This is a genomic window from Devosia yakushimensis, assembly GCF_030159855.1.
Lineage (GTDB): Bacteria > Pseudomonadota > Alphaproteobacteria > Rhizobiales > Devosiaceae > Devosia > Devosia yakushimensis.
This window is the reverse complement of sequence record NZ_BSNG01000001.1, coordinates 2908079-2963037: the sequence shown is the minus strand read 5'-3', so window position 1 is coordinate 2963037 and position 54959 is coordinate 2908079. Positions and strand designations below refer to the sequence as shown.

Sequence of the window (54959 nt, the reverse complement as noted above, 5' to 3'; positions counted from 1 at the left end):
AACTTGCCAACTGGGCAGAGAGGGCAAAATGAGCGACGAAGTCTACTATCATTCTTTTCTCAATCGTGACCGGCTGATCCACATCGTCGATGCCGATCCATCCACCTGCGAGGCGCTGAGCATTCTGTTCCGCCTCGAGGGTTTTCAGACGAGCTTTTCACTTGATGCCAGTCATTTTCTGGCCAGCATCGACCGCCGCCGTCCCGATGTCGTGGTGATCAATCTGCGGCTTGGTGAGGAAAGTGGCCTGGCCTTGTTGCGCCGGGTCAAGGCCATGCGCACCGGCACGCCGGTCTTCATGCTCTCCGACTCGCCCCAGCTCGAGGCGGCGGTGACCGCCATGAAACTGGGCGCCTCCGACGTCATTTCCAAGCCTGTCGATACCGAGCATTTCCTCGGCGTCGTACGCGATGCCCTGCGCCGGGACGTGCATCTGGGCGCCATGCAGGGCGGGCGCCGGCCTGTCGAAGTGCGCGGGTTTTCCCAGCTCACACCGCGCGAACGCGAAGTGTTGCAGCTGATCACCAATGGCCAGTCCAACAAGGAAGCGGGCCGCGAACTCGGCATTTCGCCGCGCACCATCGAAGTGCATCGCGCCCGCGTCATGGAAAAGCTGGGCGCCCGCAACACTGCCGATCTCATGCGGATCGTGCTGACGAGTTGATCGATGTGGGGGCGTGTCGCAACCAGTGCCTAGTAGACCCGGTGGTACCAAACTGCGGACAAGCCACCAAACAAAATCCCCGGGACATACCCGGGGATATCAATTCATCACTACTCGCTGCGCAGAACCTAACCGCCCGTTGTCGGCAGCGTCAGGTCGCCCGACGTCAGCTTGCGCGCCGTGATCGCCGCATCGGCCCGCTCGCGCGGTAGTTCCAGGCTCGTCCACACGCTCACCAGCGCATGGCGCAATTCGAAGATCATCTCATCGGTATGCAGCGGCGTCGGCGTGATGCGCAGTCGCTCCGTCCCCTTGGGCACGGTGGGGTAATTGATCGGCTGAATATAGATATTGTGCTTGTCCAGCAGCATGTCGCTGGCCGCCTTGCACTGGCGCGCATCGCCCACGATCAGCGGCACGATATGGGTCTCGGTTTCCATCACCGGCAGGCCCGCATCGGCCAGGATCGCCTTGGTCAGCCGCGCCTGGCGCTGATGCAGCATGCGCTCCTGCCCATTGCCCTTGAGATGCTCGATCGACGCCCGCGCCGCCGCGCACAAAGCCGGAGGCAGGGCGGTGGTGAAGATGAATTCGGGCGCATAGGAGCGCACCGCATCGACGATGGCGCGATTGGCCGCGATATAGCCGCCCATCGTGCCAAAGCCCTTGGCCAGCGTGCCCTCGATGATATCGATGCGTTCCATCAGCCCGTCGCGTTCGGCGATACCGCCGCCGCGTGGGCCATACATGCCCACGGCATGGACTTCGTCGATATAGGTCAGCGCGCCGAATTCTTCGGCCAGGTCGCAGATTTCCTTGATCGGCGCGATATCGCCATCCATCGAATAGATCGATTCAAAGCAGATCAGCTTGGGCCGCTTGCGATCCACCTGCGCCAGCAATTCGCGGAGATGGCCCACATCGTTGTGCCGGAAGATGATCTTCTGCATGCCCGATTGGCGCACGCCCTGGATCATGGAGGCATGGTTGAGCTGGTCGGAGAAAATCACGCAATCGGGCAAAAGCCGCGCAATGGTCGAAATCGCCGCTTCATTGGACACAAAGCCTGAGGTGAACACCAGCGCCGCTTCCTTGCGGTGGAGATCGGCCAGCGAGCGCTCCAGCTCGACCAGCGGCCGGTTGGTGCCCGAAATATTGCGGGTGCCGCCTGCGCCAACGCCGAGCTTGCCGGCCGTGTCCTGCATGGCGGAAATGACCTTTTCATGCTGGCCCATGCCCAGATAGTCATTGGAGCACCAGATGGTGATCTCGCGGGCATTGTCCGCGTCATCGCGATAGATCGCCTTGGGAAACCGGCCCGCCACCCGTTCGAGATCGGCGAAAACGCGATAGCGCTTTTCTGCTCGCAGCGTATCCACTGCGTCTTCGAAAATACCGCGATAGTCCATGCGAACGTCCCTTTATGCCCTGTCCTGGCCGGTTCTGTGCCTGCCTGGCAGAATAGAAGAGTACCTAATCCCGGCGCCGGCGCATTGACATAGGTCAATTCGCCGCGCGGCTTTGCGGGGTCCGTCCGGAATGGGTCCCTTGGGCGGTCACGAGCAAGATGAGACTCATTCTAAGGTGCAAAGTGCGTGCTGCCAATGCTTTGCTTGCACTTTTGGTGATCAGTCTTGCCCACCCCACCGCCCCGCGCTACCAAACCTGCGGAGGAACGACCATGACCCGATTTGCCCATTATCCCAGCCTTGCCGGCATGCCCGTCGTCATCTCGGGGGGTGCTTCGGGCATAGGCGAAAGCCTGGTGCGCAATTTTGCGGCCCAGGGCGCCAAGGTCGGTTTCGTCGATATCGCCGTCGAGGCCGGCGAGCGCCTTGCCGCCGAATTGGCGGGACAGGGGCAAAGCGTTCGCTTCGCCGCCTGCGACGTCACCGATACCGAGGCCTATCAGGCCGCCATTGCCGGCTTTGCCGCCGCCCATGGCGATGCCCTGGCCCTGGTCAACAATGCCGCCCATGATCAGCGCCACGATTGGGCCGAAGTAACCCCCGCCTATTGGGACGACCGCATGGCGGTCAATCTCAAGCATGCCTTCTTTGCCATTCAGGCGGTGGCGCCGGGCATGGTGCGGGCCGGGCGCGGTTCGATCATCAATACCGGCTCGATCAGCTGGATGATCATGTCCTCCCGCATCCCGGTCTATGAAACCGCCAAGGCGGCTGTGCATGGGCTGACGCGCGGCATGGCGCGCGAATTGGGTGGCTCCGGCATTCGCGTCAATTCTCTGGTGCCCGGCTGGATCATGACCGAGCGCCAGTTGACCCACTGGCTTGATGCCGATGGCGAACGTGCAATCGCTCAGAACCAGGTTCTGTCCGGCCGTGTCTATCCCGACGATGTCTCGCGCATGGCGCTCTTCCTCGCCGCCGATGACAGCGCCATGATTTCCGCCCAGCAATTTGTCGTCGATGGCGGCTGGGCCAATGCCTGAACGTCATTTCGTTCATCCATTGTTCAGCATATTTGATTCATCACCTTCCTGCCGTATTCACTCCGCAGAACGGGCACTCAATCCTTCAGGGGGACAATCGATGAAATCCAAGATTCTCGTGGCGCTTGCCGCGACGCTGGCGCTGACGGCCTGCACCACCAATCCCTATACCGGGGAATCCCAGCTTTCCAACACCGCTGGCGGCGCCTTGATCGGTACCGGCGGTGGTGCCATTGCCGGCGCTCTGGTGGGTGCGGCCGTAGGCGGGGATCCGCGCGTGGGCGCGCTGATTGGCGCTGGCGTGGGCGGCCTCACCGGCGCGGCCATCGGCAGCTATATGGATCAGCAGGAGGCCGAATTGCGCGCCCAGCTGCAGGGCACTGGCGTTTCGGTGACCCGCGTTGGCCAGCAGATCATTCTCAACATGCCCTCCAACATCACCTTCGCCACCGACCAGTCGACCGTGCAGCCCCAGTTCAACCAGACCCTGGTCTCGGTGGCTCTCGTGCTCAAGAAGTTCGACAAGACCATTGTCGATGTCTATGGCCACACCGATAGCCAGGGCGACGACAATTACAACCTGTCGCTGTCGCAGCGCCGCGCCGTTTCGGTCGCCACGATCCTCGCCAATCAGGGCATCGATCAGCGCCGCTTCTTCATCGAAGGCAAGGGCGAATCCAGCCCCATCGCCTCCAACGGCACTGAACAGGGCCGCGCCCAGAACCGGCGTGTCGAAATCCAGATTTCCCCGATCAACGGCTGATCGGGCGATCATCGATGATGAAAAGCGCGGCCCCTGTGCCGCGCTTTTTTATTGCGCCGGCGCGGCAGGCTCCACCACCGGCGCCGATGTCGGCGAAGCCGGTTGCACGTCGGTTCCCGGCGCCCCATTGAACAATTGCAGGATCAGCAGCACCGCGATCACGATGGCAAGGCCAACCAGGCCATAAAGCCACCAATTGGTCGGCCCCGTGCCGCCAATGGTCTCCTCATGCTCTCCGGCAACCTTTATCGGCGTATCGTCCGGCACATCGATACGCGCACCGTTTTCGTCGATCAGGTTGTCCACATTGGCAATTGTCGGCGTGGGCGTTTTGGGCGTAACGGCCATCTTGCTCTCTCCCTTTGTCCTGCGTCACCGGCAGAACGGTTTTATCTGCCACTTCAATGCCCCATGGCGGCAGCGGTTCCCGGCTTGCGCCTCAGGAGACCTTCGATCACGCTTTTGCAATTGCGGAACCCCACGCGAAAACCCCGCGTTCCCTCTTCACCCAACCAAGAGGAGTTCGAAAATGGCCTATGACGACATTCGCAACCGCGACGCCGACGTCAAGGAAACCCACGATCTAATCGCGTCTGACAAGGTCGAGGGCACCAAGGTCTATGACCCCAGCGGCGAGCATATCGGCTCCATTGAGCGTATCCTGGTGGAAAAGCGCAGCGGCAAGGTATCCTATGCCGTGCTCAGCTTCGGCGGCTTTCTCGGCATCGGCAACGAGCATTATCCGCTGCCCTGGAGCAAGCTAAACTACGACGAAAGCCTGGGCGGCTATCGCGTCGACGTCACCAAGGACCAGCTCGAAGGCGCCCCCAAATACAGCGACGATGACGACGATTACTGGACCGCCGAGAACGGGCGCCGGGTTTACGACTATTACGGCGTCGCTCCCTATTGGATCTGATCGGACAAAACGCAGAACGGAGCCGGCGCCCTCGGGCGCCGGTTTTCATTTGGGCCGCGTTCGGCCGCCAGTATGCGTGAAGGAATTGTCTGGTGCTGCCGGACAGGATTGAACTGTCGGCCTCTCCCTTACCAAGGGAGTGCTCTACCACTGAGCTACGGCAGCATCTGCGCGGCGGGCGGGGCCCGGTGCGGCGACGGGCGCTCTAGTGCCATAGCCAAAACCTCGACGCAAGGCCAAAAAGCGCATATCAACTTTCAACTGCCAACCCTATGGCCCGAACCGAGCGGCGGAGCCGACCTGCAAATTGACAAAATCCGAACAAGCCGCACTGCGCGACCAGAGATTGGCTGCCAAGCTGCGTGAAAACCTCAAGCGCCGCAAGGGCCAGCTCAAGGCGCGCGCCGATGCCGATGCGCGCTCCCCCGAGAGCCAGCCGGCCTCCGGCGAGCGGTCGGACAATAAATCGTAAACCATTTTGGGGCTGAATCTGTGGTCACCGCGCCGGGGCCGGAATCGCCACCATGTTTTCGACAAATCCGGCAGACACAACGGCTGCGGCGTGCCGGTTCTGATTCCTCTTGGATCAGCCCTGCATGTCGGGCCACCCGCCTTGTTGGCGGGGTTTGACTCGGCTATTGAGCCAGCTTTCACCCCAGGGGCCTCCCGCCCCGCTTGAGGATTATCCAGGATGGATCGCATTCGTTTGGTCGGCGGCAATGAACTGCGCGGGGAGATCGTTATCTCCGGCGCCAAGAATGCCGCGCTGCCGCTGATGATCGCCTCGCTTTTGACCGATGAGCCCCTGGTGCTGCAAAATGTGCCGCGCCTGGCCGATGTCAAACAGCTCGAGCGCATCCTCGAAAATCATGGCGTCGACATTGCCGTGCATGGTCGCCGCCGTGGCGAAGAGGAAGGCGTTGGCCAGCGCATGACCTTCCATGCCGCCGACATCGTCGATACGACAGCTCCTTACGATCTGGTCTCCAAGATGCGCGCCAGCTTCTGGGTCATCGGCCCCTTGCTGGCCCGCGAGCACAATGCCCGCGTTTCCCTGCCTGGCGGCTGCGCCATCGGCACGCGGCCTGTCGATCTCTTCCTCTTCGGCCTCAAGGAATTGGGCGCTGAAATCGACATCGATGAAGGCTATGTCGTGGTCAAGGCCCCCAAGGGTGGCCTGAGGGGCGCTCATATCGTCTTCCCGAAAGTGTCGGTGGGCGCCACCCACACCATCATGATGGCCGCGACCCTGGCCAAGGGCACGACCATTATCGAGAACGCCGCCCAGGAACCCGAAATCACCAATGTCGCCGAATGCCTCGTCGCCATGGGCGCGAAAATTTCGGGCATCGGTACGCGCAAGCTGACCATCGAGGGCGTCGACAAGCTCCATGGCGCTACGGTCGATGTCATTCCCGACCGCATCGAAACCGGCACCTTCGCCATGGCCACCGCCATGACGGGCGGCAATGTGCTGCTCAAGGGCGCCCGCGCCGAGCATCTGGAAGCCGCCCTCGACATTCTGGGCAAGACCGGCGCGGTCATCACCCCGGAGGCCGATGGCCTGCGCGTCTACCGCAATGGCAATGGCATCCAGCCCGTGGATGTGGAAACCGACCCGTTCCCCGGTTTCCCGACTGATCTGCAGGCCCAGTTCATGGCGCTGATGACCATGAGCTCGGGCACCAGCCAGATCCGCGAAACCATCTTCGAAAACCGCTATATGCATGTGGCCGAGCTCGCCCGCTTCGGCGCCGACATTACCGTGGATGGCCAGGTGGCGACGGTCACCGGCAAATCCCAGCTCAAGGGCGCCCAGGTCATGGCTACCGATCTGCGCGCTTCGGTGTCGCTGGTCATTGCCGGCCTTGCCGCGCGCGGCGAAACCATCGTCAACCGCATCTATCATCTCGATCGCGGCTTCGAGCGTCTCGAAGACAAGCTCTCCCGCTGCGGCGCCGAGATCGAACGGCTGGCGGGCTAGCAGCCATGGGCAGGCCGCACGGGATTTTCGCCTGGCACGACCTGCTGACCACAGATGTGGAGAAGGCCAAGGCCTTCTTCACGGCTACTTTGGGGTGGACCTACCAGGATTACGATCTCGCGGGCGAACCCTATTTCGTCATCAAGTCGGGCGATGAAATGGTCGGGGGCCTCGGCACCCTGGCCCAGGGTTTTCTGGATAGTTCCCAATCCTATTGGCTTGGCTATATCGAGGTGAACGACATCGACCGCCGCTTCGCCCTGGCGGTAGAGCAGGGCGCCAGTGTGGTTCGCCCGCCGCATGACGTGCCCGGCATTGGCCGGCTCTGCGTGCTCCACGATCCCACCGGCGCCGTTATCGGCTGGATGCAGGGCCTCTAATCCAGCGTCTGCCGGTAGCGCAGCATCGCCACCACCGAGATCACGCAGACAATGGCGGCGAGCGCGACGAACTCGCTGCCCACATCCCCGCTATCGGCCCCTTTCAACATCACCATCCGCACCAGCCGGATGAAGTGGGTGGCCGGTACGGCCGTGCCGATGGTCTGCGCCCAGCCGGGCATGCCGGCAAAGGGAAACATGAAACCCGACAGCAGGATCGAGGGCAGGATGGTGAAAAAGCTGAGCTGCATGGCCTGCATCTGATTGCGCGCCAGGGTCGAGATCAGAAAACCCAGCGCCAGATTGCCCAGCACGAAGAGATTGAAGCCGATGAAAAAGGCGGCGAATGTGCCCTCGAACGGCACGCCGAACAGCGCGAAGGCGGCAATCAGGAATACCGCTGTCTGCACATAACCCACCAGCACATAGGGCAGGATTTTCCCCAGCATCACCTCGAACGGCCGCACCGGCGTCGAGATCAGCATTTCCATCGTGCCGCGCTCGCGTTCCTTGACGATGGCGACGGCGGTGATCATCACCATGGTCATGGACAGGATGATGGCGAGCAGGCCGGGCACGATATTGGTCGAGGTCTTGCCTTCGGGATTATAGGCCCGGTGCACGATCACGCCGAATGGGGCAGGAGAGCCCGCCACTCCCGCCAGCGGTCCGGTCAGCGTCTGACTTATCGCGCCGGCGACGATGCCGCTCAGCGCCGCCGTCGCGCCGCCAACCGCCGAGGGGTCTGCCGCGTCGGCCGCTACCAGAATATCGGGCCGGCGGCCGCGGATCACGTCGCGCTCGAAATTGGCGGGGATCACCACCACGAAATTGGCGCTGCCCCGCCGGAGCGCATCCTCGCCCTCGCCAGGCCCATAGACCTGGCCTTCGAAATCGAAATAGCCCGAGCTTTCCATCCCCGCCAGCACCGAGCGCACCAGCGGCCCGTCGTCATTGATTTCGACCAGCGTCGGCAGATTGCGCGGATCGGCATTGATGGCAAAGCCGAACAGCAGCAATTGCACGATGGGCAGGCCGATCATCATGGCAAAGGTGACGCGGTCGCGCCGCATCTGGATGAATTCCTTGAGCAACACCGCGCCAAACCGCGACAGGGAGAAGAACCCGTTCATGCCGCGTCCCGCGCGAAATTGTCCCGCGCCCCCGTCATCAGGTAGATGAAGGCTTCTTCGAGCCCCGCCGGCTGCAGGCTCCAGCGATAAGTTCCCTTCGCCTCATAGCGGCGCACCGTGGCTTCCAGCGCCGCGGCATCGGTGCCCGAAACATGCAGGGTTGAACCGAACCGGGCGATTTGCAGCACGCCGGGCTGCCCGCCCAGCTCCGTTTCCAACGCCGCCAGGTCCGGCCCTTCCGCTCGCCAGGTCGTCAGCCCCACCATGCTGGGAATCTGCGCCGAAGGGCCGTCGATCAGCTTCTTGCCATAGGCGATATAGGTGATGAAATCGCACTGCACGGCCTCGTCCATGTAATGGGTCGAGACCAGCACGGTGACGCCCGCCTTGCTCAGCCGCCGGATTTCGTCCCAGAAATCGCGCCTTGCCTTGGGGTCGACACCTGCGGTGGGCTCGTCGAGCAGCAGCAATTGAGGGTCATGGATCAGGCAGGCCGCCAGCGCCAGCCTCTGCTTCCAGCCACCCGACAGGGTTCCCGCCAATTGCCCGGAGCGATCCGCCAGACCCAGATCGGCCAGCGCGGTGCTGACCCGGTTCTCCCGGTCGCGGACGCCATACATCCGCGCCACGAAATCGAGATTTTCGCGGATGGTCAGGTCTTCATAGAGGCTGAATTTCTGCGTCATATAGCCGACCTGCGTCTTGATCGCAGCGGCTTGCCTGCGCACATCGAACCCCAGGCACGTGCCTTGTCCCGCATCGGGCAGCAACAGCCCGCACAGCATGCGGATCGTGGTGGTCTTGCCCGAGCCGTTCGGCCCCAGAAAGCCATAGATCGCCCCACGCGGCACCTTGATGTCGAAATGGTCCACCACCAGCTTGTCGCCAAACCGCTTGGTAAGCCCGGTCACGTCGATGACCGCGTCCCCGTTCACCGCGACACCGTCACCGGCTGGCCCGGCCGCAATTCGCCGGGTGCATCGAGCCGGGCCTCCACCAGATAGACAAGCCGTCCCCGTTCCTCGCGGGAATAGATCACCGGCGGGGTGGTCTGCGGCTCGCTGGCAAAATAGGTGATCTTTGCACTCATCGGCGCGCAGCCATCGCATCCGACCTGTACGATGCCGCCCACTGCCAGCGCCGAACGTTCGGCTTCCGGCACGAAGAAGCGCGCCTTGAGCGCCCCTTCGGGCAGGATCGACACCACCGGCGTTCCGGCCGCTGCCATCTCCCCGGACGAATAGAACAGGCGATCGACCATTCCGGCCACCGGCGCCGAGATTTGCCGGTCCGCCAAGTCTAGCTGCGCCCGGCTGGCATCGGCCTGCGCTGCCAAAAGATCGGCTTCCGCGGCCACCTGCTGTGCGCTGCGCGCCGGCAGTTCGGCCACGCCAACCTGTGCGGTCAATTGGGCCACCTGCGCTTCCGCCGACGCCAGGGCCGCCCGGTCCTGATCCACTCTTGCCTGCGTCGCCGTGCCGGCCTGCAGCAGCTTTTCGCTGCGCGTCAGGTTCGATTGCGCCAGTGCCAGGTCGGAGCGGGCCTTGCCCAGCGAGGCGCGGATCACATCGATTTCCAACGTCCGGCTGCCGGTGCTGAGATTGTCGAGATTGGCCTGCGCCGCCTCCACCCGGGCCCGGGCCGCCGCGAGCAAGGCTTGCTGTTGGGCTGCGTCCTGGGTGAACAACAGGCTGTCGGCAGCAACGGCCTGCCCTTCGGTCACCGCGATATTGGTGATCCGCCCTCCGCCCACCGGCGCCACATAGACATAGTCGGCTTCCAGATATCCCACATATCCCGCTTCCTCGGCCGCCCCGCCCGGCAGCAGGCTCATGATTACAGCGAAAATTCCGGCCAGAAAGTCACTCATGACTATGCCTCCTCCGGTTGCGCGCTGATGCCGTGGAACAGGATGTCGAGATGGTTGGCGAGAAACCGCTCGAGCTCGAGCCCCTTTGCCGGCGTGATGCCGAACAATTCGCCTAGCGCCACATGCGCCAGCAGCGGCCCGATAATCGAGCGCACCGTCAATTCGGGGTCCACCGGCCGCAACTGACCAGTCTCGACACCCCGCTCGATCAGCCTGATCAGCGCCGGCATCACTTTGCCGAGCACCTCATTGCGATAGAAATTGGCGATAAAGGGAAAGCTCATCACTTCCCGGATGACGAGCCTTGGAACCGCACTTGCTTCCGGCCGCGCCAATTGCTGGATCAGCACTGTAAGCAGCATGGTGATGGGCAGGCGCGGATCGCCTTCGAATGTTTCTAGGTCCGGCACAGCCCGCAGCGCAATCGGCGCCACCGCCCGCCGCACAATGCCCTCGATCAGCGCTTCCTTGGACGGGAAATAGAGATAGACCGTGCCCTTGGAAACGCCCGCCCGCCGCGCCACCTCGTCTACCTTGGCCGCCGCATAGCCCTTCTCCACAAACACCGCCAGCGCCGCATTCAGCACCTCATCGGGCCGCGCCTCAGCCCGCCGCCGGAATTTCTTTTGTGTCTCGGTCATCGGGGATCTCCAACTGCAATACTAATAACTGACTGGTCAGTTAGTTGCAAGGGGAAGGATGGAATGGGTTCTCCGGGGTAGTCGGGAGGGAAGGGAGAGAACGAGGGGGAGGGAGGGTGGAAGACGGGGGTGGGAGGACGGAAGGATGGAGGGGAAGAAGAGGGAAAAAAGAAGGGCAGGATGGAATAAGTACCAGTCACCCCAAACCCCCTCCCACCCAAAACGTCATTCCCGCGCAGGCGGGAATCCACTCTTCAGATCGCCGAGAAGAAATAAACGCACTCCCGCCTACGCGGGAATGACGTCGTGGGTGGGGAAAAGCGCGCCGGGGCGCATCTCGCAGGCTCCAGCAAAGCCCGCAAGGACTCTCCCAGGGCGGCATTTCGGCATGCCCTTTTTTGCCCACCCGCATTGCTCCCACCCCGCCAAACTTGTAGATCGGGTGCAGCGTGACCAGATAGGGTCGTCTCGACGCAAAAAGGGCCGCCAATACCATGACCGATCTCAAGCTTATGGCGCTTGATACCGAAGATCTTGATGTAATCTCCGCCCATGTGCAGGACGCCGTGGTGCGGGTGGCCGATATGGGCTACGCCCGCGGCGACCGGCGTTTTGCCCTGCTGATGAACCGCTACGATTGGGAAAGCGACAAACCGCGTGGCAAGGGTGTCCGCAAGCGGGCGGCACTGCATTTCGATGCCGTGCAATCGGTCGTCACCGCCGGCTTCGATCCCAACGCCCATGATGGTGTGCTCAGCCTTCTGGCCATCTCCTTCATCCCCCTCGATGGTCCCGCCGGCATGGTCGAACTCAGCTTTGCCGGCGGCGGCACGGTCCGCCTGGGCGTCGAATGCCTTGAAGCGCGCCTGTCCGATCTCGGCGCCGCCTGGGCCGCCGCTGCCAAACCCGCCCACACTCTCGACTGATCAATTCTAGACCGACAGGAATTCCATGCCGATCCGCCTCGATAGCGCCAGTTCCGATTTCGAGCAGAGCTTTGTGGCCCTGCTCGGCGGCAAGCGTGAAGCCAGCCAGGAAGTGGGCGATGTCGTCGCCGCCATCATCGCCGATGTCCGCACGCGCGGCGACGATGCCGTGGTCGAGCTGACCAACAAGTTCGACCACACCCATTTCACCGCTGCCGACCTGCGGATTTCTCCCGAGGAAATCGACCGCGCCTCCGCCCGCGTCTCCGATGAGGTCCGCGCGGCGCTGCAGACCGCCCATGATCGCGTCAAGGCGCACCACGAAAAGCAGCTGCCCACCGACCATATCTATCAGGACGCGCTCGGCGTCACCCTGGGCACGCGCTGGACTCCGGTCGACGCCGTGGGCATCTATGTGCCGGGTGGGCTCGCCACATATCCATCCACCGTCATCATGGGCGCCGTCCCCGCCAAGCTGGCCGGCGTCGGGCGTATCGCCCTGGCCGTACCCACCCCGGGCGGTCAGATCAGCGCCGTCGTCCTCCTGGCCGCCAAGATTGCCGGCGTCACCGAGATTTACCGCATCGGCGGCGCCCAGGCTATTGCGGCTCTGGCTTATGGGACTGAAACGGTCGGCCGCGTCGACAAGATTGTCGGGCCCGGCAATGCCTATGTCGCCGCCGCAAAGCGCCAGGTCTTCGGCCAGGTCGGCATCGATTCCATCGCCGGTCCCTCCGAAGTGCTCGTCATTGCCGATGGTTCGGCCAATCCGGCCTGGATCGCTGCCGATCTCATCGCCCAGGCCGAACACGGAGGCGGGGCCCAGTCCATTCTCGTCACCACCGAAAAGGGCCTGGCCGACGCTGTCGAAGCCGAAGTCGATCGCCAGCTCTCCCTCTTGCCCAGGCAGGATATCGCCCGAGAGGGTTGGGACGAATTCGGCGCCGTCATCACCGTCGCCTCGCTCGATGAAGCCGCCGCCCTCGCCAATCGCATCGCTTCCGAACATGTGGAACTGGCGCTCGATGATCCCGATGTCATCCTGCCCGCCATCCGCCATGCCGGTGCGATCTTCCTGGGTCATCACACGCCCGAAGCCATTGGCGACTATGTCGGCGGCTCCAATCACGTGCTGCCCACCGCCCGCTCGGCCCGCTTTGCCTCGGGCCTCGGCGTGCTCGATTTCATGAAGCGCACGTCATTGCTGCGCTGCGATCCCGCTTCGCTTGCCGCGCTCCGGGAGGCCGCCGTCACCCTTGCCGAGGTGGAGGCCCTCGATGGCCATGGCCGGTCCATCTCCATCCGGCTCAACCATTGAGCATTTCGATGGAAAACCAGACGAAGGTCAAACAAACCGATCGCCTGGTCACCGTCACGCTCGACCCCAATACCATCACCTCGATCAATCCCGACGAGGTGCATGAATGGCGCATCGCCATTTATGACCTGCTCGAAAACAACAGCTTCCGGCCCGCCCGCGTCTCCGCCACCGGGCCGTTCGCGCTGCACATCTCGATAACGGGCAATTCCATCGTGCTCGATGTGCGCCACCCCGAAACCTTCCAGCCCATCGCCGCCCACTATCTCTCGCTCACCCCGTTCCGCCGGCTGATCCGCGATTATTTCCGCGTCCGCGACGCCTATTACGAGGCGATCCGTTCGGCCCAGCCCTTCCAGATCGAAACCGTCGACATGGCAAGGCGCGGCATGCACAACGAGGCGGCCGAGCTGCTGCGTACCCGCCTCACCAACAAGATCATCATCGATCTCAACACGGCGCGGCGCCTCTTCACCCTCATCTGCGCCGTCCAGCCCTATGCCAGCCGGATCGATGAGAGCAAAAGCGAACTGCCCAGCGTGCTCTTTGTTTGCTCAATGAATTCGGTGCGCTCGCCCATCGCCGCGGCCCTGGCGCGCCAGGCCTTTCCCGGCCGCATTATCGCCCGCTCGGTGGGCGTCAATGGCGGCAAGGCCGATCAGTTCGTCCATGAGGTCATGGAAGAGATCGGCATTGATATGAGTGTCCACACTCCCCATATCCTGGACGAATTGGTTGCCAACCGCTTCGATCTCGTCATCACCCTGTCCGACGATGCACCGGATGCCGTGGCCCGCAAGGGCCTCGAGGCCGGCGCGATCGAGCATTGGCCCGTGGCCGATCCTTCCCTTGTGGAAGGCAGCCGCGAACTGATTTTGGAGGCTTATCGCGCCCTGCGCGATAGCCTGCGCAAGCGTGTGCGCACCCGCTTGGAACCACTGGTTTCCGGAGCCCTTCCAGCAAAAGTGGACACCACTTTTGCGGTTCGGAAGGGCGACAATCATTGACTTGCACCGCCGCGAAGCGGACGTGGCGCAAGTGGTTCACAAATCCATTGAATTCCTATAGGTTGCGCGCAATTTCCGGCCCCCGGGCGGCAAATCGATGCCCCGTGGGTCCTTTCAGGAGACAGTATGGCGAAGGAAGAAGTGCTCGAATTTCCGGGCGTGGTAACTGAATTGCTTCCCAACGCGACCTTCCGGGTCAAGTTGGAAAACGAGCATGAAATCATTGCTCACACCGCTGGCCGCATGCGCAAGAATCGCATCCGTGTGCTGGCTGGCGACAAGGTCCTGTGCGAAATGACGCCCTATGACCTGACCAAGGGTCGCATCACCTACCGATTCAAGTAAGGCATAACAGCCGATGGCCAGCCGTCCGGAACTCATCCTGGCTTCCGCGTCGCCGCGGCGTCTTGCCTTGCTCAATCAGATCGGCATCGAGCCCGAGCATCTTGTGCCCGCTCACGTCGATGAAACCCCCGAAAAAGGCGAATTGCCGCGCAAGCTGGCGCAACGCCTGGCCGACCTCAAGGCCCTGACCGCGCAACACAAGGCGCGTTCGGCCGGCTATGGGGCAGGGGCTTTGGTGCTGGCCGCCGATACGGTCGTGGCCGTCGGCCGCCGCATCCTGCCCAAGGCCGAGACCATGGAAGAGGCGTCCCAATGCCTCGCTTTGCTCTCGGGCCGCTCCCATCGCGTCTATACCGGGCTGACCGTGCTCACGCCCAGTGGCGCCAAGCGCCAGCGCCTGGTCGAAACCCGAATCCGCTTCAAGCGCCTCTCCACCCGCGAGATGGAAGCCTATCTCGCCAGCGCCGAATGGCGCGACAAGGCCGGCGGCTACGCCATCCAGGGCATTGCCGGCGCCTTCGTGGTCAAGCTTGTCGGCTCCTATACCGGCGTTGTCGGCCTGCCGCTGATGGAAACCGCCTCGGTTCTGGCCGGCGAGGGCTATCCGGTCCATTTCAACTGGCTCAACCAGTCCGCATCGTCCGGCGTCTAGATGGCCAAGGTCCCAACCAAAGCCTGCCCCATTTGCGGCAAGCCGGCGGTCGAAAAATACCGCCCCTTCTGTTCGGCCCGCTGCGCCGATGTCGATCTCAACCGCTGGCTCACCGGCAGCTACGTCATCCCCGCCCGCGATGACGAGCCCGAAGACGACAAATCCATCCCCGGCAGCGACGAAGACGACAATATCTAGCCGCGCGCCGCACGCCGCACGCCGATGGTAGCGAACACGCCGCGCCACCGCTTCCCCACCCAAACTCCTTTTCCACACCCCCTTTTCCCGCTTGCGCGCCAAAAACCCTTCCCCTATAAGGCCCATGGCTTCGCGCCGGGCGGCATCTCCGCCCCGCTGCCCGGGTAGCTCAGTTGGTAGAGCAGCGGATTGAAAATCCGCGTGTCACTGGTTCGATTCCGGTCCCGGGCACCACAATTTCTTCAAGCACTGCGGTCCGGCAAAGCATTGCGCTATGGCGCAAGTCGCTCGGCGATGCGCGCTCTGTTGATCGCAATCGCCTCCGTAGTGGGCTGCCAGTCGCCGCACCATATTTCCGGGAAGCCATCCAGCAGCCGGTCGGTGTCGGTGAAGAGCGGCTGGTATCCGCGGACCCGCATCTCGGCGACCAGAGCCGCCTGCCGCTTGGCGAGGAAGGCGAGGCGGCGGTAGAAGAACCTGACATGTCCCGCGCCCAGGCGATACTCGGCCGGGTTCCTCGGATCGTCCGGGTGCTCGCCGCGGGCAATGGCCGCGCGCACCAGCGCGAAAATCCTGGGAAGCTCCCGATATTCGGCGACAAGATGCTGTGCGGCGAGCTCGGACGGCGGGATGCAGTTGATGCGGGTCATGGTGCCTTGGCATGGGTTTAGCTAGCAAACGTGCCACCGCGCGCCAGCGCGGGCAAGGATTGCCTTTTGCCCGCCCCAGGCGCAGTCTTGCCCATGGAAAATCCTCCGCCCAACATCGCGACCGGTCAAAACCGGCGTGACAGGACGGTGACAGGGAGCGGCCCTAGTATGGCAGTCCTGCCGGACGGAACGACGTCCGGATTTTTACATGGGAGGATCTATGAACAAGCTGCTTCTCGCCGCGCTGGTTTCCAGTGCACTCGCGGTCCCCGCCTACGCGGCCGACTATACTATCATGGCGCCTGCTGCCCCCGGCGGCGGCTGGGACCAGACCGCCCGCACCATGCAGGAGGCCCTGCAGGCCGATGGTATTTCGGGCAATGTCCAGGTCACCAACGTTCCGGGCGCCGGTGGCACCATTGGCCTCGCCCAGTTCGTCAATCAGTATAACGCCAATCCCAATGCACTGATCGTTGGCGGCTATGTCATGGTGGGCGCAATCCTCACCAATGCCTCGCCCGTCTCGCTGGCCAATGTCACCCCCATCGCCCGCCTCACCGGCGAATCCGACGTCATCGTCGTGCCTGCCGCCTCCGAGCTGCAAACCGTTGATGATCTCGTCGCCAAACTCAAGGCCGATCCCGGTTCGGTGTCCTGGGCCGGCGGTTCGGCCGGTGGCGTCGACCATATCGCGGCCGGCCTCTTCGCCAAGACCGTTGGCGTCGATCCGACCACGGTCAACTACATCGCCTATTCGGGCGGTGGCGAAGCCCTGGCAGCCGTGCTTGGCGGTCAGGTCACCGTCGGCATTTCCGGCCTTGGTGAATTCGACGCCCAGATCCAGTCCGGCGATCTGCGCGCCCTGGCTTCGACCGGCGCAACCCGCCTCGAAGGCTCTGATATCCCGACCCTGAGCGAATCGGGTGTTGATCTCGTCGTTGAAAACTGGCGCATGGTCGCTGCTGCCCCCGGCATCACCGATGAGCAGAAGGCCGCCATCACCGCCGATATCGACAAGATGGTCAATTCGGAAGCCTGGAAGACCGCGCTTGCCACCAAGGGCTGGGCCGACATGTATCTCGCTGGCGCGGACTTCGACACCCAGCTCGCCGCTGATACCGAAGCCACCACGGCCATCCTGAAAGACATTGGCCTGGTGCAATGACGACAGGCGAAAACAATCTCTCGCGCCGCCCCGATGGGGCGGCGCTTGTCATAGCGCTGGTGCTGGCGGCCATTGCCGCCGTCATCATCTGGCAGACCTCGATGATGCGCGTACCGCCCATCCAGGCGCGGGTCGGGCCCACCGTTTTCCCCTATGTCATTGCCGGCGGTTTGATCATTCTCGCCATCGGCACGGCCTTTGCCGCCTTTCGCGGCACCTTCCCGGCGCGCGAACGCGACAATTACGGCCCCATGGCCTGGATTGTCGGCGGGCTCGTCGCCCAATTGCTGCTGTTGGGCTGGGCCGGCTTCTCGATCGCCACCGGCATTCTCTTTGCCTTCACGGCCAAGGGTTTTGGGCGCGGTCCGCTCTGGCAGACCATCCCCATCGGCGTGGTCTTTGCCTTCGTCGTCTGGTTCATTTTTTCGCGCGGCCTGCAGCTTTCCCTGCCCACGGGCCCGCTTGAACGTCTCGTTCCCTGATCGGAAGGCGCTGACATGGATACCTTCGGTCTGCTCGCCCAGGGGCTCGTTGCCGCCCTGCAGTGGCAAAATCTCATCTATGGCCTGATCGGCGTGACCCTGGGCACCGCCGTCGGCGTGCTGCCCGGCATCGGCCCGGCGCTGACTGTGGCGCTGCTGCTGCCCGTCACCTATCGGCTCGATCCCACCGGCTCGCTGATCATGTTTGCCGGCATCTATTACGGCGGCATGTATGGCGGCTCGACCACCTCCATCCTGCTCAACACGCCAGGCGAAAGCGCCTCCATCGTCACCGCGCTCGAGGGCAATAAAATGGCCCGCAAGGGCCGTGGCGGTCCCGCGCTTGCCACCGCCGCCATCGGCTCCTTCGTCGCCGGTCTCATCGCCACACTGGCGCTCGCCTTCATCGCCCCCTGGGTGGTCAAAGTGGCTTTGTCCTTCGGCCCCGCCGATTATTTCGCGCTGATGGTGCTGGCCTTCATCACCGTCTCGGCCGCCTTCGGCAATAGCGCCCTGCGCGGCATTACGGCCTTGTTCATTGGCCTGGGCCTCGGCGTAATCGGCATCGACCTGCAAACCGGCCAGTCGCGCCTCGCCTTCGGCATTCCCGACCTGCTCGACGGCATCGAGGTCACTACTCTTGCTGTGGCGCTCTTTGCCATTGGCGAAACCCTGGCCATTGCCGCCAATCCCAACCAGATCAAGGAAGAGGTGCTGGCGGTCAAAGGCTCGGTCTGGATGACGCTTGAGGATTGGAAACGCTCCTGGGGCGCCTGGCTGCGCGGCACGCTGATCGGCTTCCCCATCGGCGCCATGCCGGCCGGCGGCGCCGAAATCGGCACCTTCTTTTCCTATGCCACCGAAAAGCGCCTCACCAAGCATCCCGAGGAATTCGGCCAGGGCGCCATCGAAGGCGTCGCCGGGCCCGAGGCCGCCAACAATGCCTCGGCCGCCGGCACGCTCGTGCCGCTGCTGACTTTGGGCCTGCCCACCTCGGCCACCGCCGCCATCATGCTGGCGGGCTTCCAGCAATTCGGGCTCCAGCCCGGCCCCTTGTTGTTCGCCAATAACGCGCCCCTGGTCTGGTCACTGATCGCCAGCCTCCTCGTCGCCAATCTCATGCTGCTGGTGCTCAACCTGCCGCTGATCGGTCTCTGGGTGCGGCTGCTGACCATTCCCAAGCCCTGGCTCTATGCCGGCATTCTGGTCTTTGCCACCCTGGGCACGATCGGCGCCAATGGCGCCATGTCCGGGCGGCTCGGCCCCATCCCGTTCTCGTTCGAGCTGGGCATGTTGCTGGTCTTCGGCCTTCTGGGTTATCTGCTGCGCCGCTTCGATTACCCAATCGCCCCGGTCGTCGTCGGGCTCATTCTCGGCCCCATGGCCGAGCAGCAACTGCGCCGGGCGCTGGCCATCAGCCAGGGCGATCCGATCATCCTGGTCCATTCCCCGATTGCTGTGACGATGTACGCCGTCGCGATCGTCGCCATCGTCCTGCCGCTGATCATGCGCCTGCGGGGCAGGGGCGCCGTGCTCAGTTCGCTCGCCGCCAACGAGGACTGATCCTGGCTGGTAAAGCAAAAGCCCGGATACCCAATCAAGGGTATCCGGGCTTTTTCACGTCGATCGACAACTCGATACGGGTCGCACAGGGAGGGGCCAGCGCCCCGCTTCGAGCAGGGAGACTTACCTGCCGATCGAACGGAAAGCGTCAGCGTCGATGCCAAGGGTCTTGAGATGCTTGGCCTTGGGAGCACGCCCGGCTTCCACCGCGTTGGATACGGCAGCAGCGCTGCCGAACACTTCCACGAAGGTACCAAGGGCTGCAAAGAAACGATTGTTCCGATGAGTGCTCATTGCCATTTCCTCTCAAGGCCCGGCCAGATCGCCGCGCGCTTTCATGAGAGTGTAAATGGGCCCATCTGCCCCAGACCGGTAGGGCAATTCCATCATTCCAGCCATGCATTCAGCGCGAATGGCCTGCCGCAAACGGCCGTTTTCAGGCGATATTCCAAATAACCACCCGCTGCCATGCGCTGGGTGCATGGATTTTCTCACGGCTTGGGCGAAACAATCTCCTGCCACGTATCCAAAAACCGCCGCTTCCTCTGCTGGTCCAGCGCCACCAGCAGCGCCGGCCCCAGCGGAATCGGCTGGATCACCCCGCGCCCCCGCGCCGCAATGGCCTCGCTGCTCCAATCTCCACTGCCGCCCGGCACCACCGAGCCCAGCGCCGTCTGCCCCGCCGCAATGGCCTGCCCCTCGGGCGACAAGGCAAAGTCCACAAATGCCTTGCCCAATTCAGGATAGGGCGCATCGCGCGGGATCATCATGGATCGCGTCAGTACCAGCACATAATCATCGGGCACCACGATTTCGATATTGGCCCCCGCCGCCTTGCGCGCAAAGGCATAAGAGCCCAGCACATTATACCCAAGCGCCAGCGAGCCATCGGCCACGCCATTGAGAATGGCCGGGCTCGACCCGCTGAATTGCGCCCCCACCCGGCCAAACGCCGCCGCCAGCCGCCAGAAGTTCGACGAAATCGTCTGGTCCTGCGCCGCCAGCAGATAGCCCACCCCGGAAACCCCGATATGATAGGTGGCGATCTTGCCGCGGAACCGTGCCGTCTGGTTCTCCAGCAATTCAGCCAGCGTCAGATGGGTGCGCGGCACCTCCTCGGGCGCGATCAGGCTGGGATTGTAGATGATCACCGCCGGCTCGAACGTGAACCCGAACAACTCATTGCGCCAATGCGCCCATTCCGGCAGCTGTGCCAGATAGGGGCTGTCATAGGCCAAGGCATAGCCGTCATTGGCGAGCTTCACCTGCAGGTCCGAGGCCGAACTGATCACCAGATCCGGCTTGGGGTCGGTATCCCCCGCGAGAAACCGCTCATAAAGCGGCACGGAATCGGTCTCTTCATAAATGACCGTCACGCCCGGCCAGCGCAGCTGAAACCCCGCCACGAACTGGGCAAACAGCGGCGTATCGGTCACCCCCAATATGGTCAGCACCTCCTCGCTGCTGCCATCCGGCGCCGGATACCGGGATTCAACAGCCCAAGCCTGATCCGGCTGCACCAGCACCAGGCACAGCGCCAGCATGGCGACGCTCCCCAGCGCCTTGCGCATCTGCTCAAGCTTGGGATTGCGTCCCACCAGCGGCAATTCGATCTCCACCGCCAGCCCACCGCCCTTCCGGTCCCTGAGCCGCAACACCCCGCGATGCGCCTCCACCACCCGCTTGACGATGGATAGCCCCAGCCCCGACCCCACCTTGGCGCTGGAACTGCTGCCCCGCTTGAACCGCTCCAGCACCACGCCCTTTTCGGTATCGGGAATGCCCGGCCCGCTATCGGTCACCACCATGGTCAGCACCCCATCTGCCACCGCTCCGGCGATGGAAACCGACCCCTCCGAATAGACCATGGCATTATCGACCACATTGCGGACCATCTCCCGCAGCGCCACCCGATCCCCGCGGATTTGTGCCACTGCAACCGCCTCGGGAATATCGAGGCTGAGCCGCGCCGATTGATCCCCGTCCAGCCGCTGCCGCACATCCTCGATCACCGCGCCAAACGGCGTCGTGTCGCTCTCCTGGTTTTCCAGGCGATGGGAAATGGTCGCGTCCATCAGTAATTGCGACACCAATTGGCTGGCCTGGATCGCCCCCTGGTGTATCCGCCCCACCCGCCGGCGCAGCGCATCCGGGTCCTGCTCGTCCATCGCCACTTCCGCCTGCGCGCGCAGCGAGGCGAGCGGCGTGCGCACTTCATGCGCCGCTTCAGCCACCAGCCCGCTCAGCCGCTCCATGCTGCTGCCCAGCCGCGCCATGAAGGCATTGAGTGCCCCCACCAGCTGGCTCACCTCCACCGGCACCGGCACATCCAGCGGCGACAGATCATCCGGCGCCCGCCCGCGCAAAGCCTGCTCCAGCTGATAAAGCGGCGCAAACATCCGCCCAATGCCAAACCACACCAGCCCCACCGCCAGCAGCGTCAGCGCCACCACCGGCACGATGGCATTGCCCAAAATCTCATTGGCCAGCGCCTCGCGCTCATTCTGCGTCTCGGCCACATGAATGGTCACCCAATCGGTCTCGCTTGCCGACGAGGTCAACCGCCCAACGCTGGCCACCCGCACCAGCTCGCCGCGATACATCGCATCCTGAAATACCGGCCCCGCCGACTGCATTTCCTCCAGATTGGCCGACAGATCGTCGTACCCGGTCACCGCCCGCCCCCGCGGGTCTTCCACCGCATAAAACACCCGGTCCCGGCCCGAAAACATGCCAAACGAAGCAAACGGCAATTCCACGATCACCGCATCATTTTCCACCTGCACCGCCCCGGCAATCGTCAGCGCCGACGCCGCCAGCAACCGATCAAACGCCCGATCGGCGGCCCGCTCCGCATAATCGCGGATAAACACCACCAGGATTACCGCCGCCCCCAGCAGCAACGCCACCGCCAACGCCAAAATCCGCCGCCGAATGGAAAAACTAGTGGGCATGGCACCATCCAGTCCCAGCCACTGGGTCCACCCTCCCCTTGATGGGGAGGGCAGGGACGGGTGGCGAGAGCCGCGATTTCGAAGCGCGTTCCTCGGCATAGGTAGGATGCTGCATCCTACCCATGCGGCGCCCGCAGCACATACCCCACGCCGCGCACTGTCCCGATTTCAATACTCGCCGCTTCCAGCTTCTTGCGCAGCCGCGAAATATGCAGCTCCAGCGCATTGACCGACACAGCTTCATCGAAATTGAACAGCTGGTTCATCAGCCGTTCCTTGGGCACCACCTTGCCCGCATTGGTCACCAGAATTTCCAGCAGCCGGAATTCGCGCCTCCCCAGCTCCAGCGATTTGCCGCCAATCGCCGCATTGAGCCCGGCCATATCCAGTTCGAGATTGCCCACACCCAGCGTGCTCGATGTCTGCCCGCCCGTCCGCCGCATCAGCGCCCGCAGCCGCGCTTCCAGCTCGCGCAGGTCGAAGGGCTTGACCAGATAATCATCCGCCCCCAGATCGAGCAGGCTCACCTTGTCATCGATTTCCGAGCGCGCCGTAATCACCAGAATGGGTGCATTGAACTTACGCTTGCGCAATTCGGCGATCAGCCCGATCCCGTCGCGATTGGGCAGCATCAGATCGAGCGCCACCGCATCGAACGCATCCCCCTCGGCGGCCGGCACCACATCATTGCCGTCCCGCACCCATTCCACGGAGTGTCCAGCCGTGCGCAGGCGCTTTTCGATGGCCTCGCCCAAATCCTCATTGTCTTCGACAAGCAATATTCGCATCAGCGCCGATGGTCTCCCCGCCGGCACCCTATGCTCGCGAGCCACAGGGCTCAACCCTCGCCCCTTGCGGGACTTCGAGTTGTCCCGCAGGGCAAATCGCTCCGGTGGAGCGATTTGAAATGAGAAGGCCATGAGAGCTATGCTTGAATGGCTAAGACAGACTTTCTGCGTTCAGCAGAAAGTCAGGGTGAGGGGTTCTCTCCTCCGCACGACGCCAAGTGCTAAAACACCGCCATCATCGAAGCCGCCACCGCCACAATGCCCAGCGCCGCCAGCCCTGCCGCCATCAGCATGGTCTGTGCCCGCTGCATCTGCGCCGAGCGATGGGCCGCCAGCCGTGTCGCCTTGATATCGGATGTATCCAGATGTGTCATTTGCCGCCCCTATAGTGCCGGCCACTGCGCCAGCTATTGTCGGAGGGTCGCCGCATTAAGCTCTTCTCACCCACGACAAAAAGCTAACCCCGCCACCCCCTCCATGCGAACCGCTCCCTGCCAAAGCGGTTAATTTACATAAAATCCGATCTATCCTGATCTTGTATGGTAGATGCTTGATCCGGCCCGCGCGCCGTGGCAGAACATGGGCCATGACCCATCCAGCCCATCTCCACCCCGATCGCTTGTTTCCCGCGTCCCAGCCCGCGCAATCCATCGCGCGCGAGCTCTATCCTGCCGTGGCTGATCTGCCGCTGATCTGCCCGCATGGCCACACCGATCCATCCTGGTTCGCCAATAATGGGCGCTTCTCCGATCCGGCCGCGCTCTTCCTCACGCCCGATCATTATGTGCTGCGCATGCTGCGCAGCCGCGGGCTGACCTATGATGCGCTGGGCGTTCCCCGCAAGGATGGCAAGCCCGTTGCCGATGGCCGCACCGCCTGGCGCCTTTTCGCCGCCAATTATCACCTCTTCGCCGGCACCCCGTCCAAGACCTGGATCGACCATTCCCTGCAATGGGGTTTCGGCATCACCGACGAGCTGTCATCGGCCACAGCCGACGCCATCTACGACACGATCGACGCCGCCCTCGCCACCCCCGACCTGCTGCCACTGGCTTTGCTCGATCGCGCCAAGGTCGAAGTCATCACCACCACTGAATTCGCCCTCGATCCTCTGGTTCATCACCAGAAGATGGCCGAGACCGGCATTCTGGGCCGCGTCCGCACCACCTATCGCCCCGATGACGTGACCGATCCCAGCCGCCCCGCCATTGTCGACAACCTCAAGAAATTTGCCGAACTGACCGGCGAGGACGTCACCAATTGGGCCGGGCTGATCAATGCCCACCGCGCCCGCCGCGAATATTTCCGCCGCTTCGGCGCCGTCGCCACCGACCATGGCGTGCCCTCGGCCAACACCGCCGATCTACCCCTCATCGAAAAGCAGGCTCTGCTCGACAAGATTCTCGCGGGCAAGCATGACGCCGCCGACGCCGAACTGTTCCGCGCCCAGATGATGACCGAAATGGCCTTGCTCTCGGTCGAAGACGGCATGGTCATGCAGCTCCACGCCGGCTCGCGCCGCAATACCGATCCGCTATTGTTCGCCACCCGCGGCGCCGATCTCGGCGCCGACATTCCCGGCACCACCGATTATGTCAACGGCATGCGCGCTCTGCTCGCCCGCTGCGGCAACGAGCCAAACCTGCGGCTGATCATGTTCGTGCTCGACGAAACCACCTATGCCCGCGAACTGGCGCCCATGGCCGGCTATTGGCCCAGCCTGATGATCGGCCCACCATGGTGGTTCCACGATAGCCCCCAGGGCATCCGCCGCTATCTGGATCAAGTGGTTGAGACCGCCGGCTTCTATAATCTCGCCGGCTTCAACGACGACACCCGCGCCCTGCTCTCCATCCCCGCCCGCCACGACGTCTGGCGCCGCGAAGTCTGCGGGTTCCTGGCCACCTGGGTCGCCGAAAACCGCCTCAGCAGGAGCACGGCCGAGGAACTGGCTAAACATCTGAGCTATCAAGCGGCCAAGGACGCCTACAGGATCAGCTAGGCCTTAATCTGCTCCACCCACAATCGCTTCCCTCGGGCTTGACCCGAGGGCCGCTCGCACCTTGTGCCGGGTTGGAAAATGGCCCTCGGGTCAGGCCCGAGGGCGGCGGCGGTCGAAGAGCGGGGAGGGGCGAACCCTCACGGCGACTTCCACAACACCACCAGCAATACCAAAATCCCCGTCACCAGCAGCACCAGTGTCCCGGTCACCCCGTTGAACACCTGCCGTCCCAGGCCAGGCGCGGCCTCGTCGGCCGCTACGATGTCGGAAAGTCTGCTCGGGTCTTCGCTTTGATACGTCATGATCCAGTTCCCTCTGTGGTGGGCGCTGTCTTCTGCGTCGGGATCAGTCTAGCTCCAGCCAACTTTATCAAAACTTGCCGGATTGGGGTTTGCTGCCGTTAAGGTTGCCATTCCGCCAAGCATCTTGCTTACCAAAAAGCTACCGTGCCGCATTTCGATCAAGTTTTTTCGCCAAGCGCAGTTAATGTCGAAAGCAAGCAAGCCTTCTGATTTAATGGCTGACATGAATCAGTCTCCCGCCGAAACCGCGCTCAGCCGCGCCATGATCCGCTGGTCCCTGACCAAGTCGACGCCCGTCGCCGAAACCGCAACCAGCTGGGTTTTCCGCGTCGAGCAGAATGGCCGCAACTTCGCCGCCCTCAAAATTCTGAAGCCCTTGGCCGCCGAGGAAGAGGGCAGGGGCGCCCAATTGATGAACTGGTATGGCGGGGAGGGTGCCGCCACGGTCTTCGACATTCATGGCAATACCATCTTCATGGAATGGCTCGATGGCAGCACCCTGGGCGATGCCGTCCGCGCCGGCCATGACGATGAGGGCACCATTGCCGTCGCCACCGTCGTCGCCAATCTCCACCGTCCGCGCGAAGGCGCGCCCGAAGGCCTCCAGCCGCTGCGCGATCGCTTCCAGACCCTGTTCGATACCGATGTGCGTGCCTGGCCCCACACCTCGCGCGATCTCTATGCTCGCGCCAGCGGCATAGCGCTCCGCCTTTTCGACCGGCCCACCGCCCAGATTCCCCTCCATGGCGATCTGCACCACGACAATATCATCTCCTCCGATCGCGGCTGGCTGGCCATCGATCCGAAGGGGCTGTTGGGGGATCCGGTCTATGAAGTCGCCAATGTCTTCATCAATCCCGAGCGCGCCGATGCCATCGCCGCCGATCCGCGCCGCATCGCCGCCCGCGCCGATATCCTGGCGCAGCGCCTGGCCTATCCCCGCAAGCGTATTCTGGGCTGGGCGGCCGCCCATGCCGCCCTTTCAGCCTGTTGGGACCTGGCCGATGGCAACGCCATAACCGGCCAGCTGGCCTGTCTGCCCAATCTGCTCAGCGCCTACGACCAGGCCTCCTAGTCCATGGACCCATCGATGATCCCTACCACCACCACGCGCCGCGGCTTCCTCATGCTGGGTGCCGCCATGGCGCTCTCGGCCTGCGCTTCCACCATGCCGGCTTTGGCGCCCGCCGCTGCCGCGCCCACGCCCGAAACGCTCACGCCCGATCAGATCATGTCGGCGGTCAATGCCGTGCGCAAAGCCAATGGCGCCGCGCCCTGGAGCTATAGCCAGTCCCTCGAAAACGCCGCGCGCTCCCAGGCCCGTCTGATGGCCCAGCGCGATACGCTCAGCCACGATCTCGGCGTCACCCTGCGCGAACGCGTTACCGCCGCCGGCTATATCGGCGCTGTCGGCGAAAACCTCGCCCGCGGCCACACCTCGCTCGAAGCAGCTCTGCAAGGCTGGATGAATTCGGCCGGTCATCGCGGCACCTTGCTCAGCCCCAAATTCACCGAATTCGGCCTCGCCGTCACCCGTACCCAAGCCGGCCGTCTCTACTGGGCCATGATCGCCGGCGGCAGTTTCGACGCCTGGCGGGTGTATCAATAGGGCAGGGGAACGGCCTCGTCGAACCACGAGGTGGCATCATGCCGCCCCATCACAATCGCCTCCCTCGGACTTGATCCGAGGGCCGCTCGCCGCTTGCGCCGGGTTGACAATAGGCTCTCGGGTTAAGCCCGAAGGAACCGCCTGTGCGTTGAAAATAGCTGGATACCCACCCCAGGAGTGGAGTCACTCGCACAAGACCAGGTGCGCCCCTACGCCGTCAACGTCCGCCGCACCGCCGCATTCCACCCCTTGACCTTACTCTTGCGCTCCCCCGCCGCCATTTTCGGCTCGAACCGCTTATCCCGCGCCCAGCCGGCGGCAAATTCCTTCATCCCCGGCCATACCCCGGCGCGCGATCCGGCCAGCCACGCCGCCCCCAGCGCGGTGGTCTCAAGGATTGTCGGCCGATCCACCGGCGCGTCCAGCACATCGGCCAGAAACTGCATGGTCCAGTCCGACGCCACCATGCCGCCATCCACGCGCAACACCGTGTCCTGCCCGCCCTTCCAGTCCTTGCGCATGGCTGCCAACAGGTCGAGCGTCTGGTAGCAAACTGCCTCCAGCGCCGCCCGGGCGATTTCCGCCGGCCCCGAATTGCGTGTCAGCCCATAGATCGCCCCCCGCGCCTCGGCATCCCACCAGGGCGCCCCCAGGCCCACAAAGGCGGGCACCATGTAGACATGCTGGCTCGGGTCGGCGCTCTCGGCCAGCGGTCCGGTCTCGCTGGCATGCTTGACCAGCTTCAGCCCATCACGAATCCACTGCACCGCCGCCCCGGCGATAAAGATCGAGCCTTCCAGCGCATAGGTCGTCTGCCCATCCAGCCGATAGGCGATGGTCGTGAGCAGCCTGTTCTGGCTCGCCACCATGTCCTTGCCCGTATTGAGCAGCGCAAAACACCCCGTGCCATAGGTCGATTTCAGCATGCCCGGCTCAAAGCAGGCCTGCCCGATCGTCGCCGCATGCTGGTCGCCCGCCACCCCCAGAATAGGGATCGCCGCGCCAAACAATTCGGCCTCGGTCACCCCGAAATCGGCCGCGCAATCCTCTACCTCCGGCAGCAGCGCCGCCGGAATGTCGAACAGCTCCAGCAACCCCTTGTCCCAGCGGTTCCGCCCGATATCGAACAGCAATGTGCGCCCCGCATTGGTCGCGTCGGTCACGTGCCGCTTGCCGCCCGTCAGCCGCCAGATCAGGAAGCTATCAACCGTGCCAAAGGCCAGTTCGCCCTTTTCCGCACGCTTGCGGGCGCCCTTCACATTGTCCAGCAGCCAGCGCACTTTCGTGCCGGAAAAATAGGGGTCGAGCAGCAGGCCGGTCTTCTTGGTGATCGCCTTTTCATGGCCCGCCGCCTTGAGCTTGGCGCAATAGGCCGCCGTCCGCCGGTCCTGCCACACAATGGCATTGTGAATGGGCTTGCCGCTCTTGCGATCCCAGATCAGCGTCGTCTCGCGCTGATTGGTAATGCCAATCGCCGACAGATCCCCAGCGCCAATCTTGGCAGCCTTCAGCGCCTCCTTGACCGCCCAGACCACGCTCTCCCAGATTTCCTCGGGGTCATGCTCCACCCAGCCATCCCGCGGAAAAATCTGGGTAAATTCCTTCTGCCCCACTCCGGCAATGGTCCGGTCCTTGCCAAACACAATCGCCCGGCTCGACGTCGTCCCCTGATCGATCGCCAGAATATATCCGCTCATTGTTCCTCCAGCCGAGCTTGTCGTTCTTTCTCCCCTCGCCCCTTGTGGGGGAGGGACAGACTGTTCTGCGTTCAGCAGAATAGTCAGGGTGAGGGGTTTGGAGCCATCCCATGCCTGGATGCCCACTCCCCAACAATGTCATTCCCGCGAAAGCGGGAACCTCTGTTTCCTAGCCGGTTTCTACCACGGCAGAAAACATCGGCTCTTGCCCTCCCTCCCCCTTGAGGGGAGGGCCGGGGAGGGGGTGGTTTAGTGGGGGAGGGAAGCGAAGCAGCCGACGCCCTCAAAATTCACTCACCCCCGCGCCGCCATATACCCATCCAATTCCACCGCCTCATCCGCACTGACCCGCAGCCCCAGCTTGGTCCGCCGCCACAGCACATCCTGGCCCACCCGCGCCCATTCCTGCGCCATCAGGTAATCCACCTCGGCCTGATACAAGTCCGCCCCAAAATGCCGCCCCAGCCCACCGACGTCTTTGGCGTCGCCCAGGATAATCCGCGCTTTGCTGCCATAAAGCCGCATCAGCCGCCGCACCAGCCCATCGGGCATATCGGCATAATCCTTGTGCAGCCGCCGCACTTCGGCGTCGAACGCCAGTGGCTCGAAATCCCCGCCCGGCAATTTGCTCACCTTGGTCCAGGCCGGCCCCTTCTTGCCCAGCACGCCCTCGATTTTCTCGAGCACCGATTCCGCCAGCCGCCGTGAGGTGGTCAGTTTCCCACCAAACACATTGACCGCCGCGCCCATCTGCGCGTCGCCATCAACCTTGAGCACATAATCGCGCGTGGCCTCCTGCGCCGCGCTCGCCCCATCGTCAAACAGCGGCCGCACCCCCGAATAGGTCCACACAATGTCACTCCGGCTCACCGGCTTGGCGAAATATTCGCTCGCCGCCGCGCAGAGATAATCGGTCTCCTTGTCCGAGATCGCCACATCCTTGGGGTCGCCCTTATAATCCTCGTCGGTCGTGCCGATCAGTGTGAAGTCATTCTCATAGGGAATGGCGAAGATGATCCGCCCATCCGCATTCTGGAAAATATAGCAGCGGTCATGGTCATAAAGCTTGTTGACCACGATATGGCTGCCTTTGACCAGCCGCACATTATGCGCGCCATTCTTGCCCATCGTGCCATTGATCACATGGTCCACCCAGGGCCCCGCCGCATTGACGATCAGCTTGGCCCGCACGCTTTGGTGCCCGCCCTCGCCATCCAGCTCGATGGTCCAGCCCCCATCTTCCCGCCTCGCGCTCGTCACCTTGGTCCGTACATGGATAGTGGCGCCACGATCGGCCGCGTCGCGCGCGTTCAGCACCACGAACCGTGCATCGTCCACCCAGCAGTCCGAATATTCGAACCCCAGCCGATAGCCGGGCTTGAGCGGCTTGCCGGTCTCGTTCCGCGTCAGGTCCAGCGTCTTGGTCGGCGGCAATAGCCGCCGCCCGCCCATATAATCATACATGGCGAGGCCAGCCCGCAGCACCATAGCCGGCCGCAGCCCCTTGTGATGCGGCAGCACGAACCGCAGCGGCTTGATAATGTGCGGCGCATTGGCCCACAGCACTTCGCGTTCCGCCAGTGCTTCATGCACCAGCCGGAATTCGTAATGTTCGAGATAGCGCAGCCCGCCATGCACCAGCTTGGTCGCTGCCGATGACGTGCCCGATGCCAGGTCGTGCATCTCCGCCAGCATCACCGAATAGCCGCGCCCCACCGCGTCGCGCGCCACGCTCGCGCCATTGATGCCTCCGCCAATCACAAAGACATCGACTTGCCCGGCCATCATTTCTACCTCTTTCGATATGCTTTCGCTTCTACGCGAGCAAATTTCGTTTTGGAAGGCCACAGTTTCGCCTGTCGCCCGAAATTCATCTTCCATACAAGTGCAGATTGACCCTTCGACCCGGACGGGTTAGGGCAGAGGGGTCCTTCGGCCCCGGGTCCCGGCCATGCTTGCCATCATCACTGTTATTGCGCCGGTTTTCGCCTTGATGGCGCTCGGCTATGGCGCCGTGCGCCTGCGCCTGTTTCCAGCCGAGGGTATCAAGAGCCTAATCGCCTTCGTGAACAATTTCGCGACGCCGTGCCTGCTGTTCCATTCCCTGCTCACCAGTGATTTCCGCTCGGCCTTCAATCTGTCGATCATCGTGCCCTTCTATGCCGGCGCGCTGGTCTGCTTTGCGCTGGGCATTTTCATCGCCATCAAATTCTTCCGCAATCGCCCCGGCGAGGGCGTCTCCGCCGCCTTTTCCGGCACCTTCACCAATACCGTGCTGGTGGGCCTGCCCATCATCCAGCGCGCCTATGGCCCCGAAGCGCTCCCGGTGACGCTCTCCATCATTGGCCTCCATGGCGCGATCCTGCTCACCATCGGCATGGTCACCATGGAACTGGTCCGTCGCGACGGCCAGTCGCTGGGCAAGACCCTCATCGTTGCCGCCAAACGCGTCGGCTCCAATCCGCTGATCTGGGGCATTGCGGCGGGCATGATCGCCTCCTTCGCCGGCGTTACCCTGATCGAACCGGCCGAAGCCTTCTTCGTCATGATGAGCCAGGCCGTGGTTCCCGCTGCCCTTTTCGGCGTCGGCGGCGCCCTCAATGAATACAAGCTCAGCGACAGCTGGAAGCACGCTTTGGTCGCTTCCTCCATCAAGCTGATCCTGCACCCCGCCATCGCCTATGTGCTGATGATCTGGGTGTTCCATGTCGACATGGCCATCGCCCGCTACGGCATCCTGCTGGCCGCCATGCCGGTCGGCGTCAACGCCTATATCTTCGCCACCTATTACAACCGCTCCGTCAGCGTGGCGACCAACACCGTGCTGATCACCACCATAGCCTCGGCCATCACTATTTCCGGCTGGCTCTATATTCTGGGGCCGTAAGGTTCATGCAGTTCGACATGCGCCGCCCCTGGTCGGAGGAGCAGACCATATTCCTCGTCGGTCCCGGTGGCGTTGGCAAATCGACATTGGGCCGGGAACTTGCCGCCCAAATGAACCGTCCCCTTATCGATCTCGATCATGTTTTCTGCCGCGAGATCGAAGTTATCGGCGCTTTCATCGACCGCCATGGCTATGCGGCCTATCGCGCCGAAAACCTGGCCCTGGCGGCCCGGCTTGTTGCAGCGATGGATGCTCCGGGCATCTTCGTCACCGCATCCGGCTTCCTTGCCGCTGCTCGAAGTTCCGAGGACTACGAGGCCGCCCGCGCCCTGCTGTCCACCGGCTATACAATTGCGCTCTTGCCCTCGCTCGATCTGGCCGAGGCCACCGCGCTGGTCGTCGCCCGCCAGCTGACGCGGGGCTTTGGCCTGGTCCGGGAAACCGAGGAGCAGAAATTCCAGGCCCGTTTCCACATCTACAAGGATGAGGGCGATCTGCTGGCCATCGCCAACGCACCTGCAGCACAGATTGCCGAGGCCTTGATCGAGAGGCTACATGCGGGGCAGGCTGGCGGTTAGCCATTTCCCGGCAGAACGAAAGCGGGAACCTCCATTTCAAGACGCAGGAAAGCAGGAGACAATTCCAGTGCCGGAAAGCCCCCAGGCCTATCTCGAGCTGCGCCAAACTCCGCTTCATGAACTGTCGCCAGCCGAGCGGATCGCCTTCTGTTCAGCCGTAGCCGACTGGCTCGGCCATGCCGAACCCTGGATAAGGGACGATGCTGCCGAGCGGCTGGCCACCGCTGTACTTTGGGAACGCTATTGGGAAGACCGGCCGGACCTTCCGCCGCCGGGCCATTACATTGAGCGGCTGGAATGGCTGCTCGATACGATCGAGACGGCCAATCAAAGCCATCCCGACGTGCTGCCCTCCTTCATCCGGCATCTGCGCTATCGCAACCCATCGCAGCAGCAGCTGTCGCATGTGCTGGCCTGGCTCGATAGGCTCGAACGCCAGCCGCCCTCCGGCCTCGACCCCGATCTTGTCGCCGGCTTACGGATATTGCTCACGCCACCAACACCGGATTGGCCCGAACAAGCCGCTGCCTGGATCGCCCTGCTCGATCATCCCTCCAATTGGGTACGCGGGTGTGCCGCCATCATGCTCGGCAATTGGTCCGAGGACGATACCGCCCCCAGTCGTTCCGACCTCTTTGCCCTCATCGGCGCAAAGGAACTGGCGCGGCCCGGCATTGCCGGACCCTTCTGGTCCTCATCCCATGCCGGCGGCGATTGGGCCGATGCCGAATGGGCCAGCACCGTGACCCCCTGGATGATGGATTTACTGGAGCGCCGCCGGGGCCCGCCGCCGCCATTCGATGACATGCCCAGCAACGACATCGAGTTCTACCTGCACGAACTCTGCAGCCTCTCGCCCGCCATGGTCGACCGCATGCTGGCTGGCGGCTTCGTCGATCTGGCATTGATGACGGCGACCGAAATGCACGGTCCTGTCCCCGGCATGCAATCCCGCCTCGAGACCCTGGTCCAAAACTCCGACACCCAGATCGCGGCCGCTGCGTCGCGCCATCTCGAGCGCTATTATTAGCCGAGCTGCCGACGGGCGATATTTCACAGCTCTCGTCCTCCCTCCCCTTGAGGGAAGGGCCGGGTGGCGGCGTTGGGACTTACGCCGCGGCCACGCTCACCTCGATGTCCCGAGCCCCATCCCCTGCCGGCACCACGCGCAGCGGCTGCGTCGAGAGCCCGTCGAGCCCTGCCGCCAGCCGCACATGCCGGTCGGTGGGGCACATTTGTAGCCTCGCATCGAACCCGATCCAGCCCAATCCTTCGTCAAAGGCTTCGGCCCAGGTGTGGAACGCCGATACACCATCCTCCGCGCCCATCAGATAGCCCGTCACATAGCGCGCCGGAATATCGAGCGCCCGCGCCGCCCCGACAAAGCTATGCGCGTAATCGCTGGCCGGCGGCAGCGCCTTGCCCGCCTCGCCCTGGCTCTGGCTCTGCCCGCCATCGGCCTGCATCTGTGCCGGCGTTTCGCTCGTGCCCAGCGTTTCGCCCACCCGCGCCATCAGCGCATGCAATACATCGAGCCGGCTCTCCTTGGCATTGCGGAATTTGCCATAGAGCGTCACCGGCGCCTTGGTCAGCGGCGTCACCCGCCGATAGAGCGCCGGCACCGGCTCGCCCCCAACCCGCCCCAGCACGCCATGCCGGTCAGTGGTCTCGATCACGCCCTTGACCGTCACCACCAGTTCGCCCTCGGGCCGGCTCTGGTTCACCAGATGGGCCACATTGCCATAGGCGTCGATAAAGCGGCCGGCATTGCCGATCCCCGCCATTTCCACGCTCCAGCTCTCCACATTCTGTGTTGGCCCGCCCTGCGGCGTCAGCAGCAATTGCAGCACGGCATTGGCCGTGCCGGCCGGCGGCGTGACGCTCAATCGATGGCGAATGGCAATGCGCATGCGACCTCAGTAGAAATTATAGCTGTCCGACAGCGTGTCGGTCACCCGATTGTTCCGGGCGATGAATTCGGTGAGGAATTCATGCAGCCCATGGCTGAAAATCTTGTCCATGCTGGTATCCTCTACCATGGCCAGCAATTGGCTCGCCGCCTCCTGGCATTCCTGCTTGCGCCCATAGAAATCCGCCAGCAGATCAAGATTCTGCTGCACGAAGCGCGCACAAAAGTTCAGCGACCGTGGCATTTCCGGCCGCAGGATCAGGAAATCGGTGATGTTCTGCGCCTTGTAGCGGTCATGATAGACATGGCGATAGCTGCGATGCGCTGACGCCGCCCGCAGGATCAGCGTCCATTGCTGGATATCGAGATCGCCGCCCACCAGCGTCGCCCGCGGCAGCAGCACATAATATTTCATGTCCAGGATGCGGGCGGTATTGTCCGCCCGCTCGACGAAATTGCCGGCCTGCAAAAACGCAAAGCCATCGTCTCGCAAAATCGTGCCCAACAATGCCCCGCGAAATTCATGGCTGCGCTGCTTGACCCATTGCAACAGGCCCAGCAGCTTTGCTCCCCGCACATCGCGCGGTTTGATCTGGGCATATTCGAGCCACGCCCCGTTCATGCTCTCCCACATATCGGTGGTGATCGCCGTGCGGACCGAGCGCGCATTGGTCCGCGCCGCCTGCAGGCACGAATAGACCGAACTCGAATTATCCGGGTCAAACATCATGAAATGGGCGACCGTATCGACATCGGCCGTCTTGTGCTTTGCCGCAAAAGCCTCATCGACCTCCGCCGCCTGCATCATCGACATCAGATGCTCGCTCGATCCCCCCTCGCGCCGACTGGTGAGGCTCATGCGATAGCCCACCTCCAGCAACCGCGCCATATTCTCGGCCCGCTCCACATAGCGCGAGAGCCAGAACAGGTTTTGTGCCGTCCGTCCGAGCATCATGACTGCACCCCGCAAGGTACGAGCCATCGGTTCTTGCCCACCCTCCCCCTTGCGGGGAGGGTAGCGCCGCTAGGCCCGAAGGGCCGTAGCAAAGCTGGGGAGGGGGTGGTTTTGTAGGCCACTGAAGGACCCCCACCCTCGAAGGGGGAGGGAGGCGAAGAAGCACGGAACTTGTCGCGTTGGGATGCCGGAACCATCATCAATCTTCCAGCACCCACGTATCCTTGGTCCCCCCGCCCTGGCTCGAATTGACCACCAATGAGCCCTTTTTCAGCGCCACCCGCGTCAACCCGCCCGGCGTAATCCGCACCCGGTCGCCCACCAGCACATAGGGCCGCAAATCGACATGCCGCGGCGCCACCCCGGCATTGACGTAAGTGGGGCAGGTGCTGAGCGCCAAGGTTGGTTGCACGATGTAATTGTCCGGCCGCGCCTCGATTTTCTTCCTGAATTCGGCATGCATGGCCTTGCTTGAGGTCGGCCCCACCATCATCCCATAGCCGCCCGAGCCATGCACTTCCTTGACCACGAGATCAGCGATATTGGCCAGCACCCAATTGCGCTGTTCCTCATCGGTGCAATTATAGGTCGGCACATTATTCAGCAGCGCCTTTTCCCCGAGATAGAATTCAATGATCTCAGGCACATAGGTATAAACCGCCTTGTCATCGGCAATCCCGGTTCCCGGCGCATTGACCAGCGTGACATTGCCCGCCCGATAGGCGTTGAACAGGCCCGGCACGCCCAGCATGGAATCGGGCCGGAAGGTGAGGGGGTCCAGATAATCGTCGTCGATCCGGCGATAGATCACATCCACCCGTTCCGGCCCGGTCGTCGTGCGCATATAAACCTTGCCGCCATCGACAAACAGGTCCGGCCCCTCGCAGAGCTGGGCGCCCATCTGGTCGGCCAGGAACGAATGTTCGAAATAGGCCGAATTATAGATGCCCGGCGTCAGCACCGCGATATTGGGCGATTGCCCGGCCCCGCCCGGCGCCACGCTTTCCAGCGTCCGCCGCAGGTTTTCCGGATAGGTTTCCACCGGCGCCACCTTGCAGCGATGGAACAAGTCGGGCGCCAGCTGCATCATCGCCTCGCGGTCTTCCAGCATATAGCTGACCCCCGAAGGCGTGCGCAGATTGTCTTCCAGCACATAGAATTCGTCCGGCCCCACCCGCACGATATCGACCCCGATAATATGGGCATAGACACCCTTGGCCGGCTCCAGCCCCATCATTTCGGGGGCAAAGGCGGCATTCTGCAGGATCAGCTTTTCCGGTATCCGCCCGGCCTTCAAAATCTCCTGGCGGTGATAGATGTCGTAGAGAAAGGCATTGAGCGCCTTGACGCGCTGCTCGATCCCCTTGGAGAGCTTGCGCCATTCCTGCGCCGCTATAATGCGCGGGATCACATCGAACGGGATGACCTTTTCGGTCCCTTCCTCCGAGCCGTAGACGGCGAAGGTAATGCCCAGCTTGCGGAAAATCGCCTCCGCATCCGATTGCATCAATGTCAGGGCTTTGTCGGGCTGCTCTTCCAGCCAGGCGTTCAGGGCCCGATAAGGTTCGCGGACAGAACCATCCGCATTGTACATTTCATCGAACGGCGCAGTTTCGGCCATTATGCTCCGCATGCTGTTACGGCTTAGCCCATCGCCTTCACATTGCTACACATTTGTACGCAGCCGTCCAGCCGGTCAGATCGACAATCGCAAGCCTCAGTGCTCTTGCCCTCCCTCCCCCTTGAGGGGAGGGCTGGGGAGGGGGTCGTTGTGCCCTCGCACGACTGCACCACTACCCACGATGTCATCCCGGCGCAGGCCGGGATCCATGCTGAAGGCCAACCACGCCATCAATGCCCCACAGCATGGATTCCGGCCTGCACCGGAATGACCAGGTAGCCAAACACCTGACGGATCAGCCCGACCAGGGCTTGTCCTGCCCGTTCCGCCCATTATGGTGTCGCCCAACATCATCTGGAGGAGCAATCATGACCATCGAAATCCTGCAACCCGGCAAGCTCCTCGACACCTGCGAAGCCGCGCTTGCCCAGCGCTACACGGTCCACAAGCTCTACGAGCAGCCCGATCCCGCCGCCTGGCTCAAGGCCAATGGCAGCCGCATCCGCGCCGTCGCCGGCGGCAATGTCGATGCCGGCCTGCTCACCCAGCTCCCCAATCTCGAAATCATCGCCAATTTCGGCGTCGGCTACGACAATATCGACACCAAAGCCGCCAAAGCGGCCAATATCCGCGTCACCAACACTCCCGACGTGCTCAACGACGCGGTGGCCGAACTGGCCATCGGCCTGATGATCGCGCTGGGCCGCCGCATCGTCGTCGCCGACAAATTCGTGCGCGCCGGCAAATGGCCCGGCAACAATTTCGGCCTCTCCGCCGAACTCACCGGCAAGACGGTCGGCATTCTCGGCCTCGGTCGCATCGGTAAGGAAATCGCTGCCCGCGCCCAGGCCCTCAAGATGCGCGTGGTCTATTACGGCCGCGGCCGCCAGCCTTCCGTGCCCCATATCTACTACGACAATCTGGTCGATATGGCCCGCGACAGCGACTGGCTCGTCATCGTCGCCCCCGGCGGCAAATCCACCCAGGGCATCGTCTCGCGAGACGTGCTCGAAGCGCTCGGCCCCGAAGGGCGCCTCGTCAATGTCGCCCGCGGCACCCTGGTCGATCAGCCCGCCATGGTCGAGCTGCTGGTCAATGGGGGCCTTGCCGGCGCCGCGCTCGACGTCTTCGATGGCGAGCCCGAAGTCCCCGCCGAACTGATGGACCTCGACAACGTCGTCCTCTCCCCCCACCACGCCAGCGCCACCCGCCAAACCCGCGACGCCATGGGCGCCATGCTCGTCGCCAATCTCGACGCCCATTTCGCCGGCGAGCCTCTCCTTAGCCAGGTGGTTTAGCTCCCATAGTCACTTTCGCCCGAGAGCCCAATCGGCGCTCCCCCTCGGCGGGGGAGGTTGGGAGCGGGTGTTAAGAGCCCGGATGCAAGGTCCCAGGATCGTAACATCCCAACCACAATAGCCTCCCTCGGGCTTGACCCGAGGGCCACTCCCCGCAACCACGAACCGCAATGCCCAATCCAGTCGCCCCTCGGGTCAAGCCCGAGGGAAACGTCGCGATTGCTGCAATTTAGCGCTTCGTCCGGGCAATCCACCTCTCCGCACGCACCGGTGCAAAAGTCCCTCACTCCAAATCATCCTGTACCATCGTCCCAGCGGCATGGATGCATACGATCTCCAGCCGCCCCGGTCCGATATTGGTGAATTTATGCGGCACCCCACCCGGCACCACTGCGATATCGTTCGGCCCCACCTCGATCACCATGTCCCCCGCCACGATGCGCGCTCGCCCCGATTTGACGATCCACGTCTCGGGATAGGGGTGCACATGCAATCCCGGCCCTTGCCCCGGTTCATTGTCCACCGAGAAAAACGAAATGCCCGTGCCATAGGCATCCCCCTCGAACCGGATCGTCCGGCTCTTGCTCGGCGGCCGGTCCTCGGCCCGCAATACATGCATCATGTCAGCTCTCCTCGATCTCTGATCAGACGACGGACGAGCCCTGCCGGTTTCGACAGCCTGGAGCATATCTCCCGAAAGCGGTCACCGGTTTCGGGGCAAGAATCGCGATGCGCTCTAGGTGCTTGTCACGAAAATCCGGTGTGGTTCTCCGCTCATCAGGATCACATCGGTCTCGATCCATCCCGCCCGCGCGAACAGGCGCACGGCGTCGGCCGTCAGCGCATAAAGCCTTTTATGTCCCAGCCGCCGCGCTTCCCGCCGGGCCCGCGCCAGCAATAGCCTGGCAACACCCTGCCGCCGGAACGCCGGATCGACCATCAGCCCGCCCAGCCAGGGCGAGCGTTCCGTCACCAGCCCGCCCGATGTCACTGTCAGTGCGCAGGTCCCCACGGCCATTCCATCGATCAAGGCCACAATGCCCAGCGGCAGCCGCTCCCGCTGTAACCGCTCGCTGAGATCGGCCCGCGCCGAAGCGCCGCGCGCATTGTACCAGTCCGGCCATTGCGTCTCATACAGCGCCACCAGCGGCCCCAAAGCCTCTTCATGGTCGATCAGCAGTGCGGTGGTCACCGTCATCGTCGTGCCTTCCTTGCATTGGCCAATTGCACCTGAGGGCGATTCCCACGGCCATCGCAACCGGCTAGCTTGCCCCAGGAATCTAGCTTGCCCGATGAATAATGAGGAGCTTTACCATGGCTGATTGGTGGCGCGGCGGCGTGATCTACCAGGTTTATCCGCGCTCGTTCCAGGACACGAATGGCGATGGCGTCGGCGATCTGCCCGGCATTCTGCGCCGGCTCGATCATATCGCCAGCCTCGGCGTCGATTGCATCTGGCTTTCGCCCATTACCCAGAGCCCGCAAGAGGATATGGGCTACGATGTCTCCAATTACATCGATGTCGATCCACTCTTCGGCACCATGGAGGATTTCGATAGCCTGATCGAGCGCGCCCACACCCTTGGCCTCAAGGTCATCATGGACCAGGTGGTCAGCCACACCTCCGACCAGCATCCCTGGTTCCGCGAATCCCGCCTCTCGCGCGACAATGCCCGCGCCGATTGGTATGTCTGGGCCGACCCGCTCCCCGATGGCTCCCCGCCCAATAACTGGCCCGCCGTGTTCGGCGGCCGCGCCTGGGAATGGAACCCGACCCGCGGCCAATATTACCTGCACAATTTTCTCGCCAGCCAGCCCGACCTCAACTTCCACAACGGAGAAGTGCAGGACGCGGTGCTCGATATCATGCGCTTCTGGCTCGAACGCGGCGTCGATGGCTTCCGCCTCGACACGGTCAATTACTATTTCCACGACAAGAAACTGCGCTCCAACCCGCCCAACAAGCGCGACGAGCATCTGCCCTATGCGGTCAATCCCTATGACATGCAGGAGCACAAATATTCCAAAAGCCAGCCGGAAAACGTCGCCTTCCTCAAGCGTGTCCGCACCCTGCTCGACGAGTTTCCCGGCACAACTTCGGTGGGCGAAGTCGGCGACAGCCATCGCGCCGTCGAGCTCATGGCCGAATACACCTCCGGCGGCGATAAGCTCCACATGTGCTATTCCTTCGAATTCCTCGGCCCCGATTTCACCGCAAAACACTTCCGCAGCCGGGTCGAAGGCTTCTATCGGGAAAGCAAGGATGGCTGGCCCTGCTGGAGCTTTTCCAACCACGACGTGCCCCGCCACATCACCCGCTGGGCGCCCCATAGCCTGGATGCCGCCGATCTCGGCCGCCAGGCCGTCGCGCTCATGCTCAGCCTCAAGGGCTCGGTTTGCCTCTATCAGGGGGAAGAACTGGGCCTGCCCGAAACCGACCTCATCTTCGAGGAATTGACCGACCCGCGCGGCATTCGCTTCTGGCCCGAAGACAAGGGCCGCGACGGCTGCCGCACGCCCATGCCCTGGGACGAGGGTGAAGCGCCCAATGGCTTCACCACCGGCACCCCCTGGCTCCCCATTAAGCCACCCCAATCGCTCCTCAACGTTGCCATCCAGGACGCCGACGAAAACTCCATGCTGGCCTTCTACCGCGCCATCCTCGCCTGGCGCCGCACTCACCCGGTGCTGAGCCACGGCGATATCGATTTCCTCAAGACCCAGGAGCCCATCCTGGCCTTCCGCCGCACCGGTCCCGACGCCGATATGCTCTGCGTCTTCAACCTCTCGCCCGAGCCCCACGAACTCAAGCTCACCGCCGAAGGCGCCGCGCTGGACCCCATCTCCCGCAACGCCACTCTGCAGGATGGCAAGCTGGAATTCGGCCCCAACGGCTACGCCTTCATCACCCTGACCGACGGCAAGGTGAAGCTGAACTAAGGACAGGGGATATCGGGCGTGCCCCCAATATTCCCATCCCACAGTCGCTTCCCTCGGGCTTGACCCGAGGGCCTCGCGCCACAAGCACCAGGGTCGCCGATTTGCCACAGCGACCCTCGGGTCAAGCCCGAGGGAAGCGACGGTGGGTACGGGATCACCCCAAAAAACAAAAGGCCCCCGGGTTCACCCCGAGGGTCTCTTTCCAGCCGCCTATGTGGCGACTATCCCTTCGCCGCCGTCGGCCCCACGGGCTTCAGCGTTACCGGGTCGAAAAACGCCATGGTCGAATGGCCGTCGGCGCCGGTGACGAAGGCCTGCACGCAGCCATTCCAGTCATTGACGCTCGAAACATTATAGCCTTCGCGCTTGAGCCCCTGCTCGATGGCGAATTCGTGGTGCCGCACCGAATAGGTCGCATCGCAACTGGTCGGCGATACCGTATTGGCGGCCAGAGTATTGGCCTGGGCGGGCAGGGCCGCGCCGCCCAGAACGAGGCCCGCAGCCGCTAATGTCATGAGGATCTTGATCATTTTCCACATCCTTTCATCCGTTGTGGAGTGATCATCCTGATCCCGCTGGCCGGCCATCGCCAGTTAAAGCGCGTTCACCTGCATTACGCTTGCGACAGGCTGGTAAGGTCCAAGCTCAGTAGACCTGTTCCAGCGTGTTCGGATCGAAGAACTGCATGATTTCCCCGCCGCCCGGCTGGCGCACAAAGGCGCGGATACAGCCGTTCCATTCCTCGGCCCGGGTCGCATCGATCCCGGCCCGACGCAGCCGCATCAGGTTGATCTCGTGACGATCGTCCGAATCTATCGTGCCGATGCGGATACCGCCGCTGATCCGGATACCGCCCGAGCCCCAATCGCCCCCGGTGCAGAAGGGCGCCGCAGTCGCAGGCGTGGCGGCCAGCACTGCCAGCGCGAAAACCGTCATCAATTTCCTGGACATGAAAATCTCCTCATCTCGCTCTGCTGTGACCGGTGATTGTGGCAGCCTCACGCCGCCTTTTCCCGCCGCCGGATCAATATGACCACCGCCGGAATGGCAAAGCTCAGCATCAACAGCCGGATCACATGGTGGGCGGCAATAAACGCCGTGTCATAGCCCAGCGCAATCCCCAGCGCGCCCATGCCCTCCAGCGCCCCCGGCGACAGGCCCAGCCAGATCTGCCCATAGGGCATGTCGACGATCAGGCTGACGATCCAGGCCATCACCGTCACAATGCCCACGGTCATTGCCGTCGCCACCACGCCGCCCTTGGCCGCATTGACGAATTCCTGCCGCGTAATGCCGGCAAAGCGCGAGCCGATCTGCGCGCCCACCAGGATAAAGGCCGCGATTACCAGCGGTCCCGGCATGGCCTCGGTATAAAGCCCGCCCAGCTTGGCCGCAGTCGCCGCCGCCATCGATCCCAGCACCAGCCCTGCCGGCACCTTGAGCCAGATAAAGACCAGTCCCACGGCAATGCAGCCCGCCGCCAGCCCCAGCAATTGCCAGACATTCAGAAATTCGCTCGCCACCGGCGGCGTGAAATGATCGATCGGCAAAAACATCGCGCCGATCGGCACGACAATGGTCAGCATCAAAATGCGGATCACCTGGATAATGGCGATCTGCCGCGGCTCGCCCACCCCGGCCGATGCAATGCCCATCACAAAGGACAAGTGGCCGGGAAACGAGCTCATATAGGCCGTGCCCGTATCGAGCTTGAACACGGCCGACAGCATCCAGCCGGTCAGCGAAATGATCAGCACCAGCTCCACCGCCAGCGCGGCAAGGCTCACCGGCCAGCTGGCAATCAGGCTCAGACTGTCGGGCGCCACGCTCGCCCCCATCATCATGCCCACCAGCACGAACACCACGTCCCGCAATCGGTTGGGAATGGCCATCGGCAATCCGGCCATAGCCGCCGCCGTCACCGCCAGCGCCCCACCCATCAACCACCCGGCGGGCATGCCGAGCGCCGTCGCGACGGCACCTCCGGCAGCCGAAACGGCGAGGGTCAGCAGGGTGGGGTAAATCTGCGCAAGGAAAGAAGAACCAGTCGACATTATAGGTGTGCGCCTCTGTGAGGCCCTTCATTAGCCACTAAACATTGTCCACCCACCGGCCCAGAACCTCCCCCTCTATGAGGGAAGTTGGGAGGGGGGGCCGGGAGCCCCGATATCCGGGCTTTGCCCCCGGGGAAGGCATATGGGCTCTCAACCCACGATAGTATTCCTGGCTACAGTGTCATTCCCGCGAAGGCAGGGGACGCGGTCGCGCCACCTTTACCCCACCGGCATGGCCTTCTCCGCCAGCCGCACCCAATAGGTCGCGCCCACCGGAATGGCCGCATCGTTGAAATCATACGTATCGGTATGCAGCTCCGAGCTGTCCCCGTTGCCCAGGAATATATAGGCCCCCGGCCGCTCCTCCAGCATGAAGGAAAAATCCTCTCCGCCCATCGATGGCGGCACGTCCGCATCCACCCGGTCGGCGCCTGCCACCTCGGCCGCCACCTCGGCAGCAAAGGCCGTCCGCCCCGGCTCGTTCACCGTCACCGGATATCCCCGCGCATAGCGAATGCTCGCCGTCGCGCCAAAGGTCGCGGCAAATTGCGGCACCATCTCGCCCAGCCGCGCCTCGATAAAATCCTGCACCTCGCCATCGAGCGTCCGCACCGTCCCGGTAATCTTGGCGGTCTGGGAAATCACATTATCGGCTTCCCCGGCCTCCACCATGGTCACCGAGACAACAGCGCTTTTGAGCGGGTCGACATTGCGCGACACAATGGTCTGCAGCGCCGTTACCAGATGCGCCGCCACGATAATGGGGTCCACCGTCTGGTGCGGCCGCGCCGCATGCCCGCCCACGCCCGAAATATCGATATAGAACCGGTCGGTCGCGGCCATGATGCCGCCCTCGCGGATGCCGAAATGCCCCAGCGGCATGCCCGGCCAATTATGCATGCCATAGACTTCGGAAATGCCGAAGCGCTCCATCAGCCCGTCCTGCACCATTTCCTTGCCGCCGCCGCCACCCTCTTCAGCCGGCTGGAAGATCACCGCTACCCGCCCGTCGAAATTGCGAGTCTCGGCCAGGTATCTCGCCGCCCCCAGCAGCATGGCCGTATGCCCGTCATGGCCACAGGCATGCATCCGGCCCTTGATCGCGCTGGCATAATCCTTGCCGGTCTTTTCCGTCACCGGCAGCGCGTCCATATCCGCGCGCAGCCCGATGGTCTTGCCACTGGCATTGCTCCGCCCGTTGATGATCCCCACCACACCGGTCCGGCCCAGCCCGGTCACGATTTCGTCCACCCCGAATTGCTCCAGCAGCGCTGCAACCTTCCCGGCAGTCCGTTCCACATCGAACAGGATTTCCGGGTTTTGATGGAAATCCTGGCGCCAGGCGGCGATTTCGTCATGAAATTCGGCAATTCGGTTCAATACGGGCATCAACAAGTCCAAATGCGGCAAAGCTCCAGCCAATGTCGCCGCCCCGCCCGCTGGCGTCAACCTGCGCGAAGGTCGGCGGCGCGAGACAAGGCGCAATTCGGCGTCAACTTTGCCTCTGCCGCCCCTTGAAGGCCTATGGCCCCACCAACCATATCCCGCGATGAAATCGAATAGACGGGGAGAAACGCGATGGCTGCGTCCTTGGAAGGCGGCGAAAGCTACAGTATCGAGCCTGGGTTCCGGCCCGAGCATCGTCAGCTTGTCGCCGCCGGCTATTGGGAGGCCTTTTCCCGCAAGCTGCGCTATCCCCTTGGCCCCGAGCCAAAGGCCATGGCTTTTCTGGAACAGGCCCTGGACCCTAGCCATGCGATCTCGGCTGTTTCCCGGGATGGCGCCTTTCTCGGCATAGCCGGCTTCAAGACGCCCGCCGGCGCTTTTGTCGGCGGCAATCTGGCCGCCATGGCGAAAGTCTATGGCTGGGTCGGCGGCTTGGCGCGCAGCCTGTTGATTGGCGTTCTGGAGCGGAAATGCGAACCCGGAACGCTGTTGATGGACGGAATTTTCGTCCATCCCGAAGCTCGCAGCCTCGGCGTGGGCTCCGCCTTGTTGGAAGCGATCGAAAAACACGCCCGCGCCACGGGCCTGAAACAGGTCCGCCTTGACGTCATCGACGAAAACCCCAGGGCGCAATCGCTTTATCAGCGGCGGGGATTTGCGGCGCAGTCACAGATATCGCTCGGGATACTCAAGCCCATATTCGGATTTCGTTCTGCGACCACAATGGTCAAGACCATAGCTTAGCCGCCTGCCGTGGCGCCGGCCTGCGATCGAGTCCGCCAATCCTCCACCACACAATCGCCTCCCTCGGGCTTGCCCCGAGGGCCTCTATCAACCGGCACGAGCGGCGAGTGGCCCTCGGGTCAAGCCCGAGGGAAGCGACGGTGGTCAGAACCAGATAGCGCCCGTCAAACCTTCCCTTCCCGGCGCAGGCAGAGATCCCCCGGCACCCTTTTCCAAAAATCCTCCCTCCGCTGGTCAGAATTTCCCTTGCCGGCCTTGTCCGTCTCGCCCAACTTTGCCATGACAACGCCAGTTTCGAGGGGAGCCGAAGACGAACCGATGAAGATCCTTGTTGCCGTCAAGCGTGTGGTTGACCACAACGTCCGCATTCGCGTCCGTCCCGATGGTTCGGGCGTCGAGACCAATGGCGTGCGCATGTCGATGAACCCCTTCTGCAAGCATGCCGTGGAGGCTGCCGTCCAGCTTGCCGAAGCCGGCCAAGCCGATGAAGTGGTCGTGGTCTCCATCGGCCCCAAGCCCGCCACTGATGTCATCCTCACCGCATTGGCCATGGGCGCCCATCGCGGCATTCTGATCGAAACCGATGCCCAGCTCGAAACCCTGGCCATCGCCAAGCTCCTCGCCAAAATCACCGCCGAGGAAAATCCCGGCCTGGTCCTGCTCGGCAAGCAGGCAGTGGATGACGACAGCAACCATGTCGGCCAGATGCTGGCCGCCTTGACCGGTCGCCCCCAGGCCACCTTCGCATCCGAAATCAAGGTCACCGGCCAGGGCCTGGAAGTCTCCCGCGAGGTTGATACCGGCCGCGAGACCCTCTCCCTGCCGCTGCCCGCCATCGTCACCGCCGACCTGCGCCTTAATACCCCGCGCAATGCCGCGCTGCCGCAGGTGATGAAGGCCCGCTCCAAGCCCCTGGCCACCCGCCCCGCCGCCGATTTCGGCGTCGACCTGGCGCCGCGCCTTGTCGTTGAAAAGATATCCCCGCCGCCCGAGCGTGTGGCAGGAAAGTCAGTGGGCACAGTCGCTGAACTGGCCGCCTTCATCGCCGCCGATATCTCGCAGATGGAGGCGCTGTGATGAGCGTTCTGGTTCTTGCCGATCACGACCAGGGCGTGCTGTCGCCCGCCACGGCCCGCATCGTCCATGCGGTCGCCGAATTGGGCACGGTCGATATCCTGCTGGCCGGCGAAAACATCGCTGCACCCGCTCAATCCGCTTCCACGCTTGCCGGTGTCGCTAAGGTCCTGACCGCAGAGGGGCTTTTTGTCGCCGATAGCCTCGAAATGCTACTGTCAACGTTAACAGTCCGTTATCATTATGTGGTCGCAAGTGCCGGTTCGGTTGGCAAGGATGTGCTCCCGCGCCTCGCCGCCAAGCTCGATCTGATGCCGGTGACCGATGTCACCGCCATCCTCGGCCCCAATCGCTTCGAACGCCCCATCTATGCCGGCAATGCCCTGCAAACGGTGGCTTCCAACCAGCCCAAGCACCTGCTCACCCTGCGCGCCTCGGCCTTTCGCGCTGCCGCCACCGGCAATGCCGCGCCTATTGAAGCCATTGATACTTCTGGCGTTTCTTCGGCCGCCAAACTCATCGCCTCCCATCGCACCCAGTCGGAAACCCCCGACCTCGCCACTGCCCAGATCGTGGTCGGTGGCGGCATTGCGGTGGGGTCGGCCGAGGGCTTCCAACTCATTGAATCCCTTGCCAAAAAACTCAACGCCGCCGTCGGCGCCACCCGCGCCGCGGTCGATGCCGGCTATGCCCCCAATGACTGGCAGGTCGGCCAGACCGGCAAGATCATCGCCCCCGATCTCTACATCGCCATCGGAATTTCCGGGGCTTTACAACACCTTGCCGGCATTCAGGGCGCCAAGAAGATCGTCGCCATCAATACCGATCCGGAGGCGCCCCTGGTCAAGCTGGCCGATATCGCCCTGATCGGCGATCTCTTCCAGGTCATCCCCCAGCTCATCGCCGAACTCGACAAAATCGGGCTCAAACGCTGATCGTCTTGGCGTTGCAAATCCTGCCCCGCCGCCTATAAAGGCGGCGCCTTCCCACCGGAACGACACCTCAAAATGTTCGAGACTCTCTCCAAGGCCCCCGGCGACAAGATCCTGGCGCTCATGGGCGAATACGCGGCCGACCCGCGCCCCACCAAGATCGACCTCGGCGTCGGCGTTTATAAGGATGAAAAGGGCGTCACGCCCGTCATGTCCGCCGTCCGCAAGGCCGAACAGCGCATTCTCGAAGCCGAAAAAACCAAGACTTATCTGGGCATTGCCGGCAATAAGGGCTTTGGCGCCGCCGTGCTCGATCTAGCCCTGGCCGATAGCGTCGACCGCGCCCGCGTCCGCATCGCCCAGGCCCCCGGCGGCACCGGCTCGCTCTGGGTCCTGATGCAGCTGATCAACCGCGCCAAGCCCGGCGCCACGGTCTGGGTCTCCGATCCGACCTGGCCCAACCACAACCCGATCGCCGAAAATTCCGGTCTCAAGGTCGAAAAATACCCCTATTTCGACGCCGATTCCCGTGGCCTCAAATTCCCCGAAATGCTTGCCGCGCTTGATAAATTGGGCAAGGACGATGTCGTGCTGCTGCATGGCTGCTGCCACAACCCGACCGGCGCCAACCTCACCAATGCGCAATGGGATCAGGTCGCGGCAAGCCTTGCCAAAACCGGCGCGCTGCCCTTTATCGATCTGGCCTATCTCGGCTTTGGCGACGGTCTGCTCGAAGATGCCTACGGCACCCGCAAGGTGATCGCTTCGGTCCCCGAAGCGCTGATCGCCTTTTCGGGCTCCAAGAATTTCGGCCTCTATCGCGAACGCATCGGCGCCGCCATCCTCATCGCCAGGGATGCGGCCCAGGCCGACATTGCCAATTCCCAGCTCCTCAACATCATCCGCGGCGCCTATTCCCAGCCCCCCGATCATGGTGCCGAGATCATCCGCGTCATCCTTGAAGACAAGGATTTGCGCGCCGAGTGGGAAGCCGAGCTCAACCAGATGCGCGGCCGCATGATCGCGCTGCGCGAAAAGCTGGCCGAAGCCATTCGCCAGCGCTCGAACTCCAAGGATTTCGACTTCATCGCCGCCCATCGCGGCATGTTTTCGCTATTGGGCCTGCCCAATGACGTGGTCGAACATTTAAAAGCCGCCAATGGTGTCTATATGATTGGTGACAGTCGCATCAATGTCGCCGGCATCCCGGAGGATCGGGTCGGCGATTTGGCGGAAGCCATGCTCTCGGCGATCAAATAAGCCAGTCCAATCGCCTTGCAGCCCGGCGCCGCCGTGCTACACATTTTGCTGAACAGCTCTAGGAGGGAACCATGAAGTTCTTCGTCGATACTGCAGAAATCAAGGACATCAAGGAGCTGTACGATACCGGCCTGCTCGATGGTGTCACCACCAATCCGTCGCTGATCGCCAAGTCCGGCCGCGACTTCAAGGACGTGGTCAAGGAAATCTGCGCCACCGTGCCGGGTCCGGTCTCGGCGGAAGTCGCCAGCCTTGAATATGAGGGCATGATTGCCGAGGGCGAAGTGCTGTCCAAGCTGGCCAGCAATGTCGTGGTCAAGCTCCCCCTGACCCTCAATGGCCTCAAGGCCACCAAGACCTTCAAGGAACGTGGCGTCAAAACCAACGTCACGCTCTGCTTCTCGGCCAACCAGGCCCTGCTGGCTGCCAAGGCCGGCGCGACCTATATCTCGCCCTTCCTCGGGCGCCTCGATGACATCAATCTCGATGGCGTCGAGCTGATCGAAAATATCCGCCAGATCTACGACAACTACCAGTTCGAGACCCAGATCCTGGCCGCTTCGATCCGCTCGCCCAACCACGTGACCCAGGTTGCCTTGGCCGGTGCCGACGTCGCGACGATCCCGCCCGACGTGATCCGCAAGCTGGCCAACCACCCGCTGACCAATGCGGGCATCGAAGGCTTCCTCAAGGACTGGAAAGCCACGGGCCAGACGATCGTCTAAGCGGATTAATGTTGACCCCGATCTGCCTCCCTCCCCTCAAGGGAGAGGGGTGGATCGGGGCTCTCAAGTGTCGTGGAAGTTGAATGGCCGATATCGAACTCGCCGCCGCCATCAAATCCGCGCTCGACGCCGTCGAAATCCCCGGCGGCGGCATGCTGTCCGGTTATGCGGGCTTGTCCGAAATCATCGTCACCCCTAGCGCCGTAGCCTTTGCCATCGCCGTCGCGCCCGGCATGGAGGCCGCTTTTGGCCCCGCCCGCGACGCTGCCCAGCAGGCCGCCCAAGCCGTGGCGCCCGGCCGCAAGATTATGGTCTCACTGACGTCGGGTAAGCCCCCCGCCACCGGCCAGGCCGCCGCGCAAGGCCGCCCCGGCCCCGCACCCAAGCAAGCCGTGCCTGGCGTCAAGCGCATCATCGCCGTCGGTTCCGGCAAGGGCGGCGTCGGCAAATCTACCACCGCGGTCAATCTGGCCTTGGCTTTCGCTGCAGAGGGCCTCAGCGTCGGCATTCTCGATGCCGATCTCTACGGCCCCTCCATCCCCAAACTGCTGGGCCTCGAAGGCAAACCCGCCGTGCGCGAAGACGGCATTTTTTCGCCCCATAACGCCTTTGGCCTCAAGGCCATGTCGATCGGCTCCATGCTCAATCCCGACCAGGCCGTGGTCTGGCGCGGTCCCATGGCCACCTCCGCCCTGCGCCAATTGCTGCGCGAAACCGATTGGGGTGATCTCGATCTGCTCGTTGTCGACCTGCCCCCCGGCACCGGCGACATCCACATTTCCCTGTTCCAGCAGTCCGAGGTCGATGGCGTCGTCATCGTCTCGACCCCGCAGGACTTGGCCCTGATCGACGCCAAAAAGGCCATCGACATGCTGCGCCGCATGGGTGTGCCCCTGCTTGGGCTGATCGAGAATATGAGCTATTTCATCGCCCCTGATACCGGCGCCCGCTACGACATTTTCGGCACCGGCGGCGCCGAAGCCGCTGCCAAAACACTCGACATGCCCTTCCTTGGCGCCGTCCCGCTGGTCATGTCGATCCGCGAAAACTCCGACACCGGCCAGCCCCCGGTCGTCTCCGCCCCGACAGGCCCTGAAGCCCAGGCCTTCCGCGCCATTGCCGCAAAAATTCTGCAAGGCTCACCCGCGCTGCGGCGCTAGCCGTCTCTTGCCATAGCTGCGCCGTGTCAGCACTCTAGGATCTGCAGCTTAACCGCCTGTCCTGGAGCCCCTCATGACTGCCACTTCCCTGATGACCGAGCAGAAACACCCCGATGAGGCGGCCCGCGATGCCGATTGGTGGCGTGGCGCGGTGATCTACCAGATCTATCCGCGCTCCTATCAGGACCAGAATGGCGATGGTGTGGGCGATCTCGTGGGCATTACCAGCCGGCTCGATTATGTCGCCGATCTGGGCGTCGACGCCATTTGGCTGTCGCCGGTCTTCACCTCCCCGATGAAGGATTTCGGCTACGACGTCTCCAATTATCGCGACATCGATCCCAGCTTCGGCACGCTGGAGGATTTCGACCGCCTCGTGCAAAAGGCCCATTCCCTGGGCCTCAAAGTCATCATCGACCAGGTGATTTCCCACTCATCGGATAAGCACGCCTGGTTCTCCGAATCCCGTCAGTCCCGCACCAATGCCAAATCCGATTGGTATGTCTGGGCCGATCCCAAGCCCGATGGCACCCCGCCCAACAATTGGCTCTCCATCTTCGGCGGCTCGGCCTGGTCCTGGGATAGCCGGCGCATGCAGTACTACCAGCACAATTTCCTGGTCTCCCAGCCCGATCTCAACTTCCACAATCCCGAAGTGCAGGATGCAGTGTTGGCCGAAATGCGCTTCTGGCTTGAGCGTGGCGTCGATGGCTTCCGCCTCGATACGGTCAATTTCTACTTCTGTTCGCTGGGCTTCGAGGACAATCCCGTGGTCCGCCCCGAAGATTTCAACGCTTCGACGGCTCCGGCCGTGAACCCCTATAATTTCCAGGAACATATCTACGACAAGTCGCGCTCGGAAAACCTCGCTTTCCTCACCCGCCTGCGCGCCCTTATGGATGAATATCCCGGCACGACCACAGTGGGCGAGATTGGCGATAGCCAGCACCAGCTTGAACTCATGGCCCAATACACCTCGGGCGATGACCACCTGCACATGGCCTATACCTTCGATTATCTGGGCGGCGAATTCTCCGCCGATCACTTCAAGAAATCCATTGCCGCCACCGAAAGCGAAGCGCCCGACGGCTGGATTTGCCTCGCCTTCTCCAACCACGATGTCGTGCGTCATGTCAGCCGCTGGGCTGTCCATGGCCAGGAAGCCGCCTTTACTCGCCTCGCCGTCACGCTGATCCTGGCTATGCGCGGCTCGGTCTGCCTCTATCAGGGCGAGGAACTCGGCCTCAAGGAAGCCGAACTCTCCTTCGCCGATCTGGTCGATCCCTATGGCATCGAATTCTGGCCTGAATTCAAGGGCCGCGACGGCTGCCGCACGCCCATGGTCTGGCAGGCCCATGTCCGCAACGGCGCCTTCTCCACTGCCGAGCGCACCTGGCTGCCCGTTCCGGCCGAACACCTGACCCACGCCGTCGATACCCAACATGGCGTCGAAGGCTCGGTGCTCGAATTTTACCGATCGCTCCTGGCCTTCCGAAAAACCCATCCGGCCCTCGCCAAGGGCAAGATCACCCTCCTGGAATCTACAGGCAATATCCTGGCCTTCACCCGCGAAGACGGTGCCGAACGCCTGTTTTGCGTCTTCAATATGGGCGACAGCGCCGCCGAATTTGCCATTCCTTCGGGCCTCGAACCGCATCACGCCGATTGCCCCGGCGTCATCGCCGCTCCCATTGATGGCGAACTCGATCTGGAACCCTTCGGCGCCTATATCGGCATCTTGAGCTAAGCCATTATTTTGCCGGTTGGATGGAACCAAATCCCTCCACCCGCAATTGCCTCCCCGTTATCCCGGGAGGAACCCATAGATGAAGTCGCTTATTCTCACCCTGGCCGTTGCGGCCGGGGCGCTTTCCGTGTCGCTGCCTGCTATCGCCCAATCCGATTTTCCCAATAAACCCATCAATCTGGTCGTCCCCTTCGCGGCCGGCGGGTCCACCGATCTTGTCGGTCGCATCGTTGCCGAGGCCATGAGCGCCCAATTGGGCCAGCAGGTCCTGGTGGTCAATCAGGCCGGGGCAGGGGGCGTGCTCGGGGCCACCGCCGTCGCCGATGCCGATCCAGATGGCTACACCATCCTCATGGGCACCATCGCTACCCATGCGCTCAGTGCTTCGCTCTATGCCACCCCGCCCTTCGATCCCAGCGCCGATTTCGCTCCGATTTCCCTGCTGGTGACCGTGCCCAATGTGCTCCTGGTCAATCCGGAATTTCCCGCCACCAATGTCGAGGAACTGATCGCCTTGCTCAAGGCCGAGCCGGAAGCCCATGCCTATGCCTCCTCGGGCAATGGCACCCCGCTGCATCTCTCGGGTGAATTGTTCAAGTCCATGGCCGGTGTCGATATGGTCCATGTGCCCTATCAGGGGTCAGGTCCGGCGCTGGTCGATGCGCTGAGTGGCGCTGTGCCGATCATCTTCGACAACCTCCCCTCGGCCACCGAGCACATGAAGGCCGGCACGCTGCGCCCGCTGGCCGTCACCACGCTCGAACGTGCCGCCAGCTTCCCCGATATTCCCACCATGGATGAAGCCGGCGTTCCCGGCTACGAAACCAATACCTGGAATGCCCTCTTCGCGCCGGCGGGCACGCCGCCCGAAGTGGTCGCCAAGCTCAACGAGGCCGCCGTCGCGGCCGTGCACGATCCGGCGGTTCATGAACGGCTTGCCGAGGTGGGCGCCATCGTCGTCGGCTCGACGCCGGAAGAGCTGGCCACCCACGTTGCCACCGAGGTTGCACGCTGGGCCCCAGTGGTCGAAGCCTCTGGCGCGACAATCCAGTAGCTTCATCCAACATCGGGCAGGCGCGCGGCCATCAGCTCGCGCGTCAGCCTATGCTGCGGCTCGGCAAATATGGTCTCGGGCGAGCCTTCCTCGACAATGCGCCCGGACTCCATCACCAGCACGCGGTCGGCCACGGCCCGCACCATATCGATATCGTGGCTGATGATGAGATAGGTCAGCCCGAAATCCGCCTGCAGCCGCGCCAACAGCGCCAGCACTTCCCCGCGCACCGATACATCCAGCGCCGAAACCGGCTCGTCCAGCACCACCAGTTTGGGCCGCGTCACCAGCGCCCGTGCAATGGCCAGCCGCTGCCGCTGCCCGCCCGAAAATTCATGTGGATACCGCGCCAGCATGTCCGCCCGCAGCCCAACCGCCTCGATGGCCTCGGCCAGCCGGCGCTGCCGCTCCACAAGGTCCAATTCTGCCTCGAGCCGCAGCGGCTCCCCCAATGACTGGGCTATGGTCAGTCGCGGATTAAAACTCCCGAATGGGTCCTGAAACACCAGCGATACATCGCGCCGCTTCTCCCGCGGCAGGTCAGTGCCGTGATAGCTCCGCCCGCCGAGCCGGATTTGACCCGCCGTGGCGCTATCCAGTCCCACGATCATCTTGGCCAGCGTGGTCTTGCCGCAACCGGAGGGGCCGACCAGCGCTACGCATTCCCCCTCGCTGATGGCAAGGCTCACCCCATCCACCGCACGCAGCGGCCTCTCCCACCAGGGCCACCATCCGCCCTGCCGGTATTCGCGCACCACCTGATCCACTTCCAGCAGGGGCGCACCCGCCTGTGCATGGTCCTCGCGCGTCACCTCGAAGCGCGACGCCGCAATCAGCCTGCGCGTATAATCCTGTTGCGGCCGGGTGAACACGGCCGATGCCGCACCCATTTCCACCAGCCGCCCGCGATGCATCACCGCCACCCGGCTGCACAGCACGCCGACGGCCTTGAGGTCATGGCTGATGAACAGCAGCGCCATGCGCCGCCGCGTGCAAATCTCGGCGATCAGATCCAGCACGCGCTTCTGCGTAATCAGGTCCAGCGCCGACGTCGGTTCATCGGCAATCAGAATGTCGGGCTGGCTCGCCAGCGCCACCGCGATCATCACGCGCTGCCGCTGCCCGCCCGACAATTGATGGGGAAACCGCTCACCGTGCTTGAGCTCCAACCCCACTTCCTTGAGCAGATTGGGCACGTCCAATTGCGGGCTGTCGCCGCGATTTAGGGTAATAGCCTCTGCGATCTGTTCGCTCACTCGCATCAACGGGTTCAGCGCCGTCATCGGCTCCTGAAACACCATGCCGATCCGCTTGCCGCGCAGCCGCGCCATCTCGCGTTCATTGGTGGGCAGGGGCACACCATCAATGCTGATACTGCCGCCCACCAATGCGCCCTCGGGCAATAGCCCCGTCGCCGCCAGCGCCGTCAGCGTCTTGCCCGACCCGCTCTCCCCGATAATGCCGAACCGTTCGCCGCGCTCCAGCGCAAAGCTCACATCGCTGACCACCTCGGCATTGCCGAAGCGCACGGAGAGCCCTTTGACCTCAAGCAACGACATTGGCATTCACCTGCCGCAGCCGTGGATCGATAGCGTCGCGCAATCCGTCGCCGGCAATATTGAGGGCAATGACGATGAGCACTATGCTCACCCCCGGTACCAGCGTCAGCCACGGATGGATCAGGAACATCGATTGCGCATCGCGCAACATCAGGCCAAGGCTCGTCGCCGGCGGCTGGGTGCCCAGCCCCACATAGCTGAGCCCCGCCTCGGCCAATATGCCCAGCGACAGCTGGATCGTTCCCTGCACGATAATCAGGCTCATGATATTGGGCAGCAAATGCCGATAGGCGATAGCGGCCGGTCCCAGCCCTGCGAGCCGCCCCGCAGCCACGAAATCCAGCGTTGCAATGCTCAACGCTCCACCGCGCGCCACCCGCGCAAACACCGGGATATTGAAGAGCCCAATCGCCAGCACCGCATTGATCGCCCCGGGCCCGAACAGAGCCGTCACCAGAATGGCGATGATGATCGCCGGGAAGGCGAAGAGGAAATCGGAAAAGCGCAGCACCAGCCATTCCACCGGCCCGCCCCAGGCTGCAGCGGCCAATC

Annotated in this window: 58 protein-coding genes, 2 tRNA genes and 1 pseudogene (1 of these 61 cut by a window edge); 34 read left to right on the top strand and 27 right to left on the bottom strand. The window is 63.1% G+C overall.

From position 1 onward, the window contains the following. Window positions 1–28 precede the first annotated feature (28 nt). Window positions 29–664: a response regulator transcription factor gene (locus tag QQL79_RS14375; protein ID WP_284391986.1), complete on the top strand. Its 636-nt coding sequence runs from the start codon at window positions 29–31 to the stop codon at window positions 662–664. A 128-nt stretch (window positions 665–792) separates the two neighbouring features. Here the strand turns inward: QQL79_RS14375 and hemA are convergent, their stop codons facing one another. After that, window positions 793–2073 (bottom strand): 5-aminolevulinate synthase, encoded by a 1281-nt coding sequence (gene hemA / locus QQL79_RS14370; protein WP_284391984.1) that lies wholly within the window; start codon window positions 2071–2073, stop codon window positions 793–795. Window positions 2074–2345: 272 nt separating this feature from the next. On the opposite strand from hemA, the gene QQL79_RS14365 reads away from it, so the two are divergent. Next, the gene (locus QQL79_RS14365) at window positions 2346–3116 is read left to right on the top strand and encodes an SDR family NAD(P)-dependent oxidoreductase (RefSeq protein ID WP_284391982.1); all 771 of its coding nucleotides are present in this window, start codon (window positions 2346–2348) and stop codon (window positions 3114–3116) included. A 100-nt stretch (window positions 3117–3216) separates the two neighbouring features. Beyond that, window positions 3217–3879 carry a YiaD family glycine zipper/OmpA-like lipoprotein gene (locus tag QQL79_RS14360; protein WP_284391981.1) on the top strand — a complete coding sequence of 221 codons (663 nt, stop codon included), beginning with the start codon at window positions 3217–3219 and terminating at the stop codon, window positions 3877–3879. A 48-nt stretch (window positions 3880–3927) separates the two neighbouring features. Here the strand turns inward: QQL79_RS14360 and QQL79_RS14355 are convergent, their stop codons facing one another. Continuing rightward, window positions 3928–4227 (bottom strand): hypothetical protein, encoded by a 300-nt coding sequence (locus QQL79_RS14355; RefSeq protein ID WP_284391979.1) that lies wholly within the window; start codon window positions 4225–4227, stop codon window positions 3928–3930. A 181-nt stretch (window positions 4228–4408) separates the two neighbouring features. On the opposite strand from QQL79_RS14355, the gene QQL79_RS14350 reads away from it, so the two are divergent. Then, a complete protein-coding gene (locus QQL79_RS14350) occupies window positions 4409–4798 on the top strand; it encodes a PRC-barrel domain-containing protein (RefSeq protein ID WP_284391977.1) in 390 nt (129 codons plus the stop codon). Window positions 4799–4888: 90 nt separating this feature from the next. On the opposite strand, the gene QQL79_RS14345 is transcribed toward QQL79_RS14350, so the two are convergent. Next, a tRNA-Thr gene (locus QQL79_RS14345) sits at window positions 4889–4963 on the bottom strand. Between the two features lie 142 nt (window positions 4964–5105). On the opposite strand from QQL79_RS14345, the gene QQL79_RS14340 reads away from it, so the two are divergent. The 3 genes from QQL79_RS14340 to QQL79_RS14330 all read left to right on the top strand — a co-directional run bounded on the left by QQL79_RS14340 (window position 5106) and on the right by QQL79_RS14330 (window position 7162). Beyond that, window positions 5106–5270 carry a hypothetical protein gene (locus tag QQL79_RS14340; protein WP_284391975.1) on the top strand — a complete coding sequence of 55 codons (165 nt, stop codon included), beginning with the start codon at window positions 5106–5108 and terminating at the stop codon, window positions 5268–5270. A gap of 219 nt (window positions 5271–5489) precedes the next feature. Beyond that, the gene (gene murA / locus QQL79_RS14335) at window positions 5490–6782 is read left to right on the top strand and encodes a UDP-N-acetylglucosamine 1-carboxyvinyltransferase (RefSeq protein WP_284391973.1); all 1293 of its coding nucleotides are present in this window, start codon (window positions 5490–5492) and stop codon (window positions 6780–6782) included. Window positions 6783–6787: 5 nt separating this feature from the next. Beyond that, a complete protein-coding gene (locus QQL79_RS14330) occupies window positions 6788–7162 on the top strand; it encodes a VOC family protein (RefSeq protein WP_284391971.1) in 375 nt (124 codons plus the stop codon). On the opposite strand, the gene QQL79_RS14325 is transcribed toward QQL79_RS14330, so the two are convergent. From QQL79_RS14325 to QQL79_RS14310, 4 genes are read right to left on the bottom strand one after another with little or no spacing between them, the layout of a single operon-like run. Then, window positions 7159–8295: an ABC transporter permease gene (locus QQL79_RS14325; RefSeq protein WP_284391969.1), complete on the bottom strand. Its 1137-nt coding sequence runs from the start codon at window positions 8293–8295 to the stop codon at window positions 7159–7161. The genes QQL79_RS14330 and QQL79_RS14325 overlap by 4 nt on opposite strands. After that, window positions 8292–9230 (bottom strand): ABC transporter ATP-binding protein, encoded by a 939-nt coding sequence (locus QQL79_RS14320; protein ID WP_284391967.1) that lies wholly within the window; start codon window positions 9228–9230, stop codon window positions 8292–8294. The genes QQL79_RS14325 and QQL79_RS14320 overlap by 4 nt, the downstream gene beginning before the upstream one ends. Further along, window positions 9227–10165, bottom strand: a complete 939-nt coding sequence (locus QQL79_RS14315) for an HlyD family secretion protein (protein ID WP_284391966.1) — start codon at window positions 10163–10165, stop codon at window positions 9227–9229. The genes QQL79_RS14320 and QQL79_RS14315 overlap by 4 nt, the downstream gene beginning before the upstream one ends. 2 nt (window positions 10166–10167) lie before the next feature. Continuing rightward, window positions 10168–10806 (bottom strand): TetR/AcrR family transcriptional regulator, encoded by a 639-nt coding sequence (locus tag QQL79_RS14310; protein ID WP_284391964.1) that lies wholly within the window; start codon window positions 10804–10806, stop codon window positions 10168–10170. Between the two features lie 494 nt (window positions 10807–11300). On the opposite strand from QQL79_RS14310, the gene QQL79_RS14305 reads away from it, so the two are divergent. From QQL79_RS14305 to QQL79_RS14270, 8 genes and pseudogenes are all read left to right on the top strand, one after another. After that, the gene (locus tag QQL79_RS14305) at window positions 11301–11732 is read left to right on the top strand and encodes a DUF2948 family protein (RefSeq protein WP_284391962.1); all 432 of its coding nucleotides are present in this window, start codon (window positions 11301–11303) and stop codon (window positions 11730–11732) included. 25 nt (window positions 11733–11757) lie between these two features. Continuing rightward, complete coding sequence (gene hisD, locus QQL79_RS14300) at window positions 11758–13050, top strand: histidinol dehydrogenase (protein ID WP_284391960.1); 1293 nt, start codon at window positions 11758–11760, stop codon at window positions 13048–13050. An 8-nt stretch (window positions 13051–13058) separates the two neighbouring features. Next, window positions 13059–13532, top strand: a pseudogene (locus QQL79_RS14295) (UPF0262 family protein); the annotation flags it as partial. Between the two features lie 57 nt (window positions 13533–13589). Continuing rightward, the gene (locus QQL79_RS14290; RefSeq protein WP_284392890.1) at window positions 13590–14057 is read left to right on the top strand and encodes an arsenate reductase ArsC; all 468 of its coding nucleotides are present in this window, start codon (window positions 13590–13592) and stop codon (window positions 14055–14057) included. Between the two features lie 126 nt (window positions 14058–14183). After that, on the top strand, window positions 14184–14402 hold the full coding sequence (gene infA, locus QQL79_RS14285; protein WP_035082742.1) for a translation initiation factor IF-1: 219 nt from the start codon (window positions 14184–14186) through the stop codon (window positions 14400–14402). 13 nt (window positions 14403–14415) lie between these two features. Then, the gene (locus tag QQL79_RS14280) at window positions 14416–15054 is read left to right on the top strand and encodes a Maf-like protein (protein ID WP_284391937.1); all 639 of its coding nucleotides are present in this window, start codon (window positions 14416–14418) and stop codon (window positions 15052–15054) included. Beyond that, complete coding sequence (gene yacG / locus QQL79_RS14275; protein ID WP_284391935.1) at window positions 15055–15252, top strand: DNA gyrase inhibitor YacG; 198 nt, start codon at window positions 15055–15057, stop codon at window positions 15250–15252. 158 nt (window positions 15253–15410) lie between these two features. After that, window positions 15411–15486: transfer RNA gene (locus QQL79_RS14270), tRNA-Phe, on the top strand. Between the two features lie 38 nt (window positions 15487–15524). Here QQL79_RS14270 and QQL79_RS14265 read toward each other — a convergent pair. Further along, window positions 15525–15902: a pyrimidine dimer DNA glycosylase/endonuclease V gene (locus QQL79_RS14265; RefSeq protein WP_284391933.1), complete on the bottom strand. Its 378-nt coding sequence runs from the start codon at window positions 15900–15902 to the stop codon at window positions 15525–15527. 220 nt (window positions 15903–16122) lie between these two features. Here QQL79_RS14265 and QQL79_RS14260 point away from each other — a divergent pair, with 220 nt between their 5' ends. Genes QQL79_RS14260 through QQL79_RS14250 form a run of 3 tightly spaced genes read left to right on the top strand, consistent with a single transcriptional unit; the run spans window position 16123 to window position 19112 of the window. Beyond that, window positions 16123–17067, top strand: coding sequence for a Bug family tripartite tricarboxylate transporter substrate binding protein (locus QQL79_RS14260; protein ID WP_284391932.1), 945 nt, complete (start codon window positions 16123–16125; stop codon window positions 17065–17067). Further along, complete coding sequence (locus QQL79_RS14255; RefSeq protein ID WP_284391930.1) at window positions 17064–17549, top strand: tripartite tricarboxylate transporter TctB family protein; 486 nt, start codon at window positions 17064–17066, stop codon at window positions 17547–17549. The genes QQL79_RS14260 and QQL79_RS14255 overlap by 4 nt, the downstream gene beginning before the upstream one ends. Before the next feature lie 15 nt (window positions 17550–17564). Then, on the top strand, window positions 17565–19112 hold the full coding sequence (locus tag QQL79_RS14250; RefSeq protein ID WP_284391928.1) for a tripartite tricarboxylate transporter permease: 1548 nt from the start codon (window positions 17565–17567) through the stop codon (window positions 19110–19112). A 123-nt stretch (window positions 19113–19235) separates the two neighbouring features. On the opposite strand, the gene QQL79_RS14245 is transcribed toward QQL79_RS14250, so the two are convergent. From QQL79_RS14245 to QQL79_RS14230, 4 genes are all read right to left on the bottom strand, one after another. Continuing rightward, window positions 19236–19406: a hypothetical protein gene (locus tag QQL79_RS14245; RefSeq protein ID WP_200877185.1), complete on the bottom strand. Its 171-nt coding sequence runs from the start codon at window positions 19404–19406 to the stop codon at window positions 19236–19238. A gap of 197 nt (window positions 19407–19603) precedes the next feature. Continuing rightward, the gene (locus QQL79_RS14240; RefSeq protein ID WP_284391925.1) at window positions 19604–22066 is read right to left on the bottom strand and encodes a sensor histidine kinase; all 2463 of its coding nucleotides are present in this window, start codon (window positions 22064–22066) and stop codon (window positions 19604–19606) included. A 116-nt stretch (window positions 22067–22182) separates the two neighbouring features. Continuing rightward, window positions 22183–22854, bottom strand: a complete 672-nt coding sequence (locus tag QQL79_RS14235; RefSeq protein ID WP_284391923.1) for a response regulator transcription factor — start codon at window positions 22852–22854, stop codon at window positions 22183–22185. Between the two features lie 221 nt (window positions 22855–23075). Beyond that, window positions 23076–23228, bottom strand: coding sequence for a hypothetical protein (locus tag QQL79_RS14230; RefSeq protein ID WP_284391921.1), 153 nt, complete (start codon window positions 23226–23228; stop codon window positions 23076–23078). 212 nt (window positions 23229–23440) lie between these two features. Between QQL79_RS14230 and uxaC the strand changes: the two genes are divergently transcribed. Beyond that, entirely contained in the window at window positions 23441–24856 is a 1416-nt protein-coding gene (gene uxaC, locus QQL79_RS14225; protein ID WP_284391919.1) for a glucuronate isomerase, read from the top strand. Between the two features lie 137 nt (window positions 24857–24993). Here the strand turns inward: uxaC and QQL79_RS14220 are convergent, their stop codons facing one another. Together QQL79_RS14220 and QQL79_RS14215 are read right to left on the bottom strand one after the other, a co-directional pair. Then, window positions 24994–25158, bottom strand: coding sequence for a hypothetical protein (locus tag QQL79_RS14220; RefSeq protein ID WP_284391918.1), 165 nt, complete (start codon window positions 25156–25158; stop codon window positions 24994–24996). Window positions 25159–25206: 48 nt separating this feature from the next. Next, complete coding sequence (locus QQL79_RS14215; RefSeq protein ID WP_284391917.1) at window positions 25207–25383, bottom strand: hypothetical protein; 177 nt, start codon at window positions 25381–25383, stop codon at window positions 25207–25209. Here QQL79_RS14215 and QQL79_RS14210 point away from each other — a divergent pair. Together QQL79_RS14210 and QQL79_RS14205 are read left to right on the top strand one after the other, a co-directional pair. Then, complete coding sequence (locus QQL79_RS14210; protein ID WP_284391915.1) at window positions 25382–26233, top strand: aminoglycoside phosphotransferase family protein; 852 nt, start codon at window positions 25382–25384, stop codon at window positions 26231–26233. The genes QQL79_RS14215 and QQL79_RS14210 overlap by 2 nt on opposite strands. A 15-nt stretch (window positions 26234–26248) precedes the next feature. Beyond that, a complete protein-coding gene (locus tag QQL79_RS14205; protein ID WP_284391914.1) occupies window positions 26249–26767 on the top strand; it encodes a CAP domain-containing protein in 519 nt (172 codons plus the stop codon). A 209-nt stretch (window positions 26768–26976) separates the two neighbouring features. Here QQL79_RS14205 and glpK read toward each other — a convergent pair whose 3' ends face one another. Together glpK and glpD are read right to left on the bottom strand one after the other, a co-directional pair. Continuing rightward, window positions 26977–28464: a glycerol kinase GlpK gene (gene glpK / locus QQL79_RS14200; RefSeq protein ID WP_284391912.1), complete on the bottom strand. Its 1488-nt coding sequence runs from the start codon at window positions 28462–28464 to the stop codon at window positions 26977–26979. Between the two features lie 294 nt (window positions 28465–28758). Further along, entirely contained in the window at window positions 28759–30252 is a 1494-nt protein-coding gene (gene glpD, locus QQL79_RS14195) for a glycerol-3-phosphate dehydrogenase (RefSeq protein WP_284391910.1), read from the bottom strand. A 163-nt stretch (window positions 30253–30415) separates the two neighbouring features. Here glpD and QQL79_RS14190 point away from each other — a divergent pair, with 163 nt between their 5' ends. The 3 genes from QQL79_RS14190 (at window position 30416) to QQL79_RS14180 (ending at window position 32959) form a co-directional block, all read left to right on the top strand. Next, on the top strand, window positions 30416–31351 hold the full coding sequence (locus tag QQL79_RS14190; protein ID WP_284391908.1) for an AEC family transporter: 936 nt from the start codon (window positions 30416–30418) through the stop codon (window positions 31349–31351). A gap of 5 nt (window positions 31352–31356) precedes the next feature. Beyond that, a complete protein-coding gene (locus tag QQL79_RS14185; RefSeq protein ID WP_284391906.1) occupies window positions 31357–31929 on the top strand; it encodes a shikimate kinase in 573 nt (190 codons plus the stop codon). A gap of 67 nt (window positions 31930–31996) precedes the next feature. Further along, window positions 31997–32959 (top strand): hypothetical protein, encoded by a 963-nt coding sequence (locus tag QQL79_RS14180; protein ID WP_284391904.1) that lies wholly within the window; start codon window positions 31997–31999, stop codon window positions 32957–32959. Window positions 32960–33038: 79 nt separating this feature from the next. Here QQL79_RS14180 and QQL79_RS14175 read toward each other — a convergent pair whose 3' ends face one another. From QQL79_RS14175 to QQL79_RS14165, 3 genes are all read right to left on the bottom strand, one after another. Then, window positions 33039–33839, bottom strand: coding sequence for a transglutaminase family protein (locus QQL79_RS14175; protein WP_284391902.1), 801 nt, complete (start codon window positions 33837–33839; stop codon window positions 33039–33041). A gap of 6 nt (window positions 33840–33845) precedes the next feature. Beyond that, on the bottom strand, window positions 33846–34793 hold the full coding sequence (locus tag QQL79_RS14170) for an alpha-E domain-containing protein (RefSeq protein WP_284391900.1): 948 nt from the start codon (window positions 34791–34793) through the stop codon (window positions 33846–33848). Between the two features lie 199 nt (window positions 34794–34992). Next, on the bottom strand, window positions 34993–36414 hold the full coding sequence (locus QQL79_RS14165) for a circularly permuted type 2 ATP-grasp protein (RefSeq protein ID WP_284391898.1): 1422 nt from the start codon (window positions 36412–36414) through the stop codon (window positions 34993–34995). 368 nt (window positions 36415–36782) lie between these two features. Between QQL79_RS14165 and QQL79_RS14160 the strand changes: the two genes are divergently transcribed. Continuing rightward, window positions 36783–37712, top strand: a complete 930-nt coding sequence (locus tag QQL79_RS14160; protein WP_284391895.1) for a 2-hydroxyacid dehydrogenase — start codon at window positions 36783–36785, stop codon at window positions 37710–37712. A gap of 283 nt (window positions 37713–37995) precedes the next feature. Here QQL79_RS14160 and QQL79_RS14155 read toward each other — a convergent pair whose 3' ends face one another. Together QQL79_RS14155 and QQL79_RS14150 are read right to left on the bottom strand one after the other, a co-directional pair. Beyond that, a complete protein-coding gene (locus tag QQL79_RS14155; protein WP_284391890.1) occupies window positions 37996–38334 on the bottom strand; it encodes a cupin domain-containing protein in 339 nt (112 codons plus the stop codon). 114 nt (window positions 38335–38448) lie between these two features. Further along, window positions 38449–38910, bottom strand: a complete 462-nt coding sequence (locus tag QQL79_RS14150; RefSeq protein WP_284391888.1) for a GNAT family N-acetyltransferase — start codon at window positions 38908–38910, stop codon at window positions 38449–38451. A 116-nt stretch (window positions 38911–39026) separates the two neighbouring features. Between QQL79_RS14150 and QQL79_RS14145 the strand changes: the two genes are divergently transcribed. Further along, the gene (locus tag QQL79_RS14145) at window positions 39027–40652 is read left to right on the top strand and encodes an alpha-glucosidase family protein (protein WP_284391887.1); all 1626 of its coding nucleotides are present in this window, start codon (window positions 39027–39029) and stop codon (window positions 40650–40652) included. Between the two features lie 221 nt (window positions 40653–40873). On the opposite strand, the gene QQL79_RS14140 is transcribed toward QQL79_RS14145, so the two are convergent. From QQL79_RS14140 to QQL79_RS14125, 4 genes are all read right to left on the bottom strand, one after another. Next, the gene (locus QQL79_RS14140; protein ID WP_284391886.1) at window positions 40874–41182 is read right to left on the bottom strand and encodes a PepSY domain-containing protein; all 309 of its coding nucleotides are present in this window, start codon (window positions 41180–41182) and stop codon (window positions 40874–40876) included. A 115-nt stretch (window positions 41183–41297) separates the two neighbouring features. Further along, on the bottom strand, window positions 41298–41603 hold the full coding sequence (locus tag QQL79_RS14135) for a hypothetical protein (RefSeq protein ID WP_284391885.1): 306 nt from the start codon (window positions 41601–41603) through the stop codon (window positions 41298–41300). Between the two features lie 47 nt (window positions 41604–41650). Further along, on the bottom strand, window positions 41651–42706 hold the full coding sequence (locus QQL79_RS14130) for an AbrB family transcriptional regulator (RefSeq protein WP_284391884.1): 1056 nt from the start codon (window positions 42704–42706) through the stop codon (window positions 41651–41653). A 219-nt stretch (window positions 42707–42925) separates the two neighbouring features. Continuing rightward, on the bottom strand, window positions 42926–44095 hold the full coding sequence (locus QQL79_RS14125) for a M20 aminoacylase family protein (protein WP_284391883.1): 1170 nt from the start codon (window positions 44093–44095) through the stop codon (window positions 42926–42928). Between the two features lie 189 nt (window positions 44096–44284). Between QQL79_RS14125 and QQL79_RS14120 the strand changes: the two genes are divergently transcribed. The 8 genes from QQL79_RS14120 (at window position 44285) to QQL79_RS14085 (ending at window position 52848) form a co-directional block, all read left to right on the top strand. Continuing rightward, window positions 44285–44896 carry a GNAT family N-acetyltransferase gene (locus tag QQL79_RS14120; protein ID WP_284391881.1) on the top strand — a complete coding sequence of 204 codons (612 nt, stop codon included), beginning with the start codon at window positions 44285–44287 and terminating at the stop codon, window positions 44894–44896. 318 nt (window positions 44897–45214) lie between these two features. Continuing rightward, the gene (locus QQL79_RS14115; RefSeq protein ID WP_284391879.1) at window positions 45215–45973 is read left to right on the top strand and encodes an electron transfer flavoprotein subunit beta/FixA family protein; all 759 of its coding nucleotides are present in this window, start codon (window positions 45215–45217) and stop codon (window positions 45971–45973) included. Next, on the top strand, window positions 45973–46905 hold the full coding sequence (locus QQL79_RS14110) for an electron transfer flavoprotein subunit alpha/FixB family protein (RefSeq protein WP_284391877.1): 933 nt from the start codon (window positions 45973–45975) through the stop codon (window positions 46903–46905). The genes QQL79_RS14115 and QQL79_RS14110 overlap by 1 nt, the downstream gene beginning before the upstream one ends. A gap of 72 nt (window positions 46906–46977) precedes the next feature. Then, on the top strand, window positions 46978–48162 hold the full coding sequence (locus QQL79_RS14105) for an amino acid aminotransferase (RefSeq protein ID WP_284391875.1): 1185 nt from the start codon (window positions 46978–46980) through the stop codon (window positions 48160–48162). A gap of 71 nt (window positions 48163–48233) precedes the next feature. Next, window positions 48234–48887, top strand: a complete 654-nt coding sequence (fsa, locus tag QQL79_RS14100) for a fructose-6-phosphate aldolase (RefSeq protein WP_284391873.1) — start codon at window positions 48234–48236, stop codon at window positions 48885–48887. Window positions 48888–48970: 83 nt separating this feature from the next. After that, entirely contained in the window at window positions 48971–50047 is a 1077-nt protein-coding gene (locus QQL79_RS14095) for an Mrp/NBP35 family ATP-binding protein (RefSeq protein WP_284391871.1), read from the top strand. A gap of 73 nt (window positions 50048–50120) precedes the next feature. After that, window positions 50121–51794, top strand: a complete 1674-nt coding sequence (gene bglA, locus QQL79_RS14090; protein ID WP_284391869.1) for a beta-galactosidase BglA — start codon at window positions 50121–50123, stop codon at window positions 51792–51794. A 79-nt stretch (window positions 51795–51873) separates the two neighbouring features. Then, the gene (locus QQL79_RS14085) at window positions 51874–52848 is read left to right on the top strand and encodes a Bug family tripartite tricarboxylate transporter substrate binding protein (RefSeq protein ID WP_284391868.1); all 975 of its coding nucleotides are present in this window, start codon (window positions 51874–51876) and stop codon (window positions 52846–52848) included. Window positions 52849–52850: 2 nt separating this feature from the next. On the opposite strand, the gene QQL79_RS14080 is transcribed toward QQL79_RS14085, so the two are convergent. Further along, window positions 52851–54407 carry a dipeptide ABC transporter ATP-binding protein gene (locus QQL79_RS14080; RefSeq protein ID WP_284391866.1) on the bottom strand — a complete coding sequence of 519 codons (1557 nt, stop codon included), beginning with the start codon at window positions 54405–54407 and terminating at the stop codon, window positions 52851–52853. After that, window positions 54394–54959 carry the 3' portion of an ABC transporter permease gene (locus tag QQL79_RS14075; RefSeq protein WP_284391864.1) on the bottom strand. The gene runs 274 nt beyond the window's last position, so the window shows 566 of its 840 coding nt (coding positions 275–840); its start codon lies off the right edge, out of view; the stop codon is at window positions 54394–54396. The genes QQL79_RS14080 and QQL79_RS14075 overlap by 14 nt, the downstream gene beginning before the upstream one ends.

Coding starts and splice junctions, on each gene's coding strand:
- QQL79_RS14375 (WP_284391986.1), top strand. CDS start 29: ATGAGCGACGAAGTCTACTATCATTCTTTTCTCAATCGTGACCGGCTG.
- hemA (WP_284391984.1), bottom strand. CDS start 2,073: ATGGACTATCGCGGTATTTTCGAAGACGCAGTGGATACGCTGCGAGCA.
- QQL79_RS14365 (WP_284391982.1), top strand. CDS start 2,346: ATGACCCGATTTGCCCATTATCCCAGCCTTGCCGGCATGCCCGTCGTC.
- QQL79_RS14360 (WP_284391981.1), top strand. CDS start 3,217: ATGAAATCCAAGATTCTCGTGGCGCTTGCCGCGACGCTGGCGCTGACG.
- QQL79_RS14355 (WP_284391979.1), bottom strand. CDS start 4,227: ATGGCCGTTACGCCCAAAACGCCCACGCCGACAATTGCCAATGTGGAC.
- QQL79_RS14350 (WP_284391977.1), top strand. CDS start 4,409: ATGGCCTATGACGACATTCGCAACCGCGACGCCGACGTCAAGGAAACC.
- murA (WP_284391973.1), top strand. CDS start 5,490: ATGGATCGCATTCGTTTGGTCGGCGGCAATGAACTGCGCGGGGAGATC.
- QQL79_RS14330 (WP_284391971.1), top strand. CDS start 6,788: ATGGGCAGGCCGCACGGGATTTTCGCCTGGCACGACCTGCTGACCACA.
- QQL79_RS14325 (WP_284391969.1), bottom strand. CDS start 8,295: ATGAACGGGTTCTTCTCCCTGTCGCGGTTTGGCGCGGTGTTGCTCAAG.
- QQL79_RS14315 (WP_284391966.1), bottom strand. CDS start 10,165: ATGAGTGACTTTCTGGCCGGAATTTTCGCTGTAATCATGAGCCTGCTG.
- QQL79_RS14310 (WP_284391964.1), bottom strand. CDS start 10,806: ATGACCGAGACACAAAAGAAATTCCGGCGGCGGGCTGAGGCGCGGCCC.
- QQL79_RS14305 (WP_284391962.1), top strand. CDS start 11,301: ATGACCGATCTCAAGCTTATGGCGCTTGATACCGAAGATCTTGATGTA.
- hisD (WP_284391960.1), top strand. CDS start 11,758: ATGCCGATCCGCCTCGATAGCGCCAGTTCCGATTTCGAGCAGAGCTTT.
- infA (WP_035082742.1), top strand. CDS start 14,184: ATGGCGAAGGAAGAAGTGCTCGAATTTCCGGGCGTGGTAACTGAATTG.
- QQL79_RS14280 (WP_284391937.1), top strand. CDS start 14,416: ATGGCCAGCCGTCCGGAACTCATCCTGGCTTCCGCGTCGCCGCGGCGT.
- yacG (WP_284391935.1), top strand. CDS start 15,055: ATGGCCAAGGTCCCAACCAAAGCCTGCCCCATTTGCGGCAAGCCGGCG.
- QQL79_RS14265 (WP_284391933.1), bottom strand. CDS start 15,902: ATGACCCGCATCAACTGCATCCCGCCGTCCGAGCTCGCCGCACAGCAT.
- QQL79_RS14260 (WP_284391932.1), top strand. CDS start 16,123: ATGAACAAGCTGCTTCTCGCCGCGCTGGTTTCCAGTGCACTCGCGGTC.
- QQL79_RS14255 (WP_284391930.1), top strand. CDS start 17,064: ATGACGACAGGCGAAAACAATCTCTCGCGCCGCCCCGATGGGGCGGCG.
- QQL79_RS14250 (WP_284391928.1), top strand. CDS start 17,565: ATGGATACCTTCGGTCTGCTCGCCCAGGGGCTCGTTGCCGCCCTGCAG.
- QQL79_RS14245 (WP_200877185.1), bottom strand. CDS start 19,406: ATGAGCACTCATCGGAACAATCGTTTCTTTGCAGCCCTTGGTACCTTC.
- QQL79_RS14240 (WP_284391925.1), bottom strand. CDS start 22,066: ATGCCCACTAGTTTTTCCATTCGGCGGCGGATTTTGGCGTTGGCGGTG.
- QQL79_RS14235 (WP_284391923.1), bottom strand. CDS start 22,854: ATGCGAATATTGCTTGTCGAAGACAATGAGGATTTGGGCGAGGCCATC.
- QQL79_RS14230 (WP_284391921.1), bottom strand. CDS start 23,228: ATGACACATCTGGATACATCCGATATCAAGGCGACACGGCTGGCGGCC.
- uxaC (WP_284391919.1), top strand. CDS start 23,441: ATGACCCATCCAGCCCATCTCCACCCCGATCGCTTGTTTCCCGCGTCC.
- QQL79_RS14220 (WP_284391918.1), bottom strand. CDS start 25,158: ATGACGTATCAAAGCGAAGACCCGAGCAGACTTTCCGACATCGTAGCG.
- QQL79_RS14210 (WP_284391915.1), top strand. CDS start 25,382: ATGAATCAGTCTCCCGCCGAAACCGCGCTCAGCCGCGCCATGATCCGC.
- QQL79_RS14215 (WP_284391917.1), bottom strand. CDS start 25,383: ATGTCAGCCATTAAATCAGAAGGCTTGCTTGCTTTCGACATTAACTGC.
- QQL79_RS14205 (WP_284391914.1), top strand. CDS start 26,249: ATGATCCCTACCACCACCACGCGCCGCGGCTTCCTCATGCTGGGTGCC.
- glpK (WP_284391912.1), bottom strand. CDS start 28,464: ATGAGCGGATATATTCTGGCGATCGATCAGGGGACGACGTCGAGCCGG.
- glpD (WP_284391910.1), bottom strand. CDS start 30,252: ATGATGGCCGGGCAAGTCGATGTCTTTGTGATTGGCGGAGGCATCAAT.
- QQL79_RS14190 (WP_284391908.1), top strand. CDS start 30,416: ATGCTTGCCATCATCACTGTTATTGCGCCGGTTTTCGCCTTGATGGCG.
- QQL79_RS14185 (WP_284391906.1), top strand. CDS start 31,357: ATGCAGTTCGACATGCGCCGCCCCTGGTCGGAGGAGCAGACCATATTC.
- QQL79_RS14175 (WP_284391902.1), bottom strand. CDS start 33,839: ATGCGCATTGCCATTCGCCATCGATTGAGCGTCACGCCGCCGGCCGGC.
- QQL79_RS14170 (WP_284391900.1), bottom strand. CDS start 34,793: ATGATGCTCGGACGGACGGCACAAAACCTGTTCTGGCTCTCGCGCTAT.
- QQL79_RS14165 (WP_284391898.1), bottom strand. CDS start 36,414: ATGGCCGAAACTGCGCCGTTCGATGAAATGTACAATGCGGATGGTTCT.
- QQL79_RS14160 (WP_284391895.1), top strand. CDS start 36,783: ATGACCATCGAAATCCTGCAACCCGGCAAGCTCCTCGACACCTGCGAA.
- QQL79_RS14155 (WP_284391890.1), bottom strand. CDS start 38,334: ATGATGCATGTATTGCGGGCCGAGGACCGGCCGCCGAGCAAGAGCCGG.
- QQL79_RS14150 (WP_284391888.1), bottom strand. CDS start 38,910: ATGACGGTGACCACCGCACTGCTGATCGACCATGAAGAGGCTTTGGGG.
- QQL79_RS14145 (WP_284391887.1), top strand. CDS start 39,027: ATGGCTGATTGGTGGCGCGGCGGCGTGATCTACCAGGTTTATCCGCGC.
- QQL79_RS14140 (WP_284391886.1), bottom strand. CDS start 41,182: ATGATCAAGATCCTCATGACATTAGCGGCTGCGGGCCTCGTTCTGGGC.
- QQL79_RS14135 (WP_284391885.1), bottom strand. CDS start 41,603: ATGTCCAGGAAATTGATGACGGTTTTCGCGCTGGCAGTGCTGGCCGCC.
- QQL79_RS14130 (WP_284391884.1), bottom strand. CDS start 42,706: ATGTCGACTGGTTCTTCTTTCCTTGCGCAGATTTACCCCACCCTGCTG.
- QQL79_RS14125 (WP_284391883.1), bottom strand. CDS start 44,095: ATGCCCGTATTGAACCGAATTGCCGAATTTCATGACGAAATCGCCGCC.
- QQL79_RS14120 (WP_284391881.1), top strand. CDS start 44,285: ATGGCTGCGTCCTTGGAAGGCGGCGAAAGCTACAGTATCGAGCCTGGG.
- QQL79_RS14115 (WP_284391879.1), top strand. CDS start 45,215: ATGAAGATCCTTGTTGCCGTCAAGCGTGTGGTTGACCACAACGTCCGC.
- QQL79_RS14110 (WP_284391877.1), top strand. CDS start 45,973: ATGAGCGTTCTGGTTCTTGCCGATCACGACCAGGGCGTGCTGTCGCCC.
- QQL79_RS14105 (WP_284391875.1), top strand. CDS start 46,978: ATGTTCGAGACTCTCTCCAAGGCCCCCGGCGACAAGATCCTGGCGCTC.
- fsa (WP_284391873.1), top strand. CDS start 48,234: ATGAAGTTCTTCGTCGATACTGCAGAAATCAAGGACATCAAGGAGCTG.
- QQL79_RS14095 (WP_284391871.1), top strand. CDS start 48,971: ATGGCCGATATCGAACTCGCCGCCGCCATCAAATCCGCGCTCGACGCC.
- bglA (WP_284391869.1), top strand. CDS start 50,121: ATGACTGCCACTTCCCTGATGACCGAGCAGAAACACCCCGATGAGGCG.
- QQL79_RS14085 (WP_284391868.1), top strand. CDS start 51,874: ATGAAGTCGCTTATTCTCACCCTGGCCGTTGCGGCCGGGGCGCTTTCC.
- QQL79_RS14080 (WP_284391866.1), bottom strand. CDS start 54,407: ATGTCGTTGCTTGAGGTCAAAGGGCTCTCCGTGCGCTTCGGCAATGCC.